Origin of the sequence: Asanoa sp. NPDC049573 (assembly GCF_040676615.1) — a bacterium.
In the GTDB taxonomy this organism is placed as follows: domain Bacteria; phylum Actinomycetota; class Actinomycetes; order Mycobacteriales; family Micromonosporaceae; genus Asanoa.
In genome coordinates this window covers 560,751-618,421 of record NZ_JBFAPI010000003.1, presented here as the reverse complement: position 1 = coordinate 618,421, position 57,671 = coordinate 560,751, and the positions used below count along the sequence as shown (strand labels likewise).

Genomic DNA, 57,671 nt, shown 5'->3' with positions numbered 1-57,671 from the left:
GCGGCTCGGCATCGACGAGGCGGCCCGGGTCGCCGCCCGGGCCGGCTTCGCGGTGCGCGCGGTGGTGGAGCACACCGGCCGCTGGTTCGCCGAGCTCGGCCAACCGTAAGAGCCTGGCAAGAACTCGCCCCGCCGGGCGGCCCGCGACCGTGGCTACGCTGGCGCGTAGTGCGGGCAGGGAGGTGAAGCGGTGGCGCAGCGGGTGCTCGTGGTCGACGACGACCGGACGGTCAGCGACGTGATCTGCCGATACCTCGAACACGCCGGGTACGCGGTCGGCCACGTCGGCGACGGTGCCGAGGCCCTCGCGGCCGTCCGGACGCAGGCACCCCACCTGGTCGTCCTCGACCTGATGCTGCCCACGATGAGCGGCCTGCAGGTGTGCCGCGAGCTGCGCTCGGCCCCCGACGGTGTCCCGATCATCATGCTGACCGCACGCGGCGACGAGGCCGACCGGGTGCTCGGCCTCGAGTTGGGCGCCGACGACTACCTGACCAAGCCGTTCTCCCCACGCGAACTCGTGCTGCGGGTCGGCTCGGTGCTCCGCCGCTCGACGACGGCCCGAGTGCCGGAGCCCGCGCAGGTTCTACGCGACGGCCCGCTGGAGGTGCTGACCGGCCCACGGACCGTGCGGTTGGGCCCGACCGAGCTGACCCTCACGCTGCGCGAGTTCGACCTGCTGGCGCACCTGATGCGGCACCCGGCGCGGGCCTTCACCCGAGCCGAGTTGCTCGAACAGGTCTGGGGTTGGACGTTCGGCGACCAGTCGACGGTGACGGTGCACGTCCGGCGGCTGCGCGAGAAGATCGAAACCGACCCCGCCACCCCGCGCCGGATCGTCACGGTGTGGGGCGTCGGCTACCGCTACGAGCGCGCCGATGCGTGACCTCGTCCTGATCTTCGCGATCGCGCTGGCCGCCGCCCTGGCCGTCGGCCTCGCCACCGCGCTCGCCTTACGGGCGCTCCGGCGCAGTTCGATCCTCGTGCACCTGGCCGTCCTGCTGACCGGCACCGCGCTCGCCGTCGTCGGCGGGGTCGCGGCCGTCGCCGAGGCGATGTTCCTGTCGGCCCACGACCTCGAGGTCGTCCTGATCACCGTCGCCGCGGCCGCGGCGGTCAGCCTCGGCGTCGGCTGGCACTTCGGCCGGCGGCTGGCCCGGGCCGCCATCTGGGCCGACCAGGCCAGGGCGAGGGAGCGCCGCCTGGAAAAAGACCGCCGTGACCTGGTCGCCTGGGTCTCCCACGACCTCCGCACGCCGCTGGCCGGCCTGCGGGCGATGGCCGAGGCCCTGGAGGACCGGGTGGTCGACGACCCGGCGACGGTGGCCGAATACCACCACCGGATCCGCCTGGAAACGGACCGGATGACCCGCCTGGTCGACGACCTGTTCGAGCTGTCCAGGATCAACGCCGGCGCACTACGGCTGTCGCCGACGTCGGTGCCGCTCGGCGAGATCGTCTCGGACGCGCTGGCCACCGCCGCACCCCTGGCCACCGCCCGCCGGATCCGCCTGGTGGCACCGGAATCCGGCTGGCCGACGGTCACGGCCAGCGAGCCCGAGTTGGCCAGGGTCGTCGCCAACCTCCTGCTCAACGCCGTCCGATACACCCCCGACGACGGCACGGTCCGTGTCGAGGCGGGCCGGGAGCCCGACGCCGCCTGGCTGGCGGTGGCCGACACCTGCGGCGGCATCGCCCCCGCCGACCTACCTCGCCTCTTCGAGGTCGCCTTCCGCGGCGAGTCGGCCCGCACGCCGGCCCAGCCGGAAGGCGGCCCGTCGGGCGGCCTGGGCCTGGCGATCGTCCACGGCCTGGTACAGGCCCACGGCGGCTCGGTCAACGTGCACAACACCGCCGACGGCTGCCGCTTCGTGGTCCGCCTGCCCGCCGCTTGACGCACCACGGCGCCCGGGCGGCCGGTCGAGATGCTCGCATCCATTGACTGAGATGTATGCCTCATGACACGCTGACCCCGCCGCGGGAGCGACGCAGCAACGGAAGCAAGGGGCGGCTTCCGTCAAACCCGTGGAGCCCTCATGCGCATCGCCCGACTCCTGGCGGCCCCCCTCATCGCACTGGCCGCCGTCATCGTCGTCCTCCTACCCACCACGCCGGCGTCGGCACACGGCAGTGTGGTCAACCCCGCGTCCCGCAACTACGGCTGCTGGGAACGCTGGGCCAGCCGCTTCCAAGCCCCCGAAATGGCCACCGAAGACCCCATGTGCTGGCAGGCCTGGCAGGCGAACCCGAACGCCATGTGGAACTGGAACGGCCTCTACAGGGAAAACCTGGCAGGGAACCACCAGGCCAACATCCCCGACGGCCAACTCTGCAGCGGCGGCCACGCGGAGGGCGGCCGCTACAACGCGATGGACACGGTCGGCAACTGGCACGCCGCGACGGTCAGCACCCAGTTCAACCTCCGGCTACAGGACCAGGCCAGTCACGGAGCCGACTACATCCGCGTGTACGTGACAAGAGCCGGCTACGACCCCACCACCCAACCGCTGCGCTGGAGCGATCTCCAACTGGTCAACCAGATCGGCTACACCCCCGCCGCCCAGTGGCAACCAGCCACCCAGGGCGTCCAGATCGACATCCCCGTGTCGGTACCAGGCCGCACAGGCAGGGCCATGTTCTACACGATCTGGCAGGCCAGCCACATGGACCAGTCCTACTACTTCTGCAGCGACGTCAATTTCGGAGGCACCGGCAATCCGCCCACCAACCCGCCAACAATGCCACCGACCAGCCCACCCACGACCCCGCCCACAGCCCCCGGCGGCTGCACAGCGACCTACACCCTGGTAGGCAACTGGACCGGCGGCTTCCAAGCAGACGTAAAAGTCACGGCAGGCGCTACCCCCATCACCGGCTGGGCAGTAACCCTGACCTACCCCACCGGCCAACAGGTCGCCCAAGTCTGGAACGGCACACCAACAACAACCGGCTCGACAACAGTCGTCCGCAACGCCACCTACAACGGCAACCTACCGGCAGGCGCAACAACAACCTTCGGCCTCTTGGGCTCAACCTCAGGCACGAACAGCGCACCGACAGTAACGTGCGCGACGTCATAACGAAGCGCAACCACTACATCGCGGGGTTTCCGGGGGCTCGGCCCCCGGAGCAGACATGACGGGTGGGCAGGGTCCCCGTTTTCTGGGGACACACCTGCCCACCCACCCGTGGAGGTGCCGGGAATCGAACCCGGGTCCTTCGGCGTCTTGTCAGGGCTTCTCCGAGCGCAGCTCGCTGTGTCCTTACTCGGCCCCACCAATCACGCGAGCGAGTTGGTGAGACGGGCCCAGTCGCAGATTAATCTCGCCGTGCGGCCCCCGCGACCGGGGCCGGTTGGCCAGCCTTCTAGCTGATGCCGGCTAACTGGGTCGAAGGCAATCCCAGGCCGACAAGTTCGCTAACCCGCCGTCAGGCGGCGAGGGCGAACTGAGCGCGATTCTGCTTGGCGCTTATTAGTTTCCAACGACCGATTTTCGAGACGACGTTGGCTTCCTCGGCTCGCTTCCCCTGTCGCAACGGACGAAGTCGAAACCAGTCACCCCCTCGCGCTGCGTCTCTCGCAGCCACTACAGACTAACGTCCCCCGCCACTGCTTTCTTCCCCAGGCCGGAACAGGCCGAAACAGGCCGGAACCGCCCAGCTGGCAGCGGCTACTCCATGCCCTTGCTGCGCCGCCCGGCCACCTTCTGGATCTCCCGCTCGGCGTCGCGCTTGGCCAGGTCCTGCCGCTTGTCGTAGGACTTCTTGCCGCGGGCCAGGCCCAGCTCGACCTTGGCCCAGCCGTCGTTGAAGTAGACCGACAGCGGCACCAACGTCAGGCCGCTCTCCTTGAGCTTGCCGAGCAGCCGGTCGATCTCCATCCGGTTGAGCAGCAGCTTGCGGGTGCGACGCGGCTCGTGGTTGGTCCAGGTGCCCTGAGTGTATTCGGGGATGTGCATCCCGTAGAGGTAGAACTCGCCGCCGCGCTCCTGGGCGAACGCGTCGACCAGCGACGCCCGGCCCGCGCGCAGTGACTTGACCTCGGTGCCGGTCAGCGCCATCCCGGCCTCGTAGGTGTCGAGGATGGCGTAGTCATGCCAGGCCTTGCGGTTGGACGTGACGACCTTGCGGCCCTTTTCCCGCGGCACGACTTCGACCTCTTTCGCTCGGACAACTGTGCAATGTTACCCGGCAACAGGGTGATCGACATCTGGGTTCCCGGCACGCCGGCGGGCCCGCGCCATCGTGGACGCGGGCCCGCGGGCGATCAGGAGACGGTCAGCAGAGGCAGGGCGCCAGGAAGCCCAGCGGTTGCACCGGCTCGCCGTCGAGACGTACCTCGAAATGCAGGTGATCGCCCGTCGAGGCGCCGGTCGTGCCGACCCGGCCGATCAGCTCACCGCGCTTCACTTCTTGTCCCTCGTGGACCAGGATCGCGGACTGGTGCCCGTAGCAGGTCGAGATCGACTTGCCCTGGTACTTGCCGTGGCTGATGCAGGTGTAGTTGCCGTAGCCACCGTTCCAGCCAGCCATGATCACCTTGCCCGCGGCCGCGGCATGGATCGGTGTGCCGCCGTCGGCCGCCAGGTCCACCCCGGCGTGCAACTGCCAGACGTGGTAGTACGGGTCGTAGCGATCGCCGAAGTCGCTCGACTTCTCCCCGTGCACCGGCGTGAGCATCCGCCCGTTGGTGAGCTTGGCCTTGGCGGCCGCCTTCTGCTTGGCCTCCCAGGCCTTCAAGGCGGCCGTGATCTTGGCCGATTCCTCCTTGGCCGCCTTGTACTTCTGCAGGCTCGCCGCCCGTTCCTCCTGTGCGGCGGTCAGCGCCTCCTGCTTCAGCCGGACCAGTTCGGCGACCTCGCGGACCGCGTCTTCGGCCTGGTCCTCGGCGACCGACGCCGCGTCGACCGCCGCGTCGACGGTCAGCATCGCCTCGTCGGCCGTGGCCCGGGCCAGCGTCGCGTCGTTCTCCTCGCGACGGGCGACGGCGAGCGCGTCGAGGTAGCTGGTGACCGTCCGCTGCTGGTCGGCCATCACCCGGTCGACGTAGCCGAACCGGTACATCGCCTCGGTCGGGCTGTCCGCCCGCACCAGGAGGTTGAGGTTGGCGATGCCGCTGCCCTTGTAGGCCGCGGCGGCCAACTCGCCGATCCGCTCCTGGCCGGCCCGGCGTTCCTTGTCGGCGGCCGCGAACCGCTTCTGCGCACCGGCGACGGCCGCTTGGGCGAGTTCGGCCTTACGCTGTGCCGTCTCGGCCCGCACCTGGGCGGCGACGACCTGACCCTTGCTCTCGATCACCAACTCCTCCGCGGCGGGCAGCTTGCCGCTGGCGGAGATGAGTTGGCGGGCCGCCTCCTGGGCGCGGTCCGTGGCGCCCTCCAGGATCGATGACGCCCGGGCGACCTCGGCGTCGATCCGTTTCTTGTCGTCTCTCGGGTCGGCGTGTGCCGCCCCCGCCGGAAGCGCGGTCAGCGTGACCACGGCCACCAGCAGCCCCGTTAGTATCGGTCTTTTCCTGCGATAGGAGTACATCACGCACCCTTCACCCGCACGTGAGCTTGACGCTACCTACGGCGCAGAGGGCGCAAAGGCGAAACCGAATAACAAGCGGCACATAGCGCGGCGCCCGCCCCGCCGCTCTCGCGGCAGGACGGGCGCCTCACGTACCCCCGCGGCGGCTAGACCCGCAGGTAGAAGCGGAGCGTCACCCAAGCGGTGACCGAGCTGATCAAGCTTCCGGCCAGGGCCATCAGCGGCAGCATGATCAACACCTTGCTCCAGGACAGCGGAGTCAGCAGGTCGGTGAGTTCCTGCAACGACCCGTCGAGGAGCAGCACCTTGCCCAAGGCGAGCGCGCCGAACCCGAGTATCGAACCCAACAAGCCGGCGACCACCGCCTCCAGCACGAATGGTGCCTGGATGAACCAGTTGGACGCACCGACCAGCTTCATCACCGCGACTTCTCGGCGTTTGCTGTAGGCCGCGACCTGGATCGTGTTGCCGACCAGCAACAGGGCCGCGATCGCCATCACGCTCGCCGCCACCAGCGCCATGGTCTGCACCGAGCCGAGGATGTTGAAGATCTTCTCCAGCAGGTTGCGCTGGTCGATGATCTGGTCGACGCCATCCTTGCCCACGTAGGCCTCGCGGACCTGCTGGTATTGCTCGGGGTTCTTCAGGCCGACGCGGAACGACTCGGGCAGCTGGCCCGGCTTGACCGCGTCGACGACCGCCGGCACGTCGGAGAACATCGACTGGAACTTCTTGAACGCCTCGTCCTTGGACTCGTAGATGACCTCACGGACGAGTGGGTCGGCCTTCAACGAGCCTTCGAGGCTGGTGCGCTGGTCGTCGCTGATGTCGGGCTTCAGGAAGATGGCGACTTCGATCTTGTCGTAGTAGTACGCCTTCATGTCCTTGACCTGTGTGTAGATCAGGCCACTGGCACCGAGCATGGTCAACGACACTGCCATCGTGATGATCATCGCGACGGTCATGGTCACGTTGCGCCAGAGTCCGACCATCACCTCGGACATGACGTACTTCAACCGCATCGGGGGGATTCCTTCCGGAGCTCCGCTGGACTAACCGAATTGCCGGGTGGCGAGACGTGCGCGGTGGGGGAACCGCGCCTCAGCCGTAGACGCCGCGAGCCTGGTCGCGCACGATGCGACCACTCTCGATCTCGACGACCCGCCGGCGCATCTGGTTGACGATGTTGGAGTCGTGGGTGACCATCACGACCGTGGTGCCGGTCCGGTTGATCCGGTCGAGCAGCCGCATGATCTCGATCGACGTGTCGGGGTCGAGGTTTCCGGTCGGCTCGTCGGCCAGCAGGATCAGCGGCCGGTTGACGAACGCCCGCGCCACGGCGACGCGCTGCTGCTCACCACCGGACAGCTCGTGGGGGTAGCGGTGCTCCTTGCCGCCGAGACCGACCAGCTCGAGAACCTCGGGGACCACCCGGCGGGCGACGGCCTTGGTCTTGCCGATCACCTCGAGGGCGAACGCCACGTTCTCGTACGCGGTGCGGTTGGGTAGCAGGCGGAAGTCCTGGAAGACGCAGCCGATCTGCCGGCGGAAGGCCGGGATCTTCCACGACCGCATCGCCGTCACATCGCGGCCGTTGACGTGCACCTTGCCACGGTTGGGGGTGACCTCGTGCAGCAGCAGCTTGATGATCGTCGACTTGCCGGACCCGGACGGGCCGATGAAGAAGACGAACTCGCCCTTCTCGATCCCGACGTTGACCTCGTCAAGCGAGGGCCGCGACGCCTTCGGGTAAGTCTTGGTCACATGCTCGAGCTGAATCACGGGTCGTGAGTCTACGCGGTGTAACGAAAACTCCAAGCCTCCCGGCATGCATCGTGACCGTAATGCCGGAAAGGCCGAAATTTATTCCACACAGTCGGTAGAGGCGTGCACGCAGAGTCACAGAGAATAACGGGCTATGCAGGGTCTACTTCGACCTCACGCTGCTTGCGCCAACGGATCCCGGCCTCGATGAATACGTCGATCTCCCCGTCGAAGACGGCCGAGGGGTTGCCCGTCTCCTCCTCAGTTCGAAGGTCTTTCACCATCTGATACGGGTGGAGCACATAGGAACGCATCTGGTCGCCCCACGAGCCGGCCGCGTCGGTCTTCAGGCCGTCGAGCTTGGCCTGCTCCTCCGTCCGCTTGCGCTCGAGCAGCCGCGCCTGGAGCACCCGCAGCGCCGATGCCTTGTTCTGGAGCTGCGACTTCTCGTTCTGGCAGGTGACCACGATGCCGGTCGGGATGTGGGTGATCCGGACCGCGGAGTCGGTGGTGTTGACGCTCTGGCCGCCCGGGCCCGACGACCGGTAGACATCGACCCGGATGTCGTTCTCCGGGATGTCGATGTGGTCGGTCTGCTCGGTCACCGGCAGCACCTCGACGCCCGCGAAGCTGGTCTGGCGCCGCCCCTGGTTGTCGAACGGGCTGATCCGGACCAGCCGGTGGGTGCCCGACTCGACGCTGAGCGTGCCGTAGGCGTATGGCGCCTTCACCGCGAAGGTCGCCGACTTCAGACCCGCTTCTTCCGCGTACGAGGTGTCGTAGACCTCGGTCGCGTAGTTGTGCCGCTCGGCCCAGCGCAGGTACATCCGGAGCAGCATCTCGGCGAAGTCGGCCGCGTCGACCCCACCCGCTCCGGCCCGAATCGCGACCAATGCCTCGCGGGAGTCGTATTCGCCGGACAGGAGGGTGCGGACCTCCATCTCCTCGATGGCCTTGTGCAGGGCGGTGATCTCGGTGCCGACCTCGGCCAGGGTGCCCGGGTCGGACTCGCCTTCGGCCAGTTCGAGCAGCACGTGGGCGTCGTCGAGCCGGCCGCGCAGCGCGCCGAGCCGCTCGATCTCGCTGTTGACGTGGGAGAGCTTGGAGGTGACCACCTGCGCCCGGGCCTGGTCGTCCCACAGGTCGGGGGCCGACGCCTGCTCCTCCAGGGCCGCCTTGTCCCGGCGCAGCTTGTCGACGTCGAGGACGGCCTCGATGTTGCGCAGGGTGGCGTCGAGGGTTTTGAGCTGGTCGGCGTAATCGGCAGTGGTCACAACAAGAAAGAATACCGCCACATCATGTGGCGTCTTTTTGCCAGCGGGCGCGAGCGTGCTCGCGCGGTGCGGTGTCGTCCGGCCGAGCGGAGCAAGGGCCGGACGACGCCGCACCGCGCGAGCTAATCGGCGCTGCGGAGCGCGAGTGAGCCAGCGGCTCGGCTCACTTGGCCGGAGCGGCCTTCAGCCAGCTCAGGGCCGCCTTGTGGTAGTTGATCGCGAAGTCGAGCGCCGCGGCGCCGTAGGAGTCGCCCTCGCGCTTGGCCTCCTTGGCCTGCTCGCGCGCCGACGCCAGGGCCTCGCTGTGGTAGGCGTTGGCGTTGGCGTAGAGCTCCTTGAGCTGGCCGCCGGAGTGCTGCTGGCCGAAAGCCACGCGAAGGGCCGTCGGGTTGCGCACCGCGTCGCGGCCGGGCGTCTCGCTGAGCCAGCGGGAGAAGGCCCGCTTGCCCGACGCGGTGATCGCGTAGGGCTGGCTGGAACGGGGACCCGGCTTGCCGAGACGCACGTAGCCCTGCTCGGCCAGCGCCGGCAGCTCGCGGTAGACCTGGCTGCGGGTCATCGACCAGTAAGGGCCGAGCCGACGCTCGGCGGACGCCATCAGCTGCCCGCCGGTCATCGGTCCTTCGTGGAGCAGACCGAGCAGTGCGGCCGCCGTGGGGTTGATGTCAGTTTCCGCCATAACTCAAAGGTCGCACGCAGGCGGCCCTTCGTCCAGGATTTCGACTGATCAAATACCGAGCGTCTCCACAATGCACTGTCTGGCACAGACTGTCTGCTGAGGACAATGGAGCCAGGCGGGCGGTATCAGCAGCAAAAGCCTTGATCATGTCGTCGGAGGCATGGAAGGCATGAGTTCCCCGATACCGGGCAGAGGCCCCAGGTCGGATGGGACGACCGGGTCACCGATCCCCGACGGCCCTTTCCCGGTGCTGGTGGGAGCGGTGGGACCACTGGGGACGGTGGTGCGCGACACAGCCGTCGGCGAGCCGGCTTCGGATTGCCCTGCGGGCCCCTTACCCGGTCCGGTGGGCCCGGAACCGCCCACCAGCACCACGGTGGCGACCACGGCGAGCGTGACGGCCACCACGCCGCCGCCGAACAACGCGACACGCCGATGCCTGTTCGGTACGGCCGGCGGCGCCACGAACGTGCGCGACTCCACAGGGGCCGGTCCCGCCTCCGGCAGCCCCGCGAGCGGGATGGCGACCATGCCGCCGGCGTACGCGGACGCGGGCGAGACCGGCGCGGCGCGCAGCGGCACCCAGGCGACCGCGGCCCGGGCCACCGTCGGCCGGCCGGGGCGGGGCCACCAGGTGACCTGTTCACCGCCGAGCCGGGCCAGCGTCGGAGCGCCGTCGAGGGCCGGTTCCAGGCCGCGCAGGCGGGCGGCGAGCAGCCGGGCCGGCGGGCGGCGATCGGGATCGGTCGCGAGGCAGTCCTCGATCACCGGCCACACCACAGCGGGCAACCCCGGCGGTGGTACGGGTGTGCACGTCGTATGCCGGGCCAGCACCTGGGTCGGCTGGCCACCACGGTAGGGGCTGCGACCGGTGAGCAGTTCGTAAAGGACGATGCCGAGGGCGTAGACGTCGGCCGCCGGCCCGGCCGGTTCGCCGGCGACCACCTCCGGCGCGACGTACTCCGGTGTGGCGTGGATGACCTCCGGTCGGCCCTGCGCGACCCGGCGGGCGACACCGAAGTCGGTGACCCGTACCCGGCCCCCGTCGCCGGGCACGAGCAGGTTCGCCGGTTTGATGTCGCCGTGCACGATGCCGCGCCCGTGCAGGTAGGCGAGCGCGTCGGCCACCTGGGCCGCGATGTGTGCGGCGACCGCCGGTGGCACCGGACCGTCGCGCCGGACCCGGCGGCGCAGGTCGGCACCCTCGACCAGGTCGAGCACCAGCGCCGCGGCACCGCCGACCGTGGTCACGTCGCGCAGCCCGACGATGCCGGGATGGTCGATCCCGCGCAGGATCTCCGCCTCGGCCGCGAAGCCGGCGACCAGGTCGGGCTCGGCGGCCGCCTCGGGCCGCAGCACCTTGACCGCCACCCGCTCGCCGCGCTCCCGGTCGACCGCCCACCACACGGTGCCCACCGCGCCGCGGGCGATCTCGCCGCCACACTCGTACCGGTCCATCACCGACCTCCCCGCCGCCGAAGCTAGGCGGGCGGGACGCTCCCCGGCCGGGCCCGGAACGGTGATGGCACGAACCTGGGGTCAGAGCCGGCTGCGCATCTCCCACAGCTCGGGATAGAAGCGCATCTCGATGCGCGAGCGCAGGTACGCGCCGCCCGCCGAGCCGCCGGTGCCGGGCTTGGTGCCGATCTGCCGTTCGGCCATCAGCACGTGCCGCGCCCGCCACAGCGAGAACGCCTGGTCGTGCGCGACGAGCGCCTCGGCGAGGTCCCAGAGCGCGCCGTAGCGCTCGCGGTCGCTGGCGATCCGCACGTACGCGGCGAACCGCGACTCGTCGGTCGACACGTCGAAGCCGGCCTTGGCCAGCGCCGCCAGGAAGCCGTCCCACAGGCTCGGCTCGTCGAGCCGGGCCTGCAGCCGGGCCCGGTCGTCGTCGGCCAGCCCCTTGAACCGGCGCAGGTAGCCGGGGTCCTTGGCGCCCGAGAGGAACTCGATCTCGCGGAACTGCGCCGACTGGAAGCCCGAGGCCGGCGCCAGCTTGTTGCGGAACGCGAGGAAGTCCTGCGGCGTCATCGTGTCGATGACGTCCACCTGGTTGACCAGCACCCGCTCGACCACCAGGCAGCGCTCCAGCCGCACCCGGGGCAGGTAGCTCTCCCCGGCCAGCATCCGGTCGCGGGCGTCGGTCAACTCGGCGAGCAGCAGCTTGAACCACAGCTCGTACACCTGGTGGATGGTGATGAACAGCAGTTCGTCGTGGGCCGGTGGCGACGACTCCGGGACCTGCTGGTCGAGCAGGTCGGGCAGTCGCAGGTAGGCGCCATAGGTGAGGCGGCCACCCTGCTCACCGAAATGGGCGTCGTGAAGGATCTCTTCGGTCACCCTCCGCACGTTAATCCCCTGCGTGTTTGACCTGCACCGGCGGGTGGAGCAGGCTGACTGCCCGTGGCGTCCGCGTTGCTGAGCTGGCTGGGTCTGCGCTCGCCCGACGAGCTCGCCGCGATCATGTCCCGGCGCCGTGACGCGGTCACCGGCCCGCCGTTGACCGACCTCGACACGCTCGCCGGGCGGCTGGAGAAAGACGGCTCGGTCGCCGCCGCCCTGTCCACTGTGCCGCTTCCGCAGGCCCAGGTGGTCGAGGCGCTGGCCGGCCTCGGCGGGCCGAGCGTCGGGCTCGACCGGCTGGCGCACCTGCTCGGCCGCGAACCTTACGACCCCGACCTGGCCGACGCGCTGTCCGCGCTGGCCGAGTTGGCCCTGGTCTGGCCCGACGAGGCCGGCGCGCTGCGGATGGCTGGGCCGCTCTGGTCCTACACGGAGTTTCCGCTCGGCCTCGGTCCGCCGGCCGGCGCGCTGCTGGAGGCCGTCGACCGCGAGCGGGTGGCGGGCATCGCGGCCGCCTGGGGTGTGCGCTCCGGCCGGCCGCGACCGGCTGTCGCGGCGGTGCTCGCCGACCCGGCACGCGTACGCGCGGCCGTCGAGGCCGCACCCGCGCAGGCCCGCGCGCTGCTCACCGAGCTCGCTCTGCACGGGCCGGCGGTCGACCCCACGGTGCGGCCCGATCCGGCGGTCGGCTGGGCCCTCGACCGCGGCCTGCTGATCACCGACGGCTGGCGCCGGGCGACGATGCCCCGCGAGGTGGTCACCGCGCTGCGCGGCGCCGGCTGGCGCGCGCCGTTCGACCCGCGCCCGCCGGTGCTCGCGGTCCAACTCGCGCCGGCCGCCGCCGTCGACCGGGAGGCGGTGGCCGCCGGCACGGTCGCGGTGCGGCAGGTCGGCGCGCTGCTCGACGTCGCGGAGCGCACCCCGCTGGCCTACCTCAAGTCGGGCGGCGTGGGCGCCCGGGAACTGCGCCGGGTGGCGAAGCTGATCGAGGCCGACGAGACGGAGGTCCGGCTCTGGCTCGAGGTGGCCTTCGCGGCGGGGCTGCTCGGCCTGGTCGACGAGACGGTCGCACCGACCACGGCGTACGACGACTGGCGCTCGACCAGCCCCGGCGAGCGGCTCGCGGCCCTGGTGACCGGCTGGTGGACGCTGCCCAACGTGCCGACGGCGGCGGTGCGGCCCGGCGGCGGAACGCCGCTCGCCGCCCTGCTGCCCGACCTGGCCTGGGCGCCGGTGCTCGACGCGCGGCCGGGCCTGCTGCGCCTGCTCGGCGAACTGCCGACCGGGCGCGGTGCGGCGGCGGCCGTCGACGACGTCGACCCCGACGCGATCGGCGACGCGCTGCGCTGGCGGCTGCCGCTGCTGGAGTCGGCCGACGCGCTGATCGACGGCACGCTGCGCGAGGCCCGGCTGCTCGGCCTCGTCGCGCACGGCGCGCTCACCGCCATCGGCCGGGCCCTGGTCGAGGCGCCCGGCATGCTGGCCGCCGTGTCGACGGAGTTGCTGCCCGACGCGGTCGCCGAGGCGATCTTCGAGGCCGACCTGACCGCGCTGGTGCCCGGGCTGCCGGCCGCGCCGCTGGCCACCCTGCTCGACGCCGCCGCCGAGCGCGACGGCTTCCGCTGGCGGTTCACCGCCCGCTCGGTGCGGGCCGCGCTGGACGCCGGGTTCTCCGGTGAGACGCTGCTGGAGGCGCTGCGGATCGTCGCCGCCGACGGGTCGCTGCCGCAGGTACTGGAATACCTGATCGACGACGCCGCCCGGCAGCATGGGCAGGTCAAGGTGCGGGCGGTCGGCTGCGTGCTGCGCACCGAGTCGGCCGGGCTGGCCGCCGAACTGCTCGGCTCCCGGCCGCTGCGGGCGCTGGGGCTGGTCGCGCTGGCGCCGACGATCCTGACCAGCCCGCGGCCGGCCGACGAGACCCTCGACCTGTTGCGCGGCGCCGGCTACTCCCCCGCGGGCGAGGACGCGACCGGGGCGCCGACCGTACGCCGGACGCCTCGGGTCCGCGCCACACCGCGACGGCGCAACGCGCATGTCCCGGCCGCCCGGTCGATGCCCGGCGGCGACCTGGTCGAACTCGCCGCACGCCTGCTCGACGCCGGGCCGGTGGCGCCGGCCCTGCTGGCCCTGGTCGCCGCCTCCGACGACGAACCGGCGCCACCGCCCGACAAGCCCACCGAGCGGCCGATGCTCTGGCTCGTGCCGGAGGCCGGCGCCGGGGCCGCCGACGACGAGCCCGAAGACGAAGCCGACCCGACTGCGGAGGTGGCCGCCGTGATCCGGCGGCACACCCCACAGCTCGACCAGCGCGAGCGCGACCTGCTGGTCTACGCGATCGCGGTCGGTGGCCAGGTCACCATCGACTACCGCACGGCCGGTGGCGACTTCTCCAGCCGGGTCGTCGAGCCGCTCGAACTCGACGGCAAGCGGATGGTCGCCTGGTGCCACCTGCGCGAAGACGAACGCGTTTTCGGCCTCAATCGGATTGAACGCGTGCGGCCCGCCTGACTACTAACCCATATGCGGGTAGCGGTGGTCGGTCGGCGGCACGAAGGTCTCCTTGATCGTGCGCGGGCTGGTCCACCGGATCAGGTTGTGCCAGGAGCCGGCCTTGTCGTTGGTGCCGCTGGCCCGGGCGCCACCGAACGGCTGCTGGCCGACGACCGCGCCGGTCGGCTTGTCGTTGATGTAGAAGTTGCCGGCCGCGTAGCGGAGCACCTCGGACACCTGGTCGACGACCCGGCGGTCATTGGCGAAGATCGAACCCGTCAGCGCGTACGGTGCGATGCTCTCCGCCTGTCGCACCACGTCGTCGAAGCGGGCGTCGTCGAAGACGTGCACGCCGAGGATCGGCCCGAAATATTCGGTGGTGAACACCTCGTTGGCCGGGTCGGAACACTCGACAACGGTCGGGCGGACGAACCAGCCCTCGCTGTCGTCGGCGGTGCCGCCGGCCAGCACGGTGCTGACCGCCGAGTTCTTGATCCGGTCGAGCGCGCCGGCGTGCTTGGCGAACGCCCGGGCGTCGATGACCGCGCCGCCGAAGTTGTGGAAGTCGGTGACGTCGCCATAGGTCAGGCTGTCGGCGGTCGCGGCCAACCGGTCGCGCAACCCGGCCTCCCAGATCGACCGCGGGACGTAGGCGCGGGACGCCGCCGAGCACTTCTGGCCCTGGTATTCGAAGGCGCCCCGGATCAGGGCGGTGTGCAGGGCGTCGACGTCGGCGCTGGCGTGCGCGACCACGAAGTCCTTGCCGCCGGTCTCGCCGACCAGCCGCGGATAGCCCCGGTAACGGTCGAGGTTGGTGCCGACCTCGTGCCAGAGGTGGCGGAACGTCGGCGTCGAACCGGTGAAGTGGATGCCGGCCAGGTCAGGGTCGGCCAGCGCCACCTCGGAGACGGCGAGGCCGTCGCCGGTCACCATGTTGATCACGCCAGGCGGCAGGCCGGCCGCTTCGAACAGCCGCATCGTGTAGTGCGCCGCGAACTGCTGGGTCGGCGACGGCTTCCAGACCACGGTGTTGCCCATCAGGGCCGGCGCGGTCGGCAGGTTGCCGGCGATCGCGGTGAAGTTGAACGGCGTGATCGCGTAGACGAAGCCCTCCAGCGGGCGGTGGTCGAAGCGGTTCCACACGCCGTTCGACGACCGGGGCTGGTCGGCCAGCAGGCCACGGCCGAAGTGCACGTTGAAGCGCAGGAAGTCGATCAGCTCACAGGCCGCGTCGATCTCCGCCTGATAGGCGGTCTTCGACTGGCCGAGCATCGTCGCCGCATTGAGCGTGTCGCGCCAGGGACCAGCCAAAAGGTCGGCCGCACGGAGGAAGATGGCCGCCCGATCCTCGTAGGAAAGGCTCCGCCACATGGGTGCCGCCGCCTTCGCGGCCGTCACCGCCGCCTGCGCGTCGGCGTTGGACGCGTTGTGGGTGACCCCCAGCACATGCCGGTGGTGGTGTGGCTGTACGACGTCGATGGCGTCGCCGGCACCCATGCGCTGCTCGCCGTCGATCGTCATGGTCAGCTCGGCCCGCTCGCCGGCGAGTTCGGCCAGGCGGCGCTGCAGGGTGTCGCGCTCGGCGCTGCCAGGCGCGTAGTCGCGCACCGGCTCGTTGCGCGGCTCGGGGGTGGTGAACAAGGCGTCCATCTTCGGCTCCTGACCGATCGGGGCGGCTTTGGCGACATCCGGCCCGCCGGCGCCGGGCGGTCAACCGGGCGCGCGGCCGCGGTGACCGGCGGGTGCCGGCGCCACGGCGGTGGGACCTCAAGCCATATTCGCACGTCCGGCCGCATGGGCACGGGTCCGCGCCCGCGCCCGGATGGTGTCATCGGCCCCGCGTACGCTGGGGCGTCGAGCGGACCGGGGTCGATCGGACCGAAGGGGAGACGATGAGCGAGCGCAGCGGGGCTGTGGGCACCGAACCCGACTCGCCCCCCGGCGAGGCGCCGGCGCTGATAGCGCAGCGGGTGCCGGCAGACGACGACCCCGAGGCGGCCGCCGTTTCGGCCGATCCGGTCGAGGCCGCGCCGGCTGACGAGGGCGTGCCCGACGACGACGAGAGAGCGCCCGTACGGATCTCGTCGCGGCCGACCGGGCGTACGGCCGGATTGATTCCCGCTCCTGGCGCCGCCTTGCTGGCGTTGCTCGCGCTGGCCTGGTTCGCCGCGAAGCTGTGGGGGCTCCAGCGGGAGATTTCGACCTCGGTGACCGACGCCGTGGCTATGGCGTCCGCGGCCATCTCGCTGCCGACGGTCGTGTCGGCCAGCCTGGTGGCCGGCGCGGCGACGGCTCTGGTCGCGGTCAACCTGATCGCCCGCGCCGGCTGGACGCCGACGGCTTCCGTCAGGTGGGCCGGTGCGCTGATCGCCAGCATCGTCGTCGGGCTGCTCGGCGCGCTGGGTGTCGTCGCCGGCTACGACGGCTCCGGCAGCCGGGTGCTGGCCGCGACGATCGCGGCGGCGGCGGTCGTCGGCGGCGCGGTGGCCGGCCTGCGACCGACCTCGGTGGTGGCCGCGGTGCTCTCCGGCTCGCTGAGCGTCTTCGCGGTGCAGTTCGCGCTCAACTACCTCGGCGTCGACGCGATCTCCGGGTCCAGCACGGGCGCCGCCTTGATCGCCGGGCTGGTCGCCGGCCTGGTGCCGTTCTTCTACCTGCGCCGGGTGACCCGGCGGGATACCACCGAGGGCGGAGCGCTGCGCTGGCCGGCCTACATGGTGGCCGGTGCCGGGGTGGGCCTTGCCCTGCTGATCACCGAGGTGGTCACCCGGGTCGGCGGGGCGCAGGTGCTCGACGCGGTCGCGTCGCTGAGTGACCTCGACCGCGCCTACCGGGCCCAGGTCGACGGCGACCGGCTGACCTACGCACTGATCGTGCTCTTCATCGGTGCGCTGGCGACCACGATCGCGTTCGGCCGCACGCTGCCGTCAAAGAAGCGTGTCTAACTCCGAGACGTCGAACCACTCCAGCTCGTGGTCCTCGGCGGTGTCGACGGTGAACTGCGCGTCCGGGTCGCCGGCCAGGGCCTCTTCGACCTGATCGGCGGCCGCGGCCACGTCGGCGGCGGCGTCGGCGCTGTCCACGTGGATGGCGGCGACCGACTTCACCGGCACCGGCCCGGTCAGCTTGACCATGCTGGAACCCAGCTCCGCGTCGACCCGCTGCACGGCCGTGCGGGCCAGGTCGGCGGAGACGACGACCCGGCGGCGCGGTGCGTCGGGGTCGCGCCGGAGCAGGCGCAGGGCGCTCTGCGCGGCGCGGGTGAAGGCGACGTACTCGAGCTCTTCCTCGTCGCCCTCCGCGTACCACTCCCGGAGGTCGGCGGTCACCGCGTGTGCGGCGGCCGCGGTCAGGCCCTCGTTGCGGAGGGCGGCGAGCATGGGCAGCGTCGCCGGCAGGTAGACCCGGATCAGAGCGTCTGGCACCGCACGTTCATACACTGCCGCCGGGTGTGGCCGCCAGCGGCGCGGTCAACGGGTCTGCCGGTCGGGTGACCAGCCCGTCGGCGGTGGTGACCGGGAAGCCCTCGCGGATCCAGTATTCGATGCCGCCGATCATCTCCCGCACCTGGTAGCCGCGGCGGGCCAGCTCGTGGGCGGCCTTGGTGGCGCCGTCGCAGCCCGGGCCCCAGCAGTAGACGACGACGGGCCTGGTCTTGTCGGGCAGCTTCTTGGCCGCGTGCAGCGGGATCGTCTTTCCGGGGAGATGGATGGCGTACGGGATGTGGCCCTGCCGCCAGGAGGCCAGGTCGCGGGTGTCGACGAGGGTGAACGGCGGGTTGTCACCCGCGGCGTGGACGTCGGAGACGTCGGTCTGGAAGGCGAGCTTGGCGGCGAAGAAGTCCTGGGCGTTCATGGCTGTTGACGCTATGTGGGTGCCGGTCCAGGTTGAAGTGGCGGTGCACGGTCCGCGGTTGTTTTCGGCAGCGATTCCCCGGTAGTTTGCCTTCGTGACCGCTGATTCCCCGGTGATGGACGCGACCGACTGGCGATTGCTGTCAGCGCTGCAGCACGACGGCCGGGCGTCGTTCGCGGAGTTGGCGCGGGCGGTGGCGATGTCACCGAGCGCGGTGGCCGAGCGGGTGCGGCGGCTGGAAGAGGCCGGCGTGCTGGTCGGCTACCGGGCGGTGGTCTCGCCCGCCGCCGTCGGCCTCGGGATCATGGCGTTCGTCCGGTTGCGCTATCCCACCGGCAACTACAAGCCGTTCTACGCCCTGCTCGACACCACCCCGGAGATCGTCGAGGCCCACCACGTCACGGGCGAGGACTGCTTCGTGCTCAAGGTGATGGCCCGCTCGATGCCCCACCTGGAGACGGTGGCCGGCCGCATCGCGGGGCTGGGCTCGGTCACGACCAGCGTCGTCTACTCCAGCCCGTTGCCGCTCCGCGAGGTCTCCGCCGGTGCCGCGCTGCCCGCTGGCCCCGGGGCCAAGGCATAGGTGCTGCCGCGAAGCAGTCGGTGGCAAACTAAGCCAACCGAACAATCAGTGGGGTGACACGCGTGGAGTCCAGATTCCTGCAACTGTCCGAGGTGGCCGAGGAACTGGCCGTCTCCGACTCGCAGGTCTACCACATGGTCCGCAGCGGCGAACTCCCCGCAATCAAGATCGGCGGCCGCGGCCAGTGGCGGGTCGAGCGGGTCAAGCTCGAGGAATACATCGCGCGTAAATACGCCGAGACCGCGGAGTGGGTCCGCAGCAACCCGCTGGTCGACTAACGCGCGGTTTCCGGGCAACGGGGTGTCTGCTTTCGGCAGACGCCCCGTTTTCATGTCAAGCCATTGACGATGGCCGAGGTCTGAACTCAGAATGAACCAGTCGGAGGCAAACGAAGGCAAACGCAAGATTCTTTGTCCGACCAGCCACCCGGGGAGGCTGCCCGATGCCCACTACCGAAGCCACTGTCCAGACCGCGCGGCCCGAGCCGCACCCGGCGCCACGCGGGTCGGTCAGCCGGCGAGCCACGCCCGGCCCGGCGCCCTACCGGGTCGCCCACGACGGCGGCGCGTCCCTCGTCCGGCGCTCGCCCCACCAGAAACGCACCGTGACCCGCGGCTACTTCCCACCCATCCCGGTCCGGCCCGCGCCCACGTTCGAGCCGCCCTATGTCGACGAGCCCGGCGCCGACGAGTGGTACCGCGAGGCCGCCGGCCAACTCGCCTTCGACTTCGCGACCCTGATGCGCCAGCGCGACCCCGGCCCACCGGTGCGGGTGACGCCACCACCCACCCCGCCGGCGCCGCTCGAGCCGCAACTCTCGGCTTCGCCCGAGGCCCGCACGGCAGCCCGCCGCTTCACCCGGGCGTGCCTGGAGATCCTCAACGGCTACCGCCCGGCGGCCCACGTCCGTTCCTTGTCGCAGCCGAGCACCGCACACACCCTGATCGACCAACTCGTCGACGCCCTGCGCCGCATGCCCGGCCCGCCGGCCACCCCCCGTCGTCAACACCAGCCCGAGTTGGTGAAACTCCGCCGCCTGCGGGTCAGCGAGCCGGCGCCCGGCGTCGTGGAAGCGGCGGCGGCGCTCGGCACCGACAGCCGCACCTGGGCCATGGCCTTCCGCCTGGAGTTCAAGACCACGACCTGGCTGGGCACCGTCCTCCAGGTCATCTGACACCCGGAGCGCCCACTGGTGCGGGCACGCCGGTGGGCGCTCCGGGCTCCAACCCCCGGGCGCGGTCACCCCCGCCGCGCCCGGGCCAACCCGCCGCGCAACGAAAGGTCGCGCAACGAGAAAAAGCCGAGCCCGCGGCGTGCGGCGCCGCCGCACGCGACGACCAGCACACCCGACCCGCGAAGCCAACCAACCGACCCAGCCCCCACCAGCCACGCGGCCGCACGCGACAACCAGCACACACCCGACGCCCGAACCAACCAACCGACCCAGCCCCCACCAGCCACGCGGCCGCACGCGACAACCAGCACACACGCGCCCGAACCAACCAACCGACCCAGCCCCCACCAGCCACGACACCGCACGTGACAACCAGCACAGCCGACAGGCGAAGCCAAACGGCGCAGACCCCACCAGCCACGACACCGCACGCGACAACCAGAACACCCGACGCCCGAAACCAAGCAACCGACCCAGCCGCCGCCAGCCACGACGCCGCACCGGGACCACGAGAACGGGATGGCCTGGCTGCGCGGGCAAAGCCGACGACCGCGGGCGCCCATGGCGGCTGCGGCCGCACCCGGCCCGTGGGATCGACGGGAGAACGACGACGTAGCTCAACCGCTCAACGCCACGCCACAAGCACGCGCCGCCGGGCGCGCCAGCGACCGAAGGACTCACCCGACGCGGCCAGCCAAGCAACCGCCGCCGCCAGTCAGACACGCGGCGGGTAAGCCGCCGCGGCTCGCGCAGGCAGGCACATCGAGAGGCGGCAACGCCGGGATCGGGGAACCCAGACACCGCGTCCACCGCGGGCGCCGCAGGGACCGCGGCGGGTGGGCGTGGGCGGGTGCGGGCCGCCAAGGGGCAGCGCCGTCAGGAGGGAGGGGTCTAGCGGCCCGCACCACGCAAAGCGAAAGCCCGCCTCCCCGGAACGAGGGGGCGGGCTTTACGCGACGATCAGGACCCCGTGGGAGATCCGTGGCAGCGCTTGTATTTCTTGCCTGAACCGCACGGGCATGGCGCGTTGCGGGACGGGCCGTTGCTCGGCGCAGCGGCGCTGCGGCCCGGGGACGGGCGGCGGCCCGGTGTCGGGCGCGGGCGGTCGCCGTCGCCGGCCGGAGCCGGGCTGCCGACGCCCAGGGCCGGTGCGTGCTGCATCGGCGGCTGGGGCTGGGTGTGCTGCACCGCGACCCCGCCGCCGCCGGCGGCGCCGTCGATGGTGGGGGCCGAGTATTGCAGGCCCTGGGGGCGCGAGGATCGGCCGAGGCCCTTGGCCTTGATCTCGATCGTCGCGTCGTCGGGCACCGGGAGGGCGCCGCGGGCTTCGGGCTCGGCAACCGCCTCGGGGGCCGGGCTTTCCTCGACCTGGACCTCCAGGTTGTAGAGGAAGCCGACCGTCTCCTCCTTGATGCCGTCCATCATCGTGGCGAACATCTCGAAGCCCTCGCGCTGGTATTCGACCACCGGGTCGCGCTGGGCGTAGGCCCGCAGGCTGATGCCCTCCTGCAGGTAGTCCATCTCGTAGAGGTGCTCGCGCCACTTGCGGTCGATGACCTGCAGCAGCACCATGCGCTCGAGCTGGCGGGTCGCCTCGACGCCCAGCTCTTCCTCGCGGCGGTCGTAGGCGTTGTGCGCGTCGTCCTTCATCCGCGCGAGCAGGAAGTCGGCGTCGATGCTGCTGCGCTCGCCGCCCGCCTCCTCCTCGACGTCTTCGATGGTCACGCCGACCGGGTAGAGCTGCTTGAGGCTCGACCAGAGCTGGTCGAGGTCCCAGTCTTCGGCGTAGCCGTCGGCGGTGGCGCCCTGCACGTAGGCCTCGATCGTGTCGTCGATCATGTGGCGGACCTGGTCGTGCAGGTCTTCACCGTCGAGCACCCGCTTGCGCTCGGCGTAGATGACCTGGCGCTGCCGGTTGAGCACCTCGTCGTATTTCAGGACGTTCTTGCGGATCTCGGCGTTCTGGCCCTCGATCTGGGCCTGCGCGCTGCGGATCTGCCGAGTCACCATCTTCGACTCGATCGGCACGTCTTCGGGGATGTTGAACCGCTCCATGACGGCCTCGACCGCGCCCGCGCGGAAGCGGCGCATCAGCTCGTCTTGCAGCGACAGGTAGAACCGGGACTCGCCCGGGTCGCCCTGCCGGCCGGAACGGCCGCGGAGCTGGTTGTCGATGCGGCGCGACTCGTGGCGTTCGGTGCCAAGCACGTAGAGGCCGCCGGCCTCGATGACCTCGTCCGCTTCTTTCTCGCAGTGCTGCTTCCAGCGGGGCAGTATCTCCTCGAACGCCTTGGCGTAGTCGTCTTCGTGCTCGACCGGGTCGAGACCGCGCTGGTGCAGTTCGGCGGCGGCGAGGTTGTCGGCGCTGCCGCCGAGGAGGATGTCGGTGCCGCGGCCGGCCATGTTGGTCGCGACCGTGACCGCGCCCCGCCGGCCGGCCTGCGCGATGATCTCCGCCTCCTGGGCGTGGTATTTCGCGTTGAGGACCGAGTGCGGGATGCCACGGCGGCGCAGCAGCTGGGACAGGATCTCGGAGTTCTGCACCGAGACCGTGCCGACCAGGATCGGCTGGCCCAGCGCGTGCCGCTCGGCGATGTCTTCGATGACCGCGTTGAACTTGGCCTTCTCGGTCTTGTAGATGACGTCGGGGCGGTCGAGACGGATCATCGGGCGGTGGGTCGGGATCGAGACCACGCCGACGTTGTAGACCTTGTTGAACTCGCCGGCCTCGGTCTGCGCCGTGCCGGTCATGCCGGACAGCTTGTCGTACAAGCGGAAGTAGTTCTGCAGCGTGATCGTGGCAAGAGTCTGGTTCTCCTGCTTGATCTCGACGCCTTCCTTGGCCTCGATCGCCTGGTGCATGCCCTCGTTGTAGCGGCGGCCGTGCAGGATGCGGCCGGTGAACTCGTCGACGATCAGCACCTCACCGTCGTTGACGATGTAGTCCTTGTCGCGCTTGTAGAGCTCTTTGGCCTTGATCGCGTTGTTGAGGTAACCGACCAGCGGCGTGTTCACCGACTCGTAGAGGTTGTCGATGCCGAGCCGGTCTTCGACCTTGGCGACACCGCGCTCGGTGATCGCGATCGTGCGCTTGGCGTAGTCGACCTCGTAGTCGCCCTCGCCGTCCTTGCCGACCTGGAGGCGGGCGACGACGCCGGCGAACTCCGTGTACCACCGGGCGGAGTGCTCGGCCGGGCCGGAGATGATCAGCGGCGTGCGTGCCTCGTCGATGAGGATCGAGTCGACCTCGTCGACGATCGCGAAGTTGTGACCGCGCTGGACCAGTTCGTCCTTCGACCACGCCATGTTGTCGCGCAGGTAGTCGAAGCCGAACTCGTTGTTGGTGCCGTAGGTGATGTCGCACTCGTAGGCGGCGCGGTGCTCAGCCGCCGGCCGGTTGGGCAGCACGACGCCGACGGTGAGGCCGAGGAACTGGTGCACCCGCCCGACCCACTCGGCGTCACGTTGCGCCAGGTAGTCGTTGACGGTGATGACGTGCACGCCCTTGCCCGAGAGGCCGTTGAGGTAGGCCGGGAAGACGCCGGTCAGGGTCTTGCCCTCACCGGTCTTCATCTCGGAGATGTTGCCGAAGTGCAACGCCGCGCCACCCATGATCTGCACGTCGTAGGCCCGCTGGCCCAGCACCCGGGCGGCCGCCTCACGGGCGGTCGCGAACGCTTCCGGCAGCAGGTCGTCGAGGGTCTCGCCCTCGGCCAACCGCTCCCGGTATTGGAAAGTTAGGTCACGGAGTTCTTCGTCGGTGAGGTTGACGTAGTCGTCCTCGATCGAGTTGATCGCATTTGCGATGGCCTTGAGCCGGCGCAACATGCGTCCTTCGCCCGCACGAAGGAACTTTTCCAGAATCGACACGGATCAACGCTCCCCTAGACGGTCTGCCGAACTATGGTAGGCGCTCCTACGGGGTGACTGTCAGGGGCGGTTCCCGACGAGCAGGTTATTACGGACATAATGACGCTAACGCCGGGCGAAATCCCGTTATGCCCCGGGGGAACCGTCCGGCAGGATGACCGCGTGGAGCCCCCGAAGATCATCGAAGATGGCCTGGTCGTCCGCGCGTGGCGGGCCGATGACGCGGAGTCGGTGGAGCAGGCTTGCCAAGATCCGGACATTCAGCGCTGGACCTCCGTCCCTGTTCCGTACCGCCGCGAGCACGCCGACTTTTTCGTCGGTCAACTCGCACCGGAAGCCTGGCACACCGGCACCGGCGCCCCGCTCGGGGTGTTCGACCAGGCCACCGGGGAGCTGCTCGGGTCGTGCGGCCTGATCTCACTGCGCGCCGACCGCGCGATTGGTGAGATCGGTTACTGGGTCGCGCCCTGGGCCCGCGGGCGGGGCGTGGCCACCGCCGCCACCCGCGCCGTGGCGCGGTGGGCGATCGATCAGGGCGTACGCCGTCTCGTCTGGCGGGCCGAGGTCGGCAACCACCTGTCCCGGCTCGTCGCGCTCCGGGCCGGTTTCGCCATGGAGGGCATCGCCCGGCACGACATCGAGGACCGCAGCGGTGAGCGGCGCGACGCCTGGGTCGGCTCGCTGCTGCCCGGCGACTCGACCGACCCCGACGTCGCCGCCCCGGGCTCGCCCGAGGCGCGGCGGGCGGTGGTGTTCAGCCGGCCGCAGCCCGATCTCTTCGCGGCCACCCGGGCTGGCGAGATCAAGCTGCGCCCGCTGGAGGAGCGCGACATCGAGGCGCTCACCGACAGCTCCAACGATCCGGAAACGGTCCGCTGGACCACGGTCCCGCACCCCTACCACCGCGAGCACGCCGAATACTTCGTCCGCGACTACTGCCCCGGCGTCTGGCTCCGCGGCACCGGAGCGGTGTTCGGAATCGGCGATCCCGCGACTGACGCGTACGCCGGGATCATGGAACTGCGCCTGCACCCCACCCGCCCGGCGCTCGCCGACGTCGGCTTCGTGGTCCCGCCGGAGGCGCGCGGTCGCGGTTTCGCGCCGGCCGCCCTGTCGGCCGTCTGCGCCTGGGGTTTCACCGCGCTGGGGGTCGAGCGGATCGGTTGGTGGGCCAACGCGGGCAACGAGGCCTCCCGTCGGGTCGCGGCGAAGGCCGGCTTCACGTTCGAGGGCACCAACCGCGGCTACCTGGAGCACCGGGGCGAGCGGGTCGACGCCTGGACCGGGGCACTGTTAGCGTCCGATGAGCCGTTCAACGGGAGGGCACCGGCATGAAGCCCGAAACCATCGAGACGAGTGGCATACGGCTGCGCCTGGTCCGCGACGACGACGCGGCCGACATCGAGAACGCCTGCGACGACGCCGAGATACGCCGGTTCCTGCCCAGCCTGCCGCAGCCCTACACCCGCGACGACGCGCTGCGGTTCATCCGCGCGGCGACCGACGAGGCCTGGGCGACCGGTGGCGCCAACTACGCGATCGCCGACCCGGCAACCGACCGGCTGCTCGGCACGATCGGCGTGCACCACGTCGACACCGACCGCGCGCAGGGCGAGATCGGCTACTGGGTGGCGCCGTGGGCCCGCGGCAAGGGGCTCGCGACGACCGCGACCAAGGTGCTCGCGGCGCACGCGTTCACCGACGGCTTCGACCGGCTCGAGTTGCTGACCGCCTGGGAAAACCCGAAGAGCATCCGGGTCGCGCTTTCGGCCGGCTTCAAGCCCGAAGGCGCCCGCCGGGGCGCGGCGCGCAACGCCGACGGTTCGCGGCGCGAGGTCGTGGTCTTCGCCCGGCTGGTCGGTGACCCCGACGAGCCGGTCGCCCGGCTGCTGCCCGACCTGCCCGGCGGCGCCCTCTCCGACGGCGTGCTGACCCTGCGCCCGCTGGGGCCCGGTGACGCCGACTTCTACTTCGACCTGCTCAGCACCCCCGACATCATCGCCTCGCACGTGCCGCCGGTCGCGCCCGACCGCGAGGAGGTCCAGTTGCGCTGCGACCGGGCGGAAACCCGCTGGCTGCTCGGCGAACGCGTCGACCTGGTGATGGTCGACGCGGCGACGGGTGCGCCCGCCGGCGACATCGGCCTCTACTACCAGGAGCCGATGACCGGGCAGGCGATGATCGGCTACTGCGTGCAGCCGGCGTTCCGCGGCCGGGGCTTCGCGCGCCGGGCCTCCGTGCTGCTGGGCCGCTGGGCATTCGACAACACCGGCATCGCCCGGCTGATCGCCGGGACCAACCCGAGCAACGCCGGCTCGCAGCGGGTGCTCGAGGCGGCCGGCTTCCTCCGCGAGGGCTACCAGCGCAGCCGCCTGCCCGGGATCGCCGGTGGCCGCATCGACGACGTCCTCTGGGCGGTCCTGCCCGGTGATCTCCGCGAGACCAGCTGAACGGTCATCGCCGCGGTTGCACCTGTCGATTAAGGTGAGCCCACTTGCAGCGGGACCTGGGAGATGAGATGACTGTTCGGCGGCGCAACACTGCGCGCGTCGTTCTGGGCGCCGCGTTCCTCGGCCTGGCGGCGGGCGGGGTGGCGGCCTGCGACTCGGCCGACGACGACCACACCTTCTACTGCGTCGACCAGAACGACACGATCGTCGACGAAGACGACTGCGACGACGACGGCAACGGGCACGGCGGTTTCTTCTTCTGGGCACACTCGCCGCGCTACAAGAAGGGCCTGCGGCCCGGCGCCAAGCTGCCGTCGGGCGGCTCGAAGTTCGCCTACAACGACGCCGCGCAGCGCACCGCCTGGGGGCTGCCGGCGACCGGCCGGGTCAGCAACGGCACCGTGAAGTCCAGCGTGGTCGGCAAGGGCGGCAGCAGCAGCGGCAGCAGCAAGTCGTCCGGCGGCTGAGGTGCGGCGGGTCGCACACGGTGTGCAACGAGAGGCTTGGGAGCGGGCCAACGCGGCGCTCGGGCTGACCTACAACGAGACTCCGCTGCCCGACGGGCGCGTCATCTCCTATTGGCGCGAGGGCCCGTTCTACGACTTCGACCTCGACGAGGTGCTCGCGCTCGAGGAGGCGGCGGCCACCCTGCACCGGATGTGTGTGGCCGCGGGCGACCACATCGTCGCCGGCTGCCCGCGCCGCGACCGGGCCGTTCGCCGGGAGGCCTACCTGTCGGCCGAGTGCTGGCCCGACACCTGCTTGATGGCGAAGATCGGCATCCCGGAATACGTGCACGAACAGGTGATCCGCACCTGGTTCGACGGTGACAAGGACGCCTGGACCCACGCCGACAAGGACCTGTTCGGTGCGCACACGCACGCCCCGCAGGGCCCCGACTACTCGCCGAGCGTCTACGGCCGCTTCGACCTCTGGTACGCCGGCAAGGGCAGCACGCCCAAGCTGCTGGAGTTCAACGCGCAGACGCCCACCGCGCTGCTGGAGAGCGCGGTGATCCAGTGGGCCTGGCTGGAGCAGACCGGCCAGACCCACCACCCCGAGCGGCAGTGGAACGCGCTGCACGAGCGGCTGGTCGAGGCGTGGCAGCGCAACATGGCGGAGTTGCGCGCGGCGCGACCGTGGCTGCCGGAGCGGCCGACGATCTACTTCGCCTACGAGACCAGCGAGACCTCCGGCGAAGACCGGATGAACGTGGCCTACCTGATGGAAACCGCCACCCAGGCGGGCTTCCCGACCGAACTGATCGCGATGAGCCAGATCGGCGTCGACCAGGCCGACGGCACCATCCGCTTCCAGCGCGGCCAGTTCGACGTGGGCCCGCCGATCGACGTGATCTTCATCCTCTACCCGTGGGAATGGCTCTGGCACGAGGAGGGCGGCCGGCCGATCTTCCGCAACATGGCCGACCCGACCAAGCGCGGCACGGTCTGGATCGAGCCGCCGTGGACGGCCGCGCTCTGGTCCAACAAGGGACTGCTGCCGGTGCTCTGGGAACTGTTCGGCGACAAGCCGGAGGGCGAACTGCTGCTACCGGCCTACTTCGCCACGGACAAACCCGCGACCATGACGTCGTACGCGAAGAAGCCGATCTGGTCCCGCGAGGGCGCCAACGTCGAACTGGTGCGCGACAACGTGCGGCTGGTGGCCAACAACCAGGGCGACTACGGCGCCGAGGGCTTCGTCTACCAGGAGTTGCGCGAACTGCCGTCGTTCACCGGGCTCGAGGGCGTCTGCCACCCGGTGCTCGGCGTCTGGATGATCGACGGCGAGCCGGCCGGGCTGGGCATCCGGGAAGGAGTGGGCGTCGACGGGCTGATCACCCGCAACGACGCCCACTTCGTCCCGCACACGATCAACTCACACCTGTAGCGAGATGATCCCGTAGTCGTATCCCTTGCGGCGGTAGACCACGCTCGGCTGGCCGCTTTCCTTGTCGTTGAACAGATAGAAGTCGTGCCCGACGAGCTCCATCTGGAAGAGCGCGTCGTCGACGGTCATCGGGTCGCCCGGGTGTTCCTTGACCCGCGCGACATGCCACGGCTGGTCGTCTTGCTCGTCTTCGTCGGCCACGGCGTAGCGGTCGGCCGGGTCGTCGAGCACCGCGGTCGAGGTCCCCTTGGCCCGCCGGGCCGCCGGAACCACCGGCTCGGCCGCCTGCAGCCCGGCCGTGTGCTCGGCCACCGAAACGGGCGTACGCCCACGGCTGACCCGCCGCCGGTCGGCCGCGCGGCGCAGCCTGCTGTCGAGCCGGGTGATCGCCGCGTCCAAGGCGGCGTAGAAGTCGGAGGCGCAAGCCTCGGCGCGGACCACCGGTCCACGAGACGCGCAGGTGATCTCCACGCGTTGACAGTGGTCGGACTGGCGCGGATTGCGCTCGTGGAATAACTCGACGTCGACCCGGATCAACTTCTGGTCGTAGCGTTCGACCTTCGCCAACTTGTCGGCGACGTGAATCCGGAAATGCTCGGGCACCTCAACGTTCCGGCCCTTGACGACGATGTCCACGCGTTACCTCCCACAACGATCTGTGCTGATGCGGTGGTGATGATGGAAGGCCGGTAACGCCGCGTTGTGACCCAGGGCGTCAACCGACCGGACGGTGCGCCTCCTTTCGGATGCGGGTCCCCTCGGGGCTTGGACCACAGTCCTACCCTGGTGAATTTCACGCTAACGCCGGTTGGCCCGCCAGTCACCCCCTGTCAGCCCGAGGGTTCGTAGAAGTTTCGCCCAGTAGGCGCGATCGGGTGAAAACGGACCTACTGAGGGTGACGTTTGCGTGTCGCTGCGAGTATGGCGGCGCCGTCGACGGGAACCCCGGCGCGAATCAGGATCGCGGTCAACGCGGCGAGCGTGGCGCCGGTCGTCACGATGTCGTCGACGACGATGACCGCGCGGCCCCGTGCGGCTTCTCGGGCGCGGTCCATGCGCTTGTGACGCGGACGAAATGCTGCGGCGGCGGCAATTGCCCGCTGCGCACTGTCGAGGTGGGTGGCGTCGGGCTTGGGCAAGGCGCGCAACGGTTGTGCGACCGCCGTTGGCCAACCGGCGTGCCGCAACGCTTTCGCCGCCCGGTCGGCCAGCCGGCGCATGTGGTCGCCATGTCGCTCCCGCACCGCCGCCGCGGTCGACGGAACAGGCAACAGCAACACCGGCCGGCGTAGGCCACCGGCAGCGGCCGCGACGGCCTCGGCCAGCAGCACGCCCAGCGGCGTCGCCAGCGTCACGCGGCCGCGTTCCTTGTAGGCCAACAGCGACTCGCGCAACGGGCCGGCGTATTCGCCCACCGCGACGCACGGCGGCAGGCCCGGCGGGGTCGGGGCCGGGCGCACCGGGTGGACGCGCAGCGCGGCGAGGGTTGTGGCGCATTGGGCACAGGCGCCGTGCCGCAGCCGGACATGCGGGGTGCGGCAGCCAGCGCACTCGGCCGGCAGCACGAGGTCGGCGAGCGCGGCGAGCAGCACGATCAGTAGACGAAGAAGGGCGACATGGGCTGGCTCGGGTTTTCGGTGCCCGGCGACGGGGCCGCCGTGTCGCCGGCCAGCGCCGAGCGGTCCAACTGCGGCGACAGACCACCGCGGGCCAGGAAGAGCAGGCTGTCGGACTCGTAGAGCACGGTGGTCGAGCGGTCCAGCACCGTGCTCTCCGGGTAGGCAGCGATCATGGTGATCGGCCCGCGTGCGTCGAAGACCCGGGTGTTGCGGCGAGCGCCGTCGACGGTCACGTCGACGATCGAGAGCTTGCCGTCGTCGTCGGTGCCGCCGACCGACAGTGCGGTCTCGCCGGTCCAGGCGACCGCAGTCTGATCTTTGAGCGGATCGACCAGTTTCCACGGCGCCTTCGGCTCCAGAAGACCATCCTGGGTTACCGCGACGGGCACGACATAGACATGCCCGTCGGCGACCAGCGCGATGCGCTGGCCGTCGGGAGCGGTTGCCACGGCGGTGATCTTTCCCGACACCCCGCTCAGGGTGATCTTGCGCGGCTGGCCGCTGGTGCCGAACGTGTAAAGCCCCTTGTCGGTCGTCACCAGGCCCATCTCGGACCTGGGCAGCCAGACAGGTGTCGAGGTCGGCCTGATGGCCCCGGGCAGCGGCGCGACGCTGCTGACGGCACCATCGGGAGCCGCGGTGCCCACCTGCAACAGGCCGGCGTTGTTTCCCGCGCCGGTAACGATTGCGGCTTCGAGGTCGCGATCGGTGCGGTTGAAGGCGGCCCACTGCAGGTTCTGGTTGACGCCGGCGGCCAGGGGCAGGTTGCCCGGTGTGCCGGCCGGCTGGCCCAGCGCCCGCGCCTTCCCGTCGAGAATCGCGAACGCGTGGGTCTCGGGACCGATCGGGTAGGTCACGCTGTTGAGCAGGTCCGGGCCGATGTCGTAGGTCTCTTTCGGCTGGCCGTTGATCTTCAGTTGCAGCTTCTGCGGGCGCAGGCCGACTCCGCGGACTGTCCACGCGGCCTGCTCGGCCAGGAGTCGCCCGTCGTCGTCGTTCTTGATCGCGTCGGGCGACCAGTTCATGGTGAGCTGGTCGTTGTCGAGGGGCGCGTTGATCAGCAGCTTGCTGCCGTCGGGCAACGCCGAGGCCACGGCTTCGATCGCCGGCGAGGGACCACCCTCGATCATCTTCAGCAGCTCGGTGGGCACCCGGGAGATGCCGACCTCGTTGGGCAGCCAGCGCAGGTCTGGCACCAGCGCGGTCTTCTCGGTGTTCCAGAAGTAGACCGGCTGCTCGCGGTAGTAGGTGGTCAGCGCGTCGACGTCGAGCAGCGGCAGCCCGGGCGGCACCTTCGTCAGGTGCCAGCCACCGGCGGCGTCGTCGGGCTCGACCCTCAGGTCGTAGGTGGCCTCTCCCGCGGGGGTGGCTTGCGGCGACGGGACGACCGCGCCTTCCGCGTTGAGCACGCCGAGGTAGGTGACCGTGAGCTTGACGTCGCGGTTGTCGCGGGCGACCTCGATCCGGTTCACCTTCACCACCGCGGCGCCCAACTTGAGGGAGACCGTCACGCCGCCGGTCACGTAGTCCTGAAGTCGTTCGATGGTGTTGTCTACGTCGAACTCGCCGGCGGGGGCGGCGAGAAAGTTGGCGACGAACTCGCGGACGGAGGTCGCGTCGGTGCGTTTCTTGGGCGGCTCCGCGACGTTGGGCTTCTGGTTGGAGCCGGACTGCGGTGCCGCTTCGACCTGGACCTCGGTGTGGTCGGGGATGCCGCACCCGGCGACCAGGCCGCCGGCGAGACCGACGGCGACCACCAGCGCGGCCAACCGGCGGCTCATCGGGGCAGCTCCGCCGGGGCCTGGGTGATCGCCCGCGGCTGCACGGGCGGTGTCACGGCGGCCAACTCGGCGTCGTCGGGCACCAGCCGCAGCGGCGAGCCGCTGAGCCGGTCACCGGCCCGCACCGGCAGCGTCAGCCGGAACTGGGCGCCCTGGCCGGGCGCGCCCCAGGCCTCGAGCCACCCGCCGTGCAGGCGGGCGTCTTCGAGGCTGATCGAGAGCCCGAGCCCGGTGCCGCCGGTCTGCCGGGCCCGCGACGGGTCGGCTCGCCAGAACCGGTTGAAGACGAGCTTCTCCTCGCCCGGCTTGAGCCCCAGGCCGTGGTCACGGACCGCTACGGCGGCGGCCGTGCCGTCGGACACCAGACGGATCACGACGGGCTTGCCCTCGGCGTGCTCGACCGCGTTGCCGATCAGGTTGCGCAGGATGCGCTCGACCCGGCGCGGGTCGGCCTCGACGATCACCGGGCCGGCCGGCACGTCGAGTTCCAGCGGCACGCCGCACCGCTCCGCCAGGCCGCGTAGCGGCTCGACCGACCGGTGCACGATCGGCACCAGGTCGGTCGGTTCGGCGTCGAGCATCGCGAAGCCCGCGTCGTAGCGGCTGATCTCCAGGAGGTCGGTCAGCAGGCTCTCGAACCGGTCGAGCTCGGTCTGCAGGATCTCGGCGGTGCGGGAGACGTCGGCCGGGAACCGTTCGCGTTCCGCGAAGATCAGGTCAGCGGCCATCCGGACGGTCGTCAGCGGCGTGCGCAGCTCGTGTGACACGTCGGAGGTGAACCGGCGTTGCAGGCGCGACATGTCTTCCAGGCGGACGATCTGTCTCTGCAGGTTGGCGGCCATCTGGTTGAACGAGGCCGCGAGCAGGGCGAGGTCGTCTTCCCCGGTGACCGCCATCCGCTGGTCGAGCAGGCCGGCGGAGAGCCGTTGCGCGGTGCGGGCGGCGACCCGGACCGGGCGCACGACCAGGCGGGTGACCAGCGCGGAGAGCAGGCCGAGCAGGAGCACCAGGGTGGCACCGGTGGCCAGCACGGTGGTGCGGATCTGGGTGGCGGCGGAGTCCTGGGTGGTCAGCGGCTCGACGTAGTAGAGCTGGATCTGACCGAACTTCGTGTTGACCGGGGTGCCCTCGACCAGGTATTTGACCCGGCCGGTGCGGTCGAGGTCGGCCGACCGGATGGCGGTCGCCTTCTGGCCCGCGTCGACCGCCCGGGTGATGTCGGCGGTGAGCACGCTGGTGATGTCGACCTGCCGGGACGGCACCGTGCTCAGCTCGTTGACGTTGTCGGCCCGGACCACGACGAGCCCCGCGCTCGGGTCCTGGGAGTCGCCGCCGCCGAGGTAGAAGACGATGTCCTGGAGCGTGCCCTGGACGTTGGGCTCGAAGGGCTTGTCGAAGACGACGAGCTGCTCCTCGGCGTAGCCGCGGCCGTAGTCGAGCTGCGCGGAGACGCTCTCCTTGGCCCGGTTGAGCAGGATCGTCGAGCTGCGGTAGGCGACCACGTAGGCGAAGACCGCGACCAGCAGGCTCGACACGACCAGGGTCAGGGTGACCACCCGGACCTGGAGTGACCGCCGCCAGGTGTGTTCGGCGGTCGCGAAGAAGAGGGCCAGCTGTCGGAAGGCGCGACCCCAGACGGCCCGGGCGCGCGCCCAGGCCGTTTTGAGGACTTCGTCGAGTGACGCTCCGCTCACGATGACGCCAGGTTATCCAGTGCCGGCCTTGTAGCCGACACCACGCACAGTGAGGATGATCTCGGGTCGCTCGGGGTCTGGCTCGATCTTGGCGCGCAGGCGCTGGACGTGCACGTTGACCAGGCGGGTGTCGGCCGCGTGCCGGTAGCCCCAGACCTGCTCGAGCAGCACCTCGCGGGTGAACACCTGGCGCGGCTTGCGGGCCAGCGCCACCAGCAGGTCGAACTCGAGCGGGGTGAGCTTGACCTCGTCGCCGTCGCGGGTGACCGTGTGCGCCGGCACGTCGATGGTGATCTGGTTGCCGGGCGGCCCGATGGTCAGCATCTCGGGCGCCGCGTCTTCGCCCCGGCGCAGCCGGGCCCGCATCCGGGCGACCAGTTCCTTCGGCTTGAACGGCTTGACCACGTAGTCGTCGGCGCCCGACTCGAGACCGAGCACCACGTCGACGGTGTCGCTCTTGGCGGTCAGCATGACGATCGGGACACCGGACTCGGACCGGATCGACCGCGCCACGTCGATGCCGCTCATGCCGGGCAGCATCAGGTCGAGCAGGACGATGTCGGGCCGGTTGTCTCGGAACGCCGACAGGGCGCGCTCGCCGTCGGCCACGAACGAGGGCAGGAACCCCTCGCTGCGCAGCACGATGCCGAGCATCTCCGCCAACGCGGGATCGTCGTCCACCACCAGAACCCGGGCTCTCATGGCACCAATATTCCATCCGCGTTCATCGCGGTGTGACCGGCCGGCCGGCGGAATCTTGACAACGACCCGGCGGACGGTCTCGGCAATTCGGTCTTTCGGCGTCGATCCGGGCCGGCCGGTGCGCAATCTCCCGTACTCCGGTCCCCGGGCGTGACGTGCGCCATGCCACGATGACCGCTATCCCACGCAGCCTCCGGAGCCGACCCTGGACACGTCAGCACTACCCCGGCGCCCCCTCACGGTGGGCGAGCTGCTCGACGCCGCCCTCCTGTTGCTGCGCGTCCACGCCGCGGCGCTGCTGCCGGTCGCGGCCGCGCTGGCGGTCGCCGAGCAGCTTCTGCTCGCCCCGCTGCGCGACTGGTCCGAGTTGCTGCTGTCCGACCCGTTCCGGGCGGTCGAGGAGGACTTCGGCCGGCTCTGGGTGGTGCTCTGCGCCGGCGCGGGCTGCGAAGCGGTGATCATCGCGCTGCTGGCCGCCCCGGCGTCCCGAGCGGCCGGCGCGCTGCTCCTCGACCGCCGGCTGAGCAACCGGGCCGTGCTCGACCCGCGCGGGCTGCGCCCGGTGGCGACGGCCGCGGTCGCACTGTTCGCCGGTCTGCTCGTGGCCACCGTCTCGTTCGCCGGCCCGTTCTGGGCGCTGGGCTTCGGCTTCTCCGCGCTCGCCGTGCCGGCCCTGGTCGTCGACCGGGTCAACCCGCTGCGGGCGGTCGGCCGCGGCTTCGGGCTGGCCGGCCGTTCCGGCGGCCGCGGGCTGTGGATCCTGCTGCTGGGTTATCTGACGTGGTGGCTGATCCGGATCCTGGTCGGCACCGCGGGCGGCGGCCTGCTGACCGAACTCGTGCCGATCGACCGGGAGGCGGCGGCCGTGCTGCTCACCGGGATGCGGGCGGCGGTCAACACGCTGGCGTACGCGGCCCTGGCCTGCCTCGCCGCGACCCTGCATCTGGAGACCCGGTTCCGCACCGAGGGGCTCGACATCGCGCTCGGCCGGGGCCTGGGCACCGGGCCCGACCCGCTGGCGGTGCGCCGGTGACGGGCTTCGCGCGCTGGTGGACCGAGACCGTGGCGGCGATCGGCGACCACCTCGCGCTGCACTGGGTCGTGCTCATCCTGCTGGCGCTCGCGGCGATCGTCGCGGTGCTGTGGTCCAACTGGGCCCGGCTGCGCCGGGTGCGGTGGCGCCGGCCGGCGTTCAGCTTCCGGCGCCGCCGGAAGACGCCGGAGCCCGACCAGCCCGACGACCCGGCCGCCGACGCGCTCGAGCCCGACGCGCTCCCCGACCTGCCGGCCGCGACGTTCCTCTCGCGGGCCGACCGGTTCGCCGCGGAGGGCCGCTGGGCCGAGGCGGTGCGCGAGCGGCTCCGCGCCGTGGTCCGGCTGCTGGTCGACCGCCGGGTGATCGAGCACCATCCAGGATGGACGGTCACCGAGTTGGCGTCGGCCGCGGGCCGCAGCGCGCCGGCCACCGACCGGCCGCTCGGCGCGGCCGGCGTGATCTTCTCTGACATCTGGTACGGCCAGAAGCCGGCGACCGCTGACGACGACGCGACGATGAAGCGTCTGGCGTCCGATGTGGACCTCGCCTTGACCGGTGCCCGGGTGCCGGCGAGCCGGCGGGCCGAGTCGTGACGGCGACCAGGCCCTCGACCGGCGGCCGGCTGGCCGCGCTGCGCCGGGGCTGGCGGGCCGGCCAGCGCACGATCATCCCGTTCGGCGTCGTCGCCCTGCTGCTGATCGGCTCGCTGGTCACGCACGCCGTCGACACGCCCGACACCGACGACGCCGACTTCCTCTCGCCGACCAGCACCGCCCCGATCGGCTCGGCGCGGCTGGCCGACCTGCTGCGCGGGCGCGGCGTCACCGTGGTCCGGCAGACCGACCCGCGTGCCGCGCTCGCCGACGTGGGTGCCGGCGGCACCCTGTTCGTCCCGGCGGCCGAATACCTCGACCCGCTGACCACGAGCCAGCTCGCGTCGCTGCCGCGCAGCGCCCGGGTCGTCCTGGTCGACCCGCCGACCCGGACGCTGGAGGCCATCCGGGCGCCGGTGCGGCGCGGCCACCGGCGCTGGGCGACGGCGGTCGAGGCGACCGGCGACTGCGCCATCCTCGGCGTCGGCGCAGCCGGCTCGGCGGCGGTCCGGCGGCAGAGCTACGACGCCGAGGGTCCGCACGACCGTTGCTACGGCGGCGGCGTGGTGCACCTCGCCTACCCGAACGACCTGATCGTGGTGGGTGCGACCGACCCGTTCCGCAACGACCGTCTCGACGAGCATGACAACAGCGCGTTCGCCGCCGGCCTGCTCTCTGCCCGGCCCCGGCTGGTCTGGCTCGACCTGCACGAGCGTTACGAGCCGCCGTCGGCGCCCCGGCCGACCTACACGCGCGACCCCGAGCAGGACGACACCTACCTCCCGACCCCCGACGAGACCGGCGAGCCCACCGGGCAGCAAGGGGACGGCGGCGACCGGCCACGCCCGGACCGGGCTGAGGCACCGGACGACCGCGACAACCCGCTGAGCCGGGCCTTTCCGCCCTGGCTCTGGGCGATGCTCGCCACCCTGGGCGCCGCCCTGCTGCTCCTGATCCTCTGGGCCGGCCGGCGGCTCGGCCCGGCCGTCAGCGAACCGCTGCCGGTCGAGGTGCGCTCCGGCGAGACCGTGCTCGGTCGGGGCCGCCTCTACCGGCGGGCCAAGGCCCGCGGGCCGGTCGCCGAGGTGCTTCGCCGGGCCGCCCTGCGGCGGATCGAACCGGCGCTCGGCCTCGAACCGTCGCACACACCGGCCGAGGTGGTCGACGCCGTCGCGGTGCGCACCGGGCGCCGCCCGTACGACGTCGATGGTCTGCTCTATGGCCCCGAACCGGCGCACGACGACGAGTTGCTCGACCTCGCCCGCGGCCTCGACGCCCTGGCCGACGAGATCACCGCGGAAACCCCCCGCGACACCCCGCCCGGCAGCACCGGGCCCGACCAAGGAGAACCACGGTGACCCTCGCCGCCGAACCGACCGCCGAGACCGATCCCCGGGTGGCCCTGCACCGACTGCGGGCCGAGGTCGCCAAGGCGGTGGTCGGCCAGGACGCGACCGTCACCGGGTTGTTGATCGGCCTGCTCTGCCGCGGCCACGTGCTGCTCGAAGGCGTGCCCGGGGTGGCCAAGACGCTGCTGGTGCGGGCCTTCGCCGCCGCGCTCGACCTCGACATGAAGCGCCTGCAGTTCACCCCCGACCTGATGCCGGGCGACGTGACCGGGTCGCTGGTCTACGACCCGCACGGCGCGGCCTTCACGTTCCGCCAGGGTCCGGTTTTCACCAACCTGCTGCTCGCCGACGAGATCAACCGGACGCCGCCGAAGACCCAGTCGGCGCTGCTCGAGGTGATGGAGGAGCGCCAGGTGTCCGTCGAGGGACTGCCCCGGCCGCTGCCGGAGCCGTTCCTGGTGATCGCGACCCAGAACCCGATCGAGTACGAGGGCACCTACCCCCTCCCCGAGGCCCAGCTCGACCGGTTCCTGCTCAAGCTGGCCGTCCCGCTGCCCACCCGCGACGAGGAACTCGGCGTGCTGCGCGCACACCACCAGGGTTTCAACCCGCGCGACCTGACCGCGGCCGGGATCCGCCCGGTCGCCACCGCCGCCGACCTGGCCGCCGGGCGCGAGGCGGTCGGCCGGATCGGCGTGGTCGACGTGGTGATGGGCTACGTCGTCGACGTCTGCCGGGCCACCCGCGTCTCGCCGTCGCTCGAGTTGGGTGCCTCGCCGCGCGGCGCCACCGCACTGCTCGCCGCCTCGAAGGCATGGGCCTGGATGTCCGGCCGTGAATACGTCACCCCCGACGACGTCAAGGCCGTGGCCCGGGCGACCCTGCGGCACCGGGTGCGGCTGCGCCCGGAGGCCGAGCTCGAGGGCGTCACCGTCGACCAGATCCTCGATGCGGTGCTCGGCACCGTACCGACCCCGCGCTGACGATGGTCACCTGGCGGGCCGCCCTGCTGCTCGGCGTCGCGGCGCTCACCCTCCCACTGTGGCCGTCACCCTGGTGGGCCGCGGCCGGGCTCGGCGCTCTGGTGCTCGCCGCATCCATTGTGGACGCGGCGTTGGCCGCGCCGCTGCGCGACATCGCGTTGTCCCGGCGGGGCGACTCCTCGGTGCGGTTGGGCCAGTCGGCCGAGGTGCGGTTGCTGGTGCACAACGGCGGCGTGCGCCCGTTGCGCGGCGAGATCCGCGACGCCTGGGTGCCCTCGGCCGGCGCGGTCACCCCGCCGGGCCGGGTCGTCGTGCCGCCCGGCACGACCGTGACGCTGCCGGCGACGCTGACCCCGACCCGGCGCGGCGACCGGCCGGCGGTGCGGGTGACCGTGCGTTCGCACGGCCCGCTGGGCCTGGCCTTCCGGCAACGGGCCGGGCGGCCCGCGACGCCGCCCTGGCGCGTCCGGGTGCTCCCCCGCTTCGCGTCGCGCCAGTTGCTGCCGGAGAAGACGGCCCGGCTGCGGGTGCTCGACGGCACGATCGTGACCCGCGGCCGCGGCCAGGGCACCGAGTTCGACGCCCTGCGCGAGTACGTGATCGGCGACGACGTCCGCTCGATCGACTGGCGGGCCAGCGCCCGCCGCTCCGACGTCATGGTGCGCACCTGGCGCCCCGAGCGCGACCGCCGGGTCGTCTGCGTGCTCGACACCGGCCGCACCTCGGCGGTCCGGATCGGCGACGAGCCCCGCCTGGACGCCGCGATGGACGCCGCCCTGTTGCTGGCCACCCTCGCCGCCCGCGCCGGCGACCAGGTCGACCTGCTGGCCGTCGACACCGCCGTGCGCGCCTCGGTCTCCGGCGCCGGCCGGCAGGCGTTGCTGGCCCGGCTGGTCAACGCCCTCGCACCGCTCGAACCGGCGCTGGTCGAGACCGACTTCGAACTCGTCGTCGGCGAGGTGCTCCGCCGGGAACGCAAGCGGGCCCTGATCGTGCTGTTCACCGCGCTCGAACCGGGCGCGCTGGGCGAGGGCCTGCTGCCGGTGCTCCCCCGGCTGGTGGCCCGCCACAAGGTCGTCGTGGCCGCCACCCACGACCCGGTGCTGCGCGACCTGACCACCCGTGCGCCGCAGACCCCCGCCGACGTCTACGCGGCCGCGGCCGGCCACCGCGCGCTCGCCGAACGCGACCGGGTGGCCTCGGCCCTGCGCCGCGGCGGCGTCGAGGTGGTCGACGCACCCGCGACCGAGTTCGCCGGCGCGGTCGCCGACACCTACCTCACGCTGAAGGCGCTCGCCCGGCTCTAGGCCCGATCCGGCGGAGAGGCCCTGAAGACCGGCCACGCCAGCGGTGGTGTCGGGTCTTCGGAGTAGGGAGACCCCGGCCGCACCAGCATCGCGGCCGGCGCGTGCACCGTCTCGACCGGTGGCGGCTCGACCTGCCTCGGCACCAGTTCCGGCCAGATCGCACTGCTGACCGCGCGGGCCCGGGCGAGCCGGGCCCGGGAGCGCCGGTGCCGCTCGGCGATCACCGCGGCCAGGTAGGCCCAGCCCGGCACGCCCGCCGGCGCCGGCGGCGTGGTGACCGCCGCGAGTTCGGCCGCCAGGGCCCGCCCGAGGTTGCTGCGGGCCGGCTCGCGCAGGTCGCGGCCGCGGGCCAGGAAGTGCCGCACGGCCAGCGCCAGGTCGTCGGAAACGCCGGTCAGGTCGAGGGTCAACGCCCAGCCGGCGAGCGGCGGCGGCATGCCCGGCACCCAACCCCAGCTGGCCGGCGTGCGCTCGTGGATGACCATGGTGCCGGCGACCAGGTCGCCCAGGCGCTTGCCGCGCGGGTTGCCCAACATGGTCGCCAGCGCGGCGATCCAGGTGACCGGTGGCAGCAGCACACCCGGCCACTCGGTGGCCACCCCGACCAGGCTGCGGGTCAGCGCGTGCCGCAGCCGCACCGGACCGCCGTCGTCCCGGACCACCCGAAGGCCCAGGGCCGCCTTGCCGACCGTACGCCCGCGAAAGAGGGTTTCGCAGGTGACCGGGTAGCCGACCAGCAGCAGCACGGTGGCGACGACGACGATGCCCTGCCAGGTCGCATAGTCGAGATCCAGCGGCATCGCGCTCAGCACGATCGACCCGATCGCGAACAGCACCAGAGCGATGACCACCAGCACCACCAGGTCGAGCAGCAGCGCGGTGACCCGCGATCCGGCGCGGGCGGCGCGCACCTCGAGCTCGACGGCTTCGCCGGTGACGACCCGGTCGGAGGGGAGTGGTTGCGCGCTCACCCGCACAGTGAACACTATGAACCCGTGGATCTCGACGCCTACGTTGCCGAGCACGACGCCGAGTGGCGCCGGCTGGAAAACCTGTCGAGCAAACGTCGCCTCTCCGCCTCCGAGGTCGACGAGCTCGTCACGCTCTACCAGCGATCGGCGACGCACCTGTCGGTGGTCCGCAGCCGCACACCCGACCCGGCCCTGATCGCCAGGTTGTCGCGCCTGGTGCTGAGCGGCCGGGCGGCGATCTCTCCCGGCCCGCGGATGCGCCTGGCCGATGTCGGGCGCTTCTTCACCACGGGATTCCCGCTCGCGGCCTACCGCGCCTGGCCGTGGTGGTGTGCGGTGTCGACGGTCTTCACGGTGCTCAGCTTCTTCCTGATGTTCTACACGGCCGAGCACCCGGAGGTGGCCCGCACGCTGATCGGCGACGCGGCCGCGCGCCGGCTGGTCGACACCGAGTTCGCCGCCTACTACTCCGAATACTCGCCGCACACGTTCGCGTTCTCGCTGTGGACGCACAACGCGTGGCTTTCGGTGCAGTGCCTGGCGTCGGGCGTGCTGATCGTGCCGGTTCTCTGGCTGTTGTGGAACAACGCCCTCAACGTCGGCCTGAGCGGCGGCGTGATGATCCAGTACGGCGAGGCCGAGCAGTTCTTCAGCCTGATCACGCCGCACGGGCTGCTGGAGCTGACCGGTGTCTACGTCGCGGCCGGCGTCGGCCTGCGCATCGCCGGGGCCTGGATCCGGCCGCCGCGGCATCTGACCCGCACCCGCTCGGTCGCCGCGGCGGGCCGCGAGGGGCTGCTGGTGGCGGTCGGGCTGGTCTTCCTGTTCGCCGTCTCCGGCGTGATCGAGGCGTTCGTGACGCCGTCGTCGCTGCCCGCCGCCTTGAAGATCGCCATCGGGGCGGTCGCGTGGTTGGGCTTTCTCGGATATGTGGTGGTCTTCGGTTCGGCGGCGCACCAGGCGGCGAAGGCCCGCGCCGCCGCCGAGGCGGAGGCGGCCCGCGCGCTGGCACTGGCTGGCCCCGACCGTCTGATGAGCACGATCGACTCGGGTACGTCCGACGCACCACCGTTGCCGGTGCCGGCCAGCCTTACCTGACCGCTTCGTTCTGCCGCCCGTCTGTCCACGCCCGGCCCGGCGTGCCGCCGGTCACATTCGCGTGACTAGAGTTAGACACTAGAGTAACTCTTTAGCGGAGCACTCAGGGTGGTTGGTCGCAGGCTCAACGAGGGAGACGAATGGGCACTCAACAGGCGGTCGCGAACGGGCAGCCCGCAGCCGTGGAAAGCAGCGTGCGCCGGCGATTGCGGGCCGTGGCGACGTGGGCGGCGTTCGTCGGCGGGCCGGTGTTCCTGGTCGGAACGATCCTGCACCCGGCCCGCGACGGTTGGGGAATGGCGAAGGTCGGCGAGCTCTACGGCCTGACGCACGACGTGCAGGCCACGGGCCTGCTGCTCCAGGTGGTCAGCCTGGCCAGCATGCTGGCACTGGGCCTGGGCGTGCGGTCACGCCGCGACCTGACCGGCTGGTACGCCAGCCTCGTCGGCACCCTGCTGTGGTTCGCGCTGATCGTCTTCGACGGCTCGCACAACCCGGTGCGGGCGCACTACGAACCCAGCCTCGTGCACACCACGAGCGACCTCGACGCCCCGTCGGCGCTCATCGTCTTCCCCGCCCTGCTCATCTTCCCGACCGGCTACGCGGTGCTCGCGTTCGCGCTGCGCCGCGTCGGGATGACGGCCGTCGCCGTGCTGCTCAGCGTCGGATCGCTGGTCTACACCGTCGGCGGGGTGTTCATCTTCACGTCCGGGCCGGGTTTCCCACTCATCCAGATCTTCGAGGTCGCCGGCGCCGCGGCGTTCGCACTCGGCTACGTCCTGCTCGGCCGCCGCGCGTCAGTGGAGCGGCCTTAGCCCCTTGCTCCGCACCCTTGCGGGAAGCGTCGGACGGCCCCGGCGCTTCCCGCACGGGTGCGGAGCAAGGAGCAAGGCTCAGGCGAAGAGCGCCTGGCCCCAGAAATCGCCGGCGTCCTTGACGCCGCCGGGGCAGGCGAACAGCGCGCTCGACACGTGCCGGATGTATTCGTTCATCACGTCGTGGCGGGCGAGTTGCAACTGGATCGGCACGAACTGCTTGTGCGGGTCCCGCTGGAACGAAATGAAGAACAGCCCCGCGTTGAGCCGCCCCAGGCCGTCGGACCCATCGACGAAGTTGTAGCCGCGGCGCAGGATCCGGGCCCCGCCGTTCTGGCTGTGATGCGCCAGCTTCACGTGCGCGACGTCCGCGATCGCCGGCTTGCCGTCCGGACCCTTGACCGCGAAGTCGAGTTCGTCGAACTCGTTCTGGTGGCCCAGCGGCGCACCGCTGCCCTTGGCTCGGCCGACGATCTCCTCCTGCTCACCAAGCGCGGTGCGGTCCCACGTCTCGATGATCATGCGGATCTTCCGGGCCACCAGGTAGGACCCACCGTCCATCCAGGACTGGCCGTCGCTGCCACGGGCCCACAGGTGCTCGTCGAGCAACGCGGTGTCTTCGGCCTTCAGGTTCGCGGTGCCGTCCTTGAAACCGAACAGGTTGCGCGGCGTGGCCTGGTCGCGCGACGTCGACGAGGTGCGGCCGAAGCCGAGCTGCGACCACCGTACGCTGACCACGCCCATGCCGATCCGGGCCAGGTTGCGGATCGCGTGCACCGCCACCTGCGGGTCGTTGGCGCACGCCTGCACGCACAGGTCGCCGCCGGAGATCTCGGGTTGGAGCGCGTCGCCGGGGAACTTCGGCAGCTCGGCGAGCGCGGCCGGGCGTTTCGCGGCCAGGCCGAACCGGTCCACACCGGACGCGTCCCGGAACAGACCCGGGCCGAAGCCGACGGTCAGCGTCAGGCCGGCGGGCGGCAGGTCGAGCGCCTCGCCGGTGTCGTCGGGTGGCGCCTCCGGGATGCCGTTGACCGCGCCGATCGTGCCGGCGTCCTGGCCGGCCGTCATCCGGGCCGCGGCCGCCGACCAGTCTTTCAGCATCGACACCAGGCGGTCGCGGTCTTTCGTGATCACGTCGAACGCGACGAAGTGCAGCCGGTCCTGTGCCGGCGTGATGATGCCCGCCTGGTGGTCGCCGTGAAACGGGACAGCGCCGCTGGCCGCCGCCGTTGGGACCGAAGGATCCGAGTCAGCGGCCAGCACGGCCGACGCGCCGGCGGCGGCGCCCGCGATGCCGGCCACGCCGACACCGGCGAGCGTCATCGCCTGACGACGAGAGATTCCCATCGGTGGACCTACCCCGCCACCACGGCGGCGACCTTGCTGATCGGCTCGGCCAGCGCGTTGATCACGTCGGAGAGCCCCTTCAGGTCGGCCTGCGACAGTTCGTTGTGGAGCTTCCAGCCGTCGCCGTCGCGGTGCTTGGCCAGCTCGGCGTCGACGTTGGCGAACTCGGTGTCGAGCTGCTTGACCAGGTCGGTGTTGCGCTGCTCGAGAGCCGGCCGAAGCGCGGCGATGGCCGCCTTGGATCCTTCGACGTTGGCGTTGAAGTCCCAGAGGTCGGTGTGCGAGTAGCGGTCCTCCTCGCCGGTGATCTTCCCGGTGGCGACCTCGTCGAGCAGCTCCTTGGCGCCGTTGGCCAGCTGCAGCGGCGAGAGCTGCTCGGCCTGCGCCCTGGCGACGATCTCCTTGACGTTGACCAGCAGCTCGTCGGCCATCGGGCCCGACTTGGAGATGTCGCCGGTTTTCCACAGGTCGCGCTCGAGCGCGTGGAAGCCGGTGAACTTCATGCCCTCTTCGACGACCTCTTCGCGGCCGTCGATCTTCGGGTCGAGGTCACCGAAGATCTCGGCGACCGGCTCGATCCGCTCCCAGTAGGTGCGGGCGACCGGGAACAGTGCCTTGGCCTTCGCGACGTCGCCGGCCTTGACCGCGTCGGTGAACTCCTGGGTCTTGGTCAACAGGGCGTCGGTCTGGCTCTTGACGTAGCGCGAGTAGTTGCCGGTGGCGTCCTTGAGCGCGGCGTCCTCGGTGAGCGGCGCGGACGAGCCGTTGACCTTCAGCGGGCCGCGGATGCCCTTGCCGCTCATGCCGGGCTTGCAGGCCGTCTCGTAGGTCCCGGCGGCCAGCTCGACGTGCAGCTCACGACTCAGGCCCGGCGCGATGTTCTCGACCTCGCCCATCACCCGGTCGCCGGCGGCGTACACGTAGAACTCGGTGACCTTCCCGCCCTTGTTGGTGACCTTGAATTGCACGGTGCCGGCGTCGACATCCGTGACGCCGACCTCGCAGGCTGAGTCGGTGGCGTTGACCGTGATCGGCCCACCGGCCGCCGTCTCCGCGCCCGACCCGGCGTTGTCGTCGCTGCTGGAGCAGGCGGCGAGACCACCAGCCAACAGGGCGACCGCGACGGTCGCGAGGTATCTGCTGCGCATTCAAGAACTCCCGATCAGGACTTCTGCGTGGTGGACGCAGGGGTTGCGGTCGTCGTTTCCGCCGGCACCGCGGCAGGCGCGGGCTTGCGCTTCGCCGGCTTGAGGAAAATCGCCAACACCGGGATGCCGTACGCCACCCAGGCGATCGTCTCCAGCACCGTCGGTGCCGGGGTGATGTTGAACATTCCGGCCAGAACGCTGCCGTACCAGGAACTCGGGTCGAGCGTGCCGCTGATGTCGAACGCGAGCGTGTTGAGGCCCGGCAGCACGCCGGACTCCTGGAAGTCGTGCACCGCGTACTTGAGGATGCCCGCGGCGACCAGGATCAGCAGGGCGCCGGTCCAGGTGAAGAACTTGCCGAGGTTGATCCGCACGGCGGTGCCGTAGAGCAGGATGCCGATCACGATGGCGCTGGCGACGCCGCCGATCAACGAGTAGAGCGGGCCGCCGTCGGTGCGCACGCCCTGGACCGCGGAGTAGAAGATCAGCGCGGTCTCCAGGCCCTCGCGGACGACGGCCAGGAACGCCATCACCGCGACGGCGATCGAGCCGACCGCGAGCGCGTCGGTGAGCTTCGTGCGCAGCTCACCGGCGATCGACCGGGCGGCCCTGCGCATCCAGAAGATCATCCAGGTGACGAACACGACCGCGGCCAGCGAGGTGATCGCCTCGAACAGCTCGCGGTCCTTGTAGTCGGCCAAGAGCGAGGTGCTCGTGTAGGTGAGCATCCAGCCGAAGAGGACGGAGACGGCGACCGCGATCGCGACGCCGACCCAGACCTGGACCAGCCGGTCCTTGCGCTGTGACTTGACGAGGAAGGCGACAAGGATGCTGACCACGAGGGTCGCTTCCAGACCTTCGCGCAGACCGATCAGGTAAGTGGCGAACATGTCGCGGGGCTCCGGTCACGCTCGGTGATAGGTACGCCTTAGTAAGGGCAGCCATACCTTCTCTCCGGTCGGGCGCGAAGTCAAGTTAGGTGTGTAACGTCTCGGCGTGTGAAGGCGTTCGTGCCGTGGCTGACCGTGCTCGCACTGGTCTACGTGCTCAACCTGGTTCACCTGCGGCCGCTCGCCACGGCGCTCGCGGTGGGCTGGCTGCTCTATTGCGTGTGGACCTGGGTGCGCCCGAAACGCCGCCAGAACACCACTGACTAGCGACAGCGCAGAGATAGACGAAGGCCCCCCGCCGGGCGTACCGGCGAAGGGCCTTCGTGCTTGATTTCGATCAGTAGCGGTAGTGGTCCGGCTTGTAGGGGCCCTCGACCGGGACGCCGAGGTAGCCGGCCTGCTCCTTGCTCAGCTCGGTGAGGTGGACGCCGAGCGCGTCGAGGTGCAACCGGGCGACCTTCTCGTCGAGGTGCTTGGGCAGGGTGTAGACGCCGACCGGGTACTGGTCGAGCTTGGTGAACAGCTCGATCTGGGCGATCGTCTGGTTGCTGAAGCTGTTGGACATCACGAAGCTCGGGTGCCCGGTCGCGTTGCCCAGGTTGAGCAGGCGGCCCTCGGACAGCACGATCACCGAGTGGCCGTCGTCGAAGCGCCACTCGTCGACCTGCGGCTTGATGTTGATCCGCGTGGTGTCGGGGCGCTTCGCGAGACCGGCCATGTCGATCTCGTTGTCGAAGTGCCCGATGTTGCCGACGATCGCCTGGTGCTTCATCCGCGCCATGTGCTCGTTGGTGATCACGTTGAAGCACCCGGTCGCGGTCACGAAGATGTCGGCCGTCTCGACCACGTCTTCGAGGGTGGCCACCTGGTAGCCGTCCATCGCCGCCTGCAGCGCGCAGATCGGGTCGATCTCGGTGACGATGACCCGGGCGCCCTGGCCGCGGAGGCTCTCCGCGCAGCCCTTGCCGACGTCGCCGTAGCCGGCCACCACCGCGACCTTGCCGCCGATCAGCACGTCGGTGGCCCGGTTGATGCCGTCGATCAGCGAGTGGCGGCAGCCGTACTTGTTGTCGAACTTCGACTTGGTGACCGAGTCGTTGACGTTGATCGCCGGGAAGAGCAGGCTGCCGCTCTGCTGCATCTCGTAGAGGCGGTGCACGCCGGTGGTGGTCTCCTCGGTGACGCCCTTGATGCCGGCGGCGACCCGGGTCCAGCGGCGGTTGTCCTCCTGGAGCGAGCGGTTGAGCACGCCGAGGATGACGGCGTATTCCTCCGAGTCGGCGGTGTCTGCGCTTGGCACCGCGCCAAGACCTTCGAACTGCGCACCCTTGTGTACGAGCAGCGTGGCGTCGCCGCCGTCGTCGAGGATCATGTTGGGGCCCTGGCCGTCGGGCCACAGCAGCACCTGCTCGGTGCACCACCAGTATTCCTCGAGGGTCTCGCCCTTCCAGGCGTAGACCGGGACACCGGCCGGCGCCTCGGGCGTGCCGGCGGGGCCGACCACGATCGCGGCCGCGGCGTGGTCCTGGGTCGAGAAGATGTTGCAGGACGCCCAGCGGACCTGCGCGCCGAGCGCGGTGAGGGTCTCGATGAGCACCGCCGTCTGGATGGTCATGTGCAGCGACCCGGTGATCCGGGCGCCCTTCAGCGGCTGGGTCGCGGCGAACTCGCGGCGGAGCGACATCAGGCCGGGCATCTCGTGCTCGGCGAGCTGGATCTCCTTGCGTCCGAAGGCGGCGAGGCTCAGGTCGGCCACCTTGAAGTCGCCCTCGGCGAGGGTGCGCGGACGGTCACCGGTCGACGCGTCGTGCGCCGGAAGGGTGCTGGTCATGAAAGCTCCTAGTCGGTCGCGCTTCGTTGGCGACATGTTGGGCTCAGCGCCTGATCGATGTTGGGCTCAGCGTCTGATCGCGACCATCGAGCTTACGCGGAGCAGCGTTACCCCGCGCCGCCGCACGCCCTGTGGCGTGGTGGCGGCCGGTCCGGGTCTGGCGGGCCAAGCCGGGAGCCCCCGTCCGCACATAGCGCACGGGGCGGTGGGTGGTCGGCGGATAAACCGCTCAACCCCACACCGCCCCGTGCATCCCCCCGGTTTGGTTCCCCCGCGCGTGACTCGGACCTTCGTCGCGATAACGCTGCGTGGTTATAGAGTCACACCGCGCAGTCTTCCCTGTCAAGAGAATGCGGATATTTCCTGATCTGTTCTCACGGGATGGCCGCCCACGCGGTCCACTGCCTTCGCTCCGCCGGTGAGGCGCCTGTGCGCTCAGTGACCTAGCGAGCCGACGTAGACCGCACCAGCACCGGCGATCATGAGCGGCCCGGCACCGGCCGGACCCACCGCGGCGCGTCCCGGAGTGAGCGAGACCACACCCGTGGCGTCTCCGATCGTGACCTCACCGGCCGTGCAGAGCGCCAGAACGGCCCCGTCGAGCCGCAGTTCGGTGGGGCGGATGACACGGTGGAGGGAGAAGTCGTCGACCGGGACGGGCCAGGTGACGACCCCCGGCGCCACCTCCACGGGCTTGACCACCGGGTCGTGAAGGACGTCGAAGCGCAGGACCTGGAGCAACTCGCCCACGTCGACCCGCTTGGGCGTCAGGCCGCCGCGCAGGACGTTGTCGCTGGCTGCCATGATCTCGACCCCGGTGCCGGCGAGGTAGGAGTGCAGGTTGCCGGCCGGCATCCAGACCGCGTCACCCGGCTCCAGGCTGACCGGGTTGAGCAGCAGCGCGACCAGCACGCCGGGGTCGCTCGGGTAGTGCGCCGCCAGCCGCCGCACGAGCGCGAGGTCATCGGCCGGCGCGTTCGGGCCGCCCGCGGTGACCAGGGAGACCAGGTCGGCGCGCTTGCCGGGCCAGGTCAGCAGCAGCTCGACCGCGTCGGCGATCTCACCGCGGCGCAGGTGGGCGACCACCGGGTCGAGGGCCGGGCCGCCGAGGGCCTCCAGCGCGTCGGCGGACCGTCGCGGGTCGCGGAAGCCGCAGAGGGCGTCGAACGGCTCGATCGCGACGAGAAGTTCGGGCTTGTGGTTGGCGTCGACGTAGTTGGGGTCGCCGGCCGCGAACCGCTCCCGCGCGTGTTCGAGGTCGGGATGGGCCTGCAGCGAGAGCGGTGCCTCGGCCGCGAGCAGCTTCATGAGGAACGGCAGGCGCGGCCCGAACCGGGCCACGGTCTGGCTGCCGAGCCAGCCGGTCGGCGCCGCGGCGATCGCTTCGGCCAGGCTCACCGGACCGTCCTCGCCGTCTAATGTCGACGGTGCGCCGGGGTGTGCGCCGACCCAGAGCTCGGCCTCGGGGCCGGCGCTGGGCACCGCGCGACCCTGTAGTCGGGCGAGCACGGTGCGCGAACCCCATGCGTAGTCACGGATAGGGCTATCGAGTGATTCCACTGTGGCCAGTCCCTGGGTAAGCGGTGTCGCGCGGATCGTGCTGCTGGGTTTCCGCGTCCAGGCGCACGCGGAGGTCGGTCGGCCGCCGAGGGGGCGGCGCAGCGATCATCGCCCGCGCCCGCAAGGCCTTAGCCCACGGCGTCGTGCTGCGGTGATGCACGCGACACCCCCTCGCACCGTCGGTCGGCGGCACCTGGTGCTGCTCGGGCCGCCTGGAGAGTCTGGTGCACGCCGCCCCAGCGCCCTGGACCGCCCGCGTGCCGGGCCGCCCTCCGCTTCGCGTTGGTCTCCCCCTTCGCACCGGCATTCGCTCCGCTTCGCGCCGCTCCGCTTGGGGTCTGGCCGCGGCCTCGGGCCGCTCTCCCCTTCGGGCCGCAATCCGCTCGGGCCGCACTCCACCTCGGGCCGCCCTCCGCTCGGGCCGCGCCCAGAATCGGGCCGCAATCCGCTCGGCCGCTCTCTGCTTCACACTGGCCTCCGCCTTGGGCCGCACACCGCGTCGGGCTCCCCCGCCGCCGGCCGCACTCCGCGTGGCTCCCCCTCCGCCGGGCCGCTCTCCGCGTCGGGGCCACCCCCTCCGCTCGACCGGTCGGCCCGGCTCGGCCTAGTGGGTGGTGATGCCTTCTGCGGTTTCGGCGGCGGCGCCGTCGCCGGCCTTGGCTGCCCGGTTGCTGAAGATGTCTGGCTCGAGGTAGATCACGCGGGCGATCGGGACCGCTTCGCGGATCCGGGCCTCCGCGGCGTTGATCGCCCTGGCCAGGTCTTCGGCCGTTTCGTTGGGCGTCACCGCGATCTTCGCGGCGACCAGGAGTTCTTCGGGACCCAGGTGCAGGGTCTTCATGTGGATGATCCGCTCGATCCCGGGACCGCTGACCAGGGCGCGCTCGATCGCCTGGACGTTTTCCGGGCTGGCGCCCTCGCCGAGCAGCAGGCTCTTGGTCTCGATCGCCAGGACGATCGCGATCGCCACGAGGAGGAGGCCGATCATCGCGGTGCCGGCCGCGTCCCACTTGCCGTTGTGGGTGGCCAGCGTCATCGAGACGCCGAACAGCGCGAAGACCAGGCCGAGCAGCGCGCCGATGTCTTCGAGGAGCACGACCGGCAGCTCGGGCGCCTTCGCCCGGCGGACGAACGCGACCCACGAGGCCTTGGCGCGGATCGGGTTGGACTCCTTGACCGCGGTGCGCAACGAGTAGGACTCGAGGGCGATCGCGACGATCAGCACCGCGATCGGCACCCACTGCCACGAGTCGAAGCCGTGCGGGTCCTGCCACTTGTGCCAGGCCTCGTAGAGGGCGAACAGGCCACCGACACTGAACAGGATGATCGAGACGATGAACGCGTAGATGTAGCGCTCACGCCCGTACCCGAAGGGGTGTTCGGGTGTTGCCTTGCGGCTCGCGCGCCGGCCGCCGATCAGCAGCAGCGCCTGGTTGCCCGAGTCGGCGACCGAGTGGATCGCCTCCGCGAGCATCGACGACGAGCCCGTTAGCACAAATGCCACGAACTTGGTGACTGCGATGCCGAGGTTCGCGGAAAGCGCCGCGATGATCGCTCGGGTGCCGCCGCCAGCACTCATGTCACTGCGCTCATGGGTTGGAAAGCTCCTTCATCTCGGAAACGGCCGGAACCGCCATGGGGTCGAGACCGTGTGCGAGAGCAAGATAAACCGAAGCGAAGTCGGGGACGGCGACCAGGGACGCCAACCGCTCCAGCGACGACCCGCCCTCGGCGGTGAGCACGTCGCACCGCACCCCGCGCCGCTCGGCCAGGGTCTGGATCGCGTCGGCGCGCCGCTCTTCGACCGCGAACGGCTCGTCGGTGTCGTCGTCGGCGTTGAGCCCGCCGTCGCGCAGCAGCACCACCCGGAGCCGGCTGGACTGCTCGCCGTCTTCGTCGTCGCCGAACGGGTCGGCGAAGATGTCGCGGTCGGACTCGACCAGGCCACCGAAGACGCCGTCGAGCAGGCCCACGCGGCCACGCCCGGCCTCGCCGAGCGCACCGGCGACCACCGGATAGCGGGCGTTGGCCGACAGCGTGTCAGCGAACCGCCGAGCGGCCACCGTCGCCAGCGGCGACGAGCCCCAGACGATCGGCACGGAGCCGGCCAAGCCCAGGGCCAGCGACTTCGCCGGGTTGACGAACGACTCGGCACTCGGGCGGCAGCGCTCGGCGTCGGCGTCGAGCCGGGTCGCGGTCTCGGCGAAGTCGGCTTCGTTGACCTTGACCAGCCCCAGCGTGCGGGCTGCGAGCAGCACCGGAACCGTCAGCGCCCACAGGCTGGCGCGGGCCGGCGCACGGCGCGGCACGGGGATGAACGGGGCACGGGCGCGCTCCACCACCGACTGGAGTTCTGAGTCGGGCGCACCGATGCCCACCAGCCGGGCACCACGCCGGGCCGCGGCGTCGGCGGCGGCGAGCGCCTCCGGGCTGTGGCCCGACGCGCTGATCGCGATCACCACGTCGGCCGCCCCGACCCAGCCGGGCACACCGGCGCTGCGGTGTGCGATGACAGGCGCACGGGAGCGCGGGCCGGCGGCCATCGCCAGGATCTCGCCGGTGCGCGCGGCAGTGCCGGCGCCGGCGATCACGACCGCGCGAGGCAGCCCGTCGTCTTCGAGCGCGCTCAGGTTGGCCTCGGCCGCGAGGGCCGCCGACTCCCGGACCTGTGCGCCGGCCGAAGCCGTCATCCGCAGCATGCCGCCCGGGTCGTTTTCGGCCATCGCGTCCTGGTTGTCCAGCAGCGCCTCGTCAGCGACCCGTTGGCCGCGCAGGCCGGCGGCGCCGCCCACCGGGGAATCCATCAGCTCGCCTGCCCGCTGCCCTGAGCCGGCGGGGCCTGGCGCGCCTCGTCGAGCAGGAGGATCGGGATGTCGTCGCGCACCTCGAAGATCCGACCACACTCGGTGCAGGTCAGCGTCTGCGCCGCCGAGTCGTAGGTGAGCGGTGCGTGGTGCGTGTCAGGACACGCGAGAATGTCCAGCAACTGCTGATCCAGGGCCATCGTGCGGCTCCTTCCAGACGTGGGCGGCGGGCCGTCCGGCGACGATCTTAACTGCGGATGAGACCGAGCACCTCGTCGCGCAGTTGTGCCATGCGCGTAGCGGTGGGCGCCTCGACGTTGAGCCGGAGCAGGGGCTCGGTGTTGGAGGCGCGCAGGTTGACCCAGGCACCGTCGGCGAAGGTCAGCGTCAGCCCGTCGAGCTCGTCGACCTCGGCATCGGCATACGCGGCGCGTACGGCCTGCTGCTTGGCCTTCTGGTCTGGCACCGTCGAGTTGATCTCGCCGGACGCGACATAGCGCTCGAAATCGCCGGCCAGGACGGACAGCGGCTCCGGCTGGCCGCCGAGCGCGGCGAGCACGTGCATCGCGGCGAGCATGCCGGTGTCGGCGAACCAGAACTCGCGGAAGTAGTAGTGCGCCGAGTGCTCACCGCCGAAGACCGCGTTGGTGCGCGCCATGTCGGCCTTGATGAACGAGTGCCCGACGCGGCTGCGCACCGGGGTGCCGCCGTTTTCCTTGATGATCTCGGGGACGGCGCTCGACGTGATCAGATTGTGGATCACCGTCTCGCCGGGGTGCTTGGCCAGCTCACGGGCGGCGACCAGGGCGGTGATCGCGCTCGGACTGACCGGCTCGCCGCGCTCGTCGATCACGAAGCACCGGTCGGCGTCGCCGTCGAAGGCGAGCCCGAGGTCGGCGCCGTGCTGCACGACGGCGTGCTGCAGGTCGATCAGGTTCTTCGGCTCGAGCGGGTTGGCCTCGTGGTTGGGGAACGAGCCGTCGAGCTCGAAATAGAGCGGGACGATCGTCAGCGGCAGCCCGCCGAGGACCTGGTCACCGAGCACTGCCGGCACCGTGTAGCCACCCATGCCGTTGCCGGCGTCGACGACCAGCTTCAGCGGCCGGATGTGCGCCAGGTCGACCAACTCGCGCAGGTAACGCGCGTAGTCGGCCAGCACGTCGTGCTGCTCGGGCCGGGCGCCGGCCGGTGCCGGGATAAGTGTCGCCTCGTCGAGAATGCGCTGCGCGTTGTCGCGGATCTCCCGCAGGCCGGACTCCTGGCCGACCGGCTTGGCGCCGGCGAGGCACAGCTTGATGCCGTTGTATTTGGCCGGGTTGTGACTGGCCGTAAACATCGCGCCCGGAAGACCGAGCGAGCCCGCCGCGAAATAGAGCATGTCGGTCGAGCCGAGACCGGCCTCGACCACGCCGAGGCCCTCGCTCAGCACGCCGCGGGCGAACGCAGACGCCAGCCCGGGCGACGAGGCCCGCATGTCGTGGGCGATGACCACGCTCGTGCTGCTCGGGTGGCTCGCCGTGAGGAACTGTGCGAAGCCGGCACCCAGCGCGGCGGCGGCCTGCTCGTCCCATTGGTCCGGGACGACACCGCGGATGTCGTAGGCCTTGACGATCTGGGACAGGTCGGACAACGCACTCGCTCCTTGGACGATGCCAGCGTATCGCCGCTGAGCGTAACGGAGCGCTCCGGCGGGGTGGGGAAGGCTCTCGCGGGGCTGTGGATAACCGCGGGGCTGTGGATAACGCCGCTGTCAGTCTTCGATGCGCGGGAAGATGACCGTCGGCTGGTCGGTACCCGGGCCGGCCGCGGGGCGCATCGGAGGGAGGAAAATCGTCCCGGTTTCGGGCAGCGGCGCCGTGTGGCCGTCGCCGCCCGAGTGGCGCCCGCCGTCCGTCGCCGGCCGGTTGCCCGCCCGGTCCGCGCGCACCGAGCGCACCAGGAAGACGATCAGGCCGGCGCCCACCAGCACGAGCACCAGACCGCCGACCATGACCAGGCCGCTCATCCCGAGGAAGCCACCCTCGCCCGGGTCCTTCGGCTGGGCCGGCACGCCGACCGCGATCGGGCTCTTGGCGGGATCGTCGAACGGCGCGACCGTCGGCGGCTCCTCCGTCGGCTGCGCCGGGGTCGGCGTGGCGCGCTTGGTGGGCTTGGCCGGCGTCTTCGTGGGCGTGGCCCGGACGCCGTTGACCCGCGCCGCCGCCGACTCGCTACCGAGCAACTGGCCCCGGCCGTTGAACACCTGGCCGACGATCGTGATGCTGCCGCTCGGCGTACCCGTCGCGAAGGCGATCCGATAGCGCGCCACCGCGGTCTGCCGCTCGCAGATCCCCGCCCGGTCCGGCGCGGTGCGCTCGGTGGCCACCGCGCTGCCACCGGCGTCGGACACGATCAGTGGCCGCCACTGCCCTAGGCTGAACGTCGCGACCCGCACTTGGCTCGCTTTCATGCCGGTGGCCAGGCGGATGCCCAATCCGGTACGCACAGCGATGCAGCCACGATCACGGTGGGTGATGCTGACCGAGGCGCTGCCGGCGTTGCCACCGGCGGAGAAGGTGCGCGCGGCCTTCAGTTCGACCCGGTCGTCCGCGGCGCTGGCGGTGCCGGCGGCGAGAACGATGCCGACGCCGATCGCGCCGACCAGACCCGCACCGATCGCCAACCACGCCGACACCCGACGCCCACCGCGCCGACCCGCCATCATCACCATCTCCCGCGTCTAGTTCCGCACGCTCGGGCGACACGGTACCCGTTTCCCCTTGACACCCAGACCCGAGAAGCCTTCTAGATCGACCGTACGTAGTGGACCCGCGACACCCCGCAGTGTCATGTTCCCGACGCCACACTCAGTCACCCTGCGGCGGCCGCCCCTCCCACCGAAAAACCCAGGCGATCGTGTCTTCATCGGGCAACTTCTCGCCCCCGGTGATGCCCGGCGTGATTCGTTCCGCCGTCTCACGATCGATCGTTCGCTGGCGGTCCTCATTGCGATGGTCGTCGAGGAACCGCACGACCAAGGCAGGGTCGTAGACCCACGCGCCCGCCCAGTGATCCCAGAGCATGGCGTGGCCGCCAGCAACATCCATGACGAAGATCCCCGCAGGGGCATCGCGCGCTGAAGTCTTATATGTCGCGTAATAGTGGTACATCAGCGCGCCTCTTCCGCGTGATCAATCTGACCACCGAGGTCTCGACTGTCGAGGTCGAACTCAGCCGCGACTCCGGCGAAGGTCAAGCTGTTGGCAGCAAGCCACCTTTGATACTGGACCCAGACCTCCGGCTTTTGTTTGATCCACTGGATGAAGCTCGCATCGTGGGCTGGTGCCAAATGGTCGCCGCCGGGTGGCGCGTTCCTACCCACACCGACTTCCTTGTTGATCGCCAGCATCCTCAGGAACGCGTGTATCCGACGCGCCGGTGGCTCGACCACACCAGTAGACCCATCGTGACGGACGACGCTGTAGAGATCGTGAGTCAGCCTCCCGGCTCGCCACGAGAGATGGGTCGGAAACTGGATCTCGAACCGCTGATCGTCTGGTGAGCGCACCTCGACGTTGAGACCGTGGAAGCGATTCGCCTGACGCCAGTAGTTCTTCACGCGCCCGATGCGATAGCCACGGTCGTCGAGGTGTCTCAGGACGCCCCTGACCGTCGCCGTATAGGCGTCACCCTCGGGCATCAGCAACGAGAAACGTAAGACATCTTTGGTGTCCGCCAGGAACTCGGCCACGGACATCTGGTTGGCACGACCTTCGTCGGCATACTTGCGAGCGAGTGAGTCGAGGGACTTGATCCGATGAGCCAGGCCCTTCAGTTCCAGGCGATGACCGGAGCCAAGACCGACGGATACCGCTTGAGCAGCCTCTTCGATGTCGGCTTGGACCGCGTCCGCGGCTACCGCCATCGTTCGCCGGGCCTCCGCCAGCTCACGGAGATGTCCGGTGTTCGGGCTCCTGGGGACCTGATCCGGCATCTCGACAACGACCGGATCTGCCGCCGCGCCGAATAGTCGCGGTGGCAGGAGGCTGCGTTGGTGTGCGGCGCGGAACAGAGCCGCCTCGGCGAATGTCTGTGGATGGGTGCCTCGGTCGTAGCGCACGGTGCCCTCGTCGCCGCCTACCTTCCAGGTGCCGTCGGGGAGTTCGCGGATCTGGTCCGTGAGGGCGTTTCGGGCGATCCTGTCCGGCGGCCAGTCGTCGGGCCAGTCCGATAGGGGTTCGGACGGGGTGTGGATCACGACGGGCATCAGGTCGAGGCCCGCCTCGCGGGCCGCTCGCGGGCGGCGGTTGTCGAGGGTGACGTAGCTGCCGTCACCCCAGCGGACGCCGTGGATCGGCTCGCCGCGCCAGCCGCGCTCGCGCATTCGCGCAGCCAGGTCGCCGAGTCGGGTCCCGTCGCGGGTCGTCGGGCTGACGCTGCGTTGGGTGTAGCGCAGCCGGGCCGGTGGCAGCAGGGCCACCCGCGGCAACAACCGGTCGTAGCGGGCTCGTTCCGCGGCACCGAGGGCGTCGGGGTCGAGCCCGAGGTCGGCATACGTCGCGCCGCCCAGGCCGATCGCCCGCAGCTCATCCGGCGTCGGATCACGGAACATCGCGCTGGCGGCAGGTGAGCGATGCCCTGGTGACGGCGGCCGCCCGATCTCGCCGAGCGATGCGCGGAGCGAGTGGCTGGTGACGAGCGCGCCGTCACTCGGCCGGATCGTTGGGTCCGTGTCCACCGCCGGGGCTCCCGGACCCCCGATCCCAGCCGGCGCGACGGCTTCATCCGACAGGTGCGCGCCCGCGGGTGCGGTCACGGGCGCGGGCCGAAGGTGAGCCGCGGTCGGCTCGGCTACGTCGTGACCGGGCCGTGGGTCGGCGAGGCCGGCGCTTTGCGCCGCGGGGCGATGAGGGTCAAGACCCTCGGAACCTTCGAACCGTTCCGGCGAAGCGCCAGGAAGGACCCGACCCTGCGGAGGCTCCGGATCACGTCCTGCCCCGCGCTCCGGCGAGACGCTCGGAAGACCTCGACCGTCGCCGGACGGGGAGTCCAGGTGGGCTCGGCCCACGCGCTCCGGCGAAACGCTCGGAAGACCTCGACCATCCGGATCGGCTCGGCCGCCGCCAGCATCGGTGGGCGGATCGGGCGGCACATCCGCCCCCGGATCCACCCCGCCGCGGACCCCCCGATCACGCGGAACACCGCCGGCCGCCACCGCACCGAGGGCCAGCGCCCGCCAGGCGGTGCCGTGGTGGGAGTCGGGTGCCGGGGAGTCCAAGGCGCCATGACTGGCGCCCGACGTCGCCGAGCGGCCCACGTCGTCCAGGGCTGGCAAGCCCTGCCCGACCGCCAGGCTCGCCGCTGTCTCGGCGAGCACGTCTGACGTGGCCGACCGGACCGACCTCGACACCACCCCCGACGACAGGCCAGGGACGACGGCCGAACCGGCCGCACCACCCGCGAAGCCGCCGACCGCCGACAGCCCCACGGACCGGAGGTCGAACGCCTCCCGGTGACCGCTGAGCAGCTGGTACGACTGCGTGCCCCCGTCGGCACCGACCTCCTGCGCCGCCTCCGCGAACCCGGCGGCGACGGACCGCCGAGCGATCCGTGCCAGCAGCGTCGACTCGGCCTCGCGACCCAGCCGCACCACCAAGCGCCCGAAAATGCGCTGGATCGCCGCCCTGGTTGCGGTCGCCGCCGCCGTTGCCGCCGGTGTTGCGGCACCGGCCGTCAACGCCATCGCCACCCCGAGCGCCAACAGCTCGATGACCAGCAGGCCGACCTCGATCCAGACCTCGATCTTCGCGGCCTCGATCTCCGCCGCGCAGGACGAGACCAGCGACGCCACCTCGTCGAAGGCCCCGGGCAACGGACCCAACGCGCCGGCATCGAACTGCTGCCACGCCCGGCCGAACGCCTCCGCCGCCGGACCGGCATATCCAGCCGCGACCGCGGATGCCGCCGCGCCGCTGTCGAGCCGCGCGGTCGCCAGCGCGGTCCCGGCAAGAGACCACGCGTCGGCCAGGTCCCACACCGCCCGTTCGTCGCCCGCCGGCCACTCGACGCCGATCACCCATTCGAGGCATTCGTACGCCCAGCCGGGCACATCCCACGGCAGCGCGTCGAGGGGATGCGGGATCGGGCTCGGCAGCACCGTCACGTCGGGCGGCCGAGACGATGGGCCGCGTGGTCGTCGGCGTCCGAAGTGGACGAAGCCGCCACCCAGACGTCGCCGCCGAGGCGGGACAGCGCCA

At 71.0% G+C, this 57,671-nt stretch carries 52 protein-coding genes and 1 other RNA gene (2 of these 53 cut by a window edge); 21 read left to right on the top strand and 32 right to left on the bottom strand.

Annotated elements, in window-relative coordinates:
- The 4 genes from AB0J74_RS09890 to AB0J74_RS09875 all read left to right on the top strand — a co-directional run.
- On the top strand, positions 1-109 hold the final stretch of the coding sequence (locus tag AB0J74_RS09890; RefSeq protein ID WP_363446519.1) for a class I SAM-dependent methyltransferase. Its footprint begins 542 nt before the window's first position; the window shows 109 of its 651 coding nt (coding positions 543-651); the start codon falls outside the window, past its left edge; its stop codon occupies positions 107-109.
- An 81-nt stretch (positions 110-190) separates the two neighbouring features.
- Positions 191-886 carry a response regulator transcription factor gene (locus AB0J74_RS09885; protein ID WP_363446517.1) on the top strand — a complete coding sequence of 232 codons (696 nt, stop codon included), beginning with the start codon at positions 191-193 and terminating at the stop codon, positions 884-886.
- The gene (locus tag AB0J74_RS09880; protein WP_363446515.1) at positions 879-1,895 is read left to right on the top strand and encodes an ATP-binding protein; all 1,017 of its coding nucleotides are present in this window, start codon (positions 879-881) and stop codon (positions 1,893-1,895) included. The genes AB0J74_RS09885 and AB0J74_RS09880 overlap by 8 nt, the downstream gene beginning before the upstream one ends.
- Before the next feature lie 141 nt (positions 1,896-2,036).
- Entirely contained in the window at positions 2,037-3,080 is a 1,044-nt protein-coding gene (locus AB0J74_RS09875) for a lytic polysaccharide monooxygenase (protein ID WP_363446513.1), read from the top strand.
- Between the two features lie 106 nt (positions 3,081-3,186).
- Here AB0J74_RS09875 and ssrA read toward each other — a convergent pair.
- The 9 genes from ssrA to AB0J74_RS09830 form a co-directional block, all read right to left on the bottom strand.
- Positions 3,187-3,564: a transfer-messenger RNA gene (gene ssrA, locus AB0J74_RS09870) on the bottom strand.
- A gap of 107 nt (positions 3,565-3,671) precedes the next feature.
- On the bottom strand, positions 3,672-4,148 hold the full coding sequence (smpB, locus tag AB0J74_RS09865) for an SsrA-binding protein SmpB (protein WP_363446511.1): 477 nt from the start codon (positions 4,146-4,148) through the stop codon (positions 3,672-3,674).
- A 130-nt stretch (positions 4,149-4,278) separates the two neighbouring features.
- Positions 4,279-5,487 (bottom strand): peptidoglycan DD-metalloendopeptidase family protein, encoded by a 1,209-nt coding sequence (locus AB0J74_RS09860; protein WP_363446510.1) that lies wholly within the window; start codon positions 5,485-5,487, stop codon positions 4,279-4,281.
- 191 nt (positions 5,488-5,678) lie between these two features.
- Positions 5,679-6,554 carry a permease-like cell division protein FtsX gene (gene ftsX / locus AB0J74_RS09855; protein WP_363446508.1) on the bottom strand — a complete coding sequence of 292 codons (876 nt, stop codon included), beginning with the start codon at positions 6,552-6,554 and terminating at the stop codon, positions 5,679-5,681.
- A 79-nt stretch (positions 6,555-6,633) separates the two neighbouring features.
- Positions 6,634-7,314: a cell division ATP-binding protein FtsE gene (gene ftsE, locus AB0J74_RS09850; RefSeq protein WP_116066772.1), complete on the bottom strand. Its 681-nt coding sequence runs from the start codon at positions 7,312-7,314 to the stop codon at positions 6,634-6,636.
- Positions 7,315-7,448: 134 nt separating this feature from the next.
- A complete protein-coding gene (prfB, locus tag AB0J74_RS09845) occupies positions 7,449-8,570 on the bottom strand; it encodes a peptide chain release factor 2 (protein WP_363446506.1) in 1,122 nt (373 codons plus the stop codon).
- Positions 8,571-8,733: 163 nt separating this feature from the next.
- Positions 8,734-9,249, bottom strand: a complete 516-nt coding sequence (locus tag AB0J74_RS09840) for a PadR family transcriptional regulator (protein ID WP_116066774.1) — start codon at positions 9,247-9,249, stop codon at positions 8,734-8,736.
- A gap of 144 nt (positions 9,250-9,393) precedes the next feature.
- On the bottom strand, positions 9,394-10,707 hold the full coding sequence (locus AB0J74_RS09835; RefSeq protein WP_363446504.1) for a serine/threonine-protein kinase: 1,314 nt from the start codon (positions 10,705-10,707) through the stop codon (positions 9,394-9,396).
- A gap of 81 nt (positions 10,708-10,788) precedes the next feature.
- Positions 10,789-11,589: a tryptophan 2,3-dioxygenase family protein gene (locus tag AB0J74_RS09830; protein ID WP_363446502.1), complete on the bottom strand. Its 801-nt coding sequence runs from the start codon at positions 11,587-11,589 to the stop codon at positions 10,789-10,791.
- Between the two features lie 63 nt (positions 11,590-11,652).
- On the opposite strand from AB0J74_RS09830, the gene AB0J74_RS09825 reads away from it, so the two are divergent.
- Positions 11,653-14,103 carry a helicase-associated domain-containing protein gene (locus AB0J74_RS09825; RefSeq protein WP_363446500.1) on the top strand — a complete coding sequence of 817 codons (2,451 nt, stop codon included), beginning with the start codon at positions 11,653-11,655 and terminating at the stop codon, positions 14,101-14,103.
- 3 nt (positions 14,104-14,106) lie between these two features.
- On the opposite strand, the gene pruA is transcribed toward AB0J74_RS09825, so the two are convergent.
- Positions 14,107-15,735, bottom strand: coding sequence for an L-glutamate gamma-semialdehyde dehydrogenase (pruA, locus tag AB0J74_RS09820; protein WP_363446498.1), 1,629 nt, complete (start codon positions 15,733-15,735; stop codon positions 14,107-14,109).
- Between the two features lie 242 nt (positions 15,736-15,977).
- Between pruA and AB0J74_RS09815 the strand changes: the two genes are divergently transcribed.
- On the top strand, positions 15,978-17,030 hold the full coding sequence (locus tag AB0J74_RS09815; protein WP_363446497.1) for a hypothetical protein: 1,053 nt from the start codon (positions 15,978-15,980) through the stop codon (positions 17,028-17,030).
- On the opposite strand, the gene AB0J74_RS09810 is transcribed toward AB0J74_RS09815, so the two are convergent.
- Positions 17,013-17,510 carry a hypothetical protein gene (locus tag AB0J74_RS09810; protein WP_363446495.1) on the bottom strand — a complete coding sequence of 166 codons (498 nt, stop codon included), beginning with the start codon at positions 17,508-17,510 and terminating at the stop codon, positions 17,013-17,015. The two genes, AB0J74_RS09815 and AB0J74_RS09810, sit on opposite strands and share 18 nt — an antisense overlap.
- A 7-nt stretch (positions 17,511-17,517) precedes the next feature.
- On the bottom strand, positions 17,518-17,940 hold the full coding sequence (locus AB0J74_RS09805) for a rhodanese-like domain-containing protein (RefSeq protein WP_363446493.1): 423 nt from the start codon (positions 17,938-17,940) through the stop codon (positions 17,518-17,520).
- A 94-nt stretch (positions 17,941-18,034) separates the two neighbouring features.
- Between AB0J74_RS09805 and AB0J74_RS09800 the strand changes: the two genes are divergently transcribed.
- The 3 genes from AB0J74_RS09800 to AB0J74_RS09790 all read left to right on the top strand — a co-directional run bounded on the left by AB0J74_RS09800 (position 18,035) and on the right by AB0J74_RS09790 (position 19,697).
- A complete protein-coding gene (locus tag AB0J74_RS09800) occupies positions 18,035-18,523 on the top strand; it encodes an Lrp/AsnC family transcriptional regulator (protein WP_363446491.1) in 489 nt (162 codons plus the stop codon).
- Positions 18,524-18,585: 62 nt separating this feature from the next.
- Positions 18,586-18,801, top strand: a complete 216-nt coding sequence (locus AB0J74_RS09795; RefSeq protein WP_363446489.1) for a helix-turn-helix domain-containing protein — start codon at positions 18,586-18,588, stop codon at positions 18,799-18,801.
- A gap of 164 nt (positions 18,802-18,965) precedes the next feature.
- Positions 18,966-19,697, top strand: a complete 732-nt coding sequence (locus AB0J74_RS09790) for an Rv3235 family protein (protein WP_363446487.1) — start codon at positions 18,966-18,968, stop codon at positions 19,695-19,697.
- A gap of 960 nt (positions 19,698-20,657) precedes the next feature.
- Here the strand turns inward: AB0J74_RS09790 and secA are convergent.
- Positions 20,658-23,567, bottom strand: coding sequence for a preprotein translocase subunit SecA (gene secA, locus AB0J74_RS09785; RefSeq protein WP_363446485.1), 2,910 nt, complete (start codon positions 23,565-23,567; stop codon positions 20,658-20,660).
- A 162-nt stretch (positions 23,568-23,729) separates the two neighbouring features.
- Between secA and AB0J74_RS09780 the strand changes: the two genes are divergently transcribed.
- The 4 genes from AB0J74_RS09780 to AB0J74_RS09765 all read left to right on the top strand — a co-directional run bounded on the left by AB0J74_RS09780 (position 23,730) and on the right by AB0J74_RS09765 (position 27,907).
- Positions 23,730-24,902, top strand: coding sequence for a GNAT family N-acetyltransferase (locus tag AB0J74_RS09780; protein WP_363446483.1), 1,173 nt, complete (start codon positions 23,730-23,732; stop codon positions 24,900-24,902).
- A complete protein-coding gene (locus AB0J74_RS09775) occupies positions 24,899-26,017 on the top strand; it encodes a GNAT family N-acetyltransferase (RefSeq protein ID WP_363446481.1) in 1,119 nt (372 codons plus the stop codon). The genes AB0J74_RS09780 and AB0J74_RS09775 overlap by 4 nt, the downstream gene beginning before the upstream one ends.
- A gap of 68 nt (positions 26,018-26,085) precedes the next feature.
- The gene (locus AB0J74_RS09770; RefSeq protein ID WP_363446480.1) at positions 26,086-26,484 is read left to right on the top strand and encodes a hypothetical protein; all 399 of its coding nucleotides are present in this window, start codon (positions 26,086-26,088) and stop codon (positions 26,482-26,484) included.
- A gap of 22 nt (positions 26,485-26,506) precedes the next feature.
- Positions 26,507-27,907, top strand: a complete 1,401-nt coding sequence (locus AB0J74_RS09765) for a glutathionylspermidine synthase family protein (protein WP_363446478.1) — start codon at positions 26,507-26,509, stop codon at positions 27,905-27,907.
- Here AB0J74_RS09765 and raiA read toward each other — a convergent pair.
- The 5 genes from raiA to mtrA all read right to left on the bottom strand — a co-directional run bounded on the left by raiA (position 27,896) and on the right by mtrA (position 33,703).
- Entirely contained in the window at positions 27,896-28,543 is a 648-nt protein-coding gene (gene raiA / locus AB0J74_RS09760; RefSeq protein WP_363446476.1) for a ribosome-associated translation inhibitor RaiA, read from the bottom strand. The genes AB0J74_RS09765 and raiA overlap by 12 nt on opposite strands.
- A gap of 251 nt (positions 28,544-28,794) precedes the next feature.
- On the bottom strand, positions 28,795-29,505 hold the full coding sequence (locus tag AB0J74_RS09755) for a ComF family protein (RefSeq protein ID WP_363446620.1): 711 nt from the start codon (positions 29,503-29,505) through the stop codon (positions 28,795-28,797).
- Complete coding sequence (locus AB0J74_RS09750) at positions 29,502-31,307, bottom strand: LpqB family beta-propeller domain-containing protein (RefSeq protein ID WP_363446474.1); 1,806 nt, start codon at positions 31,305-31,307, stop codon at positions 29,502-29,504. Before AB0J74_RS09750 ends, AB0J74_RS09755 begins: the two co-directional genes overlap by 4 nt.
- Entirely contained in the window at positions 31,304-32,920 is a 1,617-nt protein-coding gene (mtrB, locus tag AB0J74_RS09745; RefSeq protein WP_363446618.1) for an MtrAB system histidine kinase MtrB, read from the bottom strand. Before mtrB ends, AB0J74_RS09750 begins: the two co-directional genes overlap by 4 nt.
- Positions 32,921-33,013: 93 nt before the next feature.
- Positions 33,014-33,703: an MtrAB system response regulator MtrA gene (gene mtrA, locus AB0J74_RS09740; RefSeq protein ID WP_363446472.1), complete on the bottom strand. Its 690-nt coding sequence runs from the start codon at positions 33,701-33,703 to the stop codon at positions 33,014-33,016.
- Between the two features lie 241 nt (positions 33,704-33,944).
- Here mtrA and AB0J74_RS09735 point away from each other — a divergent pair, with 241 nt between their 5' ends.
- The 5 genes from AB0J74_RS09735 to AB0J74_RS09715 are packed head-to-tail and all read left to right on the top strand — an operon-like array spanning position 33,945 to position 38,971.
- Positions 33,945-34,736 carry a hypothetical protein gene (locus tag AB0J74_RS09735; protein WP_363446470.1) on the top strand — a complete coding sequence of 264 codons (792 nt, stop codon included), beginning with the start codon at positions 33,945-33,947 and terminating at the stop codon, positions 34,734-34,736.
- Complete coding sequence (locus tag AB0J74_RS09730) at positions 34,733-35,332, top strand: DUF4129 domain-containing protein (protein WP_363446469.1); 600 nt, start codon at positions 34,733-34,735, stop codon at positions 35,330-35,332. Before AB0J74_RS09735 ends, AB0J74_RS09730 begins: the two co-directional genes overlap by 4 nt.
- On the top strand, positions 35,329-36,690 hold the full coding sequence (locus AB0J74_RS09725) for a DUF4350 domain-containing protein (RefSeq protein WP_363446467.1): 1,362 nt from the start codon (positions 35,329-35,331) through the stop codon (positions 36,688-36,690). Before AB0J74_RS09730 ends, AB0J74_RS09725 begins: the two co-directional genes overlap by 4 nt.
- The gene (locus tag AB0J74_RS09720) at positions 36,687-37,664 is read left to right on the top strand and encodes a MoxR family ATPase (RefSeq protein ID WP_363446465.1); all 978 of its coding nucleotides are present in this window, start codon (positions 36,687-36,689) and stop codon (positions 37,662-37,664) included. The genes AB0J74_RS09725 and AB0J74_RS09720 overlap by 4 nt, the downstream gene beginning before the upstream one ends.
- 2 nt (positions 37,665-37,666) lie before the next feature.
- Complete coding sequence (locus tag AB0J74_RS09715) at positions 37,667-38,971, top strand: DUF58 domain-containing protein (RefSeq protein WP_363446463.1); 1,305 nt, start codon at positions 37,667-37,669, stop codon at positions 38,969-38,971.
- Here the strand turns inward: AB0J74_RS09715 and AB0J74_RS09710 are convergent.
- Complete coding sequence (locus AB0J74_RS09710; protein ID WP_363446461.1) at positions 38,968-39,942, bottom strand: RDD family protein; 975 nt, start codon at positions 39,940-39,942, stop codon at positions 38,968-38,970. The two genes, AB0J74_RS09715 and AB0J74_RS09710, sit on opposite strands and share 4 nt — an antisense overlap.
- Positions 39,943-39,966: 24 nt before the next feature.
- Here AB0J74_RS09710 and AB0J74_RS09705 point away from each other — a divergent pair, with 24 nt between their 5' ends.
- Positions 39,967-41,040, top strand: coding sequence for a stage II sporulation protein M (locus tag AB0J74_RS09705; RefSeq protein WP_363446459.1), 1,074 nt, complete (start codon positions 39,967-39,969; stop codon positions 41,038-41,040).
- 140 nt (positions 41,041-41,180) lie between these two features.
- Positions 41,181-41,855 carry a hypothetical protein gene (locus tag AB0J74_RS09700; RefSeq protein WP_363446457.1) on the top strand — a complete coding sequence of 225 codons (675 nt, stop codon included), beginning with the start codon at positions 41,181-41,183 and terminating at the stop codon, positions 41,853-41,855.
- 78 nt (positions 41,856-41,933) lie between these two features.
- Here the strand turns inward: AB0J74_RS09700 and efeB are convergent, their stop codons facing one another.
- Genes efeB through efeU form a run of 3 tightly spaced genes read right to left on the bottom strand, consistent with a single transcriptional unit; the run spans position 41,934 to position 45,240 of the window.
- Positions 41,934-43,202: an iron uptake transporter deferrochelatase/peroxidase subunit gene (efeB, locus tag AB0J74_RS09695; RefSeq protein ID WP_363446455.1), complete on the bottom strand. Its 1,269-nt coding sequence runs from the start codon at positions 43,200-43,202 to the stop codon at positions 41,934-41,936.
- Positions 43,203-43,210: 8 nt separating this feature from the next.
- Positions 43,211-44,350, bottom strand: coding sequence for an iron uptake system protein EfeO (gene efeO / locus AB0J74_RS09690; RefSeq protein WP_363446453.1), 1,140 nt, complete (start codon positions 44,348-44,350; stop codon positions 43,211-43,213).
- Positions 44,351-44,364: 14 nt separating this feature from the next.
- Positions 44,365-45,240 (bottom strand): iron uptake transporter permease EfeU, encoded by an 876-nt coding sequence (gene efeU, locus AB0J74_RS09685; RefSeq protein ID WP_363446451.1) that lies wholly within the window; start codon positions 45,238-45,240, stop codon positions 44,365-44,367.
- A gap of 108 nt (positions 45,241-45,348) precedes the next feature.
- Between efeU and AB0J74_RS09680 the strand changes: the two genes are divergently transcribed.
- Positions 45,349-45,507 carry a hypothetical protein gene (locus AB0J74_RS09680; protein WP_363446449.1) on the top strand — a complete coding sequence of 53 codons (159 nt, stop codon included), beginning with the start codon at positions 45,349-45,351 and terminating at the stop codon, positions 45,505-45,507.
- A 70-nt stretch (positions 45,508-45,577) separates the two neighbouring features.
- Here AB0J74_RS09680 and ahcY read toward each other — a convergent pair whose 3' ends face one another.
- From ahcY to AB0J74_RS09630, 10 genes are all read right to left on the bottom strand, one after another.
- Positions 45,578-47,071, bottom strand: a complete 1,494-nt coding sequence (gene ahcY / locus AB0J74_RS09675) for an adenosylhomocysteinase (RefSeq protein WP_363446447.1) — start codon at positions 47,069-47,071, stop codon at positions 45,578-45,580.
- A gap of 435 nt (positions 47,072-47,506) precedes the next feature.
- Positions 47,507-48,631 carry a mannose-6-phosphate isomerase, class I gene (gene manA, locus AB0J74_RS09670; protein WP_363446445.1) on the bottom strand — a complete coding sequence of 375 codons (1,125 nt, stop codon included), beginning with the start codon at positions 48,629-48,631 and terminating at the stop codon, positions 47,507-47,509.
- A 604-nt stretch (positions 48,632-49,235) separates the two neighbouring features.
- Positions 49,236-50,210, bottom strand: a complete 975-nt coding sequence (locus AB0J74_RS09665; RefSeq protein ID WP_363446443.1) for a cation diffusion facilitator family transporter — start codon at positions 50,208-50,210, stop codon at positions 49,236-49,238.
- Between the two features lie 10 nt (positions 50,211-50,220).
- A complete protein-coding gene (locus tag AB0J74_RS09660; protein ID WP_363446442.1) occupies positions 50,221-51,435 on the bottom strand; it encodes an SIS domain-containing protein in 1,215 nt (404 codons plus the stop codon).
- Complete coding sequence (locus tag AB0J74_RS09655) at positions 51,435-51,635, bottom strand: Trm112 family protein (protein ID WP_363446440.1); 201 nt, start codon at positions 51,633-51,635, stop codon at positions 51,435-51,437. Before AB0J74_RS09655 ends, AB0J74_RS09660 begins: the two co-directional genes overlap by 1 nt.
- A 47-nt stretch (positions 51,636-51,682) precedes the next feature.
- The gene (locus tag AB0J74_RS09650) at positions 51,683-53,065 is read right to left on the bottom strand and encodes a phosphomannomutase/phosphoglucomutase (RefSeq protein ID WP_363446438.1); all 1,383 of its coding nucleotides are present in this window, start codon (positions 53,063-53,065) and stop codon (positions 51,683-51,685) included.
- Between the two features lie 120 nt (positions 53,066-53,185).
- A complete protein-coding gene (locus AB0J74_RS09645; RefSeq protein ID WP_363446436.1) occupies positions 53,186-54,109 on the bottom strand; it encodes a hypothetical protein in 924 nt (307 codons plus the stop codon).
- 172 nt (positions 54,110-54,281) lie between these two features.
- Positions 54,282-54,584, bottom strand: a complete 303-nt coding sequence (locus AB0J74_RS09640; protein WP_363446434.1) for a hypothetical protein — start codon at positions 54,582-54,584, stop codon at positions 54,282-54,284.
- Positions 54,584-57,577: a hypothetical protein gene (locus tag AB0J74_RS09635; RefSeq protein ID WP_363446432.1), complete on the bottom strand. Its 2,994-nt coding sequence runs from the start codon at positions 57,575-57,577 to the stop codon at positions 54,584-54,586. The genes AB0J74_RS09640 and AB0J74_RS09635 overlap by 1 nt, the downstream gene beginning before the upstream one ends.
- Positions 57,574-57,671: the 3' end of a hypothetical protein gene (locus tag AB0J74_RS09630; RefSeq protein ID WP_363446430.1), read on the bottom strand. 205 nt of this gene lie beyond the right edge of the window; 98 of the gene's 303 nt are visible here — the last part of the coding sequence; its start codon lies off the right edge, out of view — the gene reads right to left on this strand; its stop codon occupies positions 57,574-57,576. The genes AB0J74_RS09635 and AB0J74_RS09630 overlap by 4 nt, the downstream gene beginning before the upstream one ends.

What these genes read in the sequence shown, in the direction of transcription:
- ftsX (WP_363446508.1), bottom strand. Translation starts at nt 6,554, where the DNA reads ATGCGGTTGAAGTACGTCATGTCCGAGGTGATGGTCGGACTCTGGCGC.
- AB0J74_RS09750 (WP_363446474.1), bottom strand. Translation starts at nt 31,307, where the DNA reads ATGAGCCGCCGGTTGGCCGCGCTGGTGGTCGCCGTCGGTCTCGCCGGC.
- efeU (WP_363446451.1), bottom strand. Translation starts at nt 45,240, where the DNA reads ATGTTCGCCACTTACCTGATCGGTCTGCGCGAAGGTCTGGAAGCGACC.
- AB0J74_RS09640 (WP_363446434.1), bottom strand. Translation starts at nt 54,584, where the DNA reads ATGTACCACTATTACGCGACATATAAGACTTCAGCGCGCGATGCCCCT.
- AB0J74_RS09700 (WP_363446457.1), top strand. Translation starts at nt 41,181, where the DNA reads ATGGGCACTCAACAGGCGGTCGCGAACGGGCAGCCCGCAGCCGTGGAA.
- efeB (WP_363446455.1), bottom strand. Translation starts at nt 43,202, where the DNA reads ATGGGAATCTCTCGTCGTCAGGCGATGACGCTCGCCGGTGTCGGCGTG.
- mtrA (WP_363446472.1), bottom strand. Translation starts at nt 33,703, where the DNA reads ATGAGAGCCCGGGTTCTGGTGGTGGACGACGATCCCGCGTTGGCGGAG.
- AB0J74_RS09715 (WP_363446463.1), top strand. Translation starts at nt 37,667, where the DNA reads ATGGTCACCTGGCGGGCCGCCCTGCTGCTCGGCGTCGCGGCGCTCACC.
- AB0J74_RS09805 (WP_363446493.1), bottom strand. Translation starts at nt 17,940, where the DNA reads ATGAACGCCCAGGACTTCTTCGCCGCCAAGCTCGCCTTCCAGACCGAC.
- AB0J74_RS09875 (WP_363446513.1), top strand. Translation starts at nt 2,037, where the DNA reads ATGCGCATCGCCCGACTCCTGGCGGCCCCCCTCATCGCACTGGCCGCC.
- ahcY (WP_363446447.1), bottom strand. Translation starts at nt 47,071, where the DNA reads ATGACCAGCACCCTTCCGGCGCACGACGCGTCGACCGGTGACCGTCCG.
- AB0J74_RS09655 (WP_363446440.1), bottom strand. Translation starts at nt 51,635, where the DNA reads ATGGCCCTGGATCAGCAGTTGCTGGACATTCTCGCGTGTCCTGACACG.
- AB0J74_RS09775 (WP_363446481.1), top strand. Translation starts at nt 24,899, where the DNA reads ATGAAGCCCGAAACCATCGAGACGAGTGGCATACGGCTGCGCCTGGTC.
- AB0J74_RS09660 (WP_363446442.1), bottom strand. Translation starts at nt 51,435, where the DNA reads ATGGATTCCCCGGTGGGCGGCGCCGCCGGCCTGCGCGGCCAACGGGTC.
- efeO (WP_363446453.1), bottom strand. Translation starts at nt 44,350, where the DNA reads ATGCGCAGCAGATACCTCGCGACCGTCGCGGTCGCCCTGTTGGCTGGT.
- AB0J74_RS09840 (WP_116066774.1), bottom strand. Translation starts at nt 9,249, where the DNA reads ATGGCGGAAACTGACATCAACCCCACGGCGGCCGCACTGCTCGGTCTG.
- AB0J74_RS09665 (WP_363446443.1), bottom strand. Translation starts at nt 50,210, where the DNA reads ATGAGTGCTGGCGGCGGCACCCGAGCGATCATCGCGGCGCTTTCCGCG.
- AB0J74_RS09880 (WP_363446515.1), top strand. Translation starts at nt 879, where the DNA reads ATGCGTGACCTCGTCCTGATCTTCGCGATCGCGCTGGCCGCCGCCCTG.
- AB0J74_RS09815 (WP_363446497.1), top strand. Translation starts at nt 15,978, where the DNA reads ATGAGCGAGCGCAGCGGGGCTGTGGGCACCGAACCCGACTCGCCCCCC.
- AB0J74_RS09770 (WP_363446480.1), top strand. Translation starts at nt 26,086, where the DNA reads ATGACTGTTCGGCGGCGCAACACTGCGCGCGTCGTTCTGGGCGCCGCG.
- pruA (WP_363446498.1), bottom strand. Translation starts at nt 15,735, where the DNA reads ATGGACGCCTTGTTCACCACCCCCGAGCCGCGCAACGAGCCGGTGCGC.
- AB0J74_RS09790 (WP_363446487.1), top strand. Translation starts at nt 18,966, where the DNA reads ATGCCCACTACCGAAGCCACTGTCCAGACCGCGCGGCCCGAGCCGCAC.
- AB0J74_RS09835 (WP_363446504.1), bottom strand. Translation starts at nt 10,707, where the DNA reads ATGGACCGGTACGAGTGTGGCGGCGAGATCGCCCGCGGCGCGGTGGGC.